This window comes from Corynebacterium sp. P3-F1, from assembly GCF_030503635.1.
GTDB lineage: Bacteria > Actinomycetota > Actinomycetes > Mycobacteriales > Mycobacteriaceae > Corynebacterium.
This window is the reverse complement of sequence record NZ_CP129965.1, coordinates 1,374,808-1,429,646: the sequence shown is the minus strand read 5'-3', so window position 1 is coordinate 1,429,646 and position 54,839 is coordinate 1,374,808. Positions and strand designations below refer to the sequence as shown.

General features: G+C 64.2%; 57 protein-coding genes, 2 tRNA genes and 1 other RNA gene (1 of these 60 running past the window's edge). 27 read left to right on the top strand and 33 right to left on the bottom strand.

Annotated features, from left to right (window positions below; genetic code table 11):
* Window positions 1–510, top strand: partial view of a DEAD/DEAH box helicase gene (locus QYQ98_RS06730; protein ID WP_302006118.1) — the 3' end only. It extends 1,869 nt beyond the left edge of the window; 510 of the gene's 2,379 nt are visible here — the last part of the coding sequence; its start codon lies beyond the left edge, outside the window; it ends in the stop codon at window positions 508–510.
* Between the two features lie 3 nt (window positions 511–513).
* Here the strand turns inward: QYQ98_RS06730 and QYQ98_RS06725 are convergent, their stop codons facing one another.
* The 7 genes from QYQ98_RS06725 to QYQ98_RS06695 all read right to left on the bottom strand — a co-directional run bounded on the left by QYQ98_RS06725 (window position 514) and on the right by QYQ98_RS06695 (window position 5,204).
* The gene (locus QYQ98_RS06725; RefSeq protein WP_302006117.1) at window positions 514–879 is read right to left on the bottom strand and encodes an Rv3654c family TadE-like protein; all 366 of its coding nucleotides are present in this window, start codon (window positions 877–879) and stop codon (window positions 514–516) included.
* The gene (locus QYQ98_RS06720) at window positions 876–1,190 is read right to left on the bottom strand and encodes a hypothetical protein (protein ID WP_302006116.1); all 315 of its coding nucleotides are present in this window, start codon (window positions 1,188–1,190) and stop codon (window positions 876–878) included. Before QYQ98_RS06720 ends, QYQ98_RS06725 begins: the two co-directional genes overlap by 4 nt.
* 10 nt (window positions 1,191–1,200) lie before the next feature.
* Complete coding sequence (locus QYQ98_RS06715; RefSeq protein WP_302007714.1) at window positions 1,201–1,386, bottom strand: DUF4244 domain-containing protein; 186 nt, start codon at window positions 1,384–1,386, stop codon at window positions 1,201–1,203.
* A gap of 189 nt (window positions 1,387–1,575) precedes the next feature.
* Complete coding sequence (locus QYQ98_RS06710) at window positions 1,576–2,172, bottom strand: type II secretion system F family protein (RefSeq protein ID WP_302006115.1); 597 nt, start codon at window positions 2,170–2,172, stop codon at window positions 1,576–1,578.
* Entirely contained in the window at window positions 2,169–2,948 is a 780-nt protein-coding gene (locus QYQ98_RS06705) for a type II secretion system F family protein (RefSeq protein ID WP_302006114.1), read from the bottom strand. Before QYQ98_RS06705 ends, QYQ98_RS06710 begins: the two co-directional genes overlap by 4 nt.
* Window positions 2,945–4,075, bottom strand: a complete 1,131-nt coding sequence (locus tag QYQ98_RS06700) for a TadA family conjugal transfer-associated ATPase (RefSeq protein ID WP_302007713.1) — start codon at window positions 4,073–4,075, stop codon at window positions 2,945–2,947. The genes QYQ98_RS06705 and QYQ98_RS06700 overlap by 4 nt, the downstream gene beginning before the upstream one ends.
* Before the next feature lie 4 nt (window positions 4,076–4,079).
* Window positions 4,080–5,204: a hypothetical protein gene (locus QYQ98_RS06695; protein WP_302006113.1), complete on the bottom strand. Its 1,125-nt coding sequence runs from the start codon at window positions 5,202–5,204 to the stop codon at window positions 4,080–4,082.
* A gap of 460 nt (window positions 5,205–5,664) precedes the next feature.
* Between QYQ98_RS06695 and QYQ98_RS06690 the strand changes: the two genes are divergently transcribed.
* The 3 genes from QYQ98_RS06690 to QYQ98_RS06680 all read left to right on the top strand — a co-directional run bounded on the left by QYQ98_RS06690 (window position 5,665) and on the right by QYQ98_RS06680 (window position 8,126).
* Window positions 5,665–6,486 (top strand): HAD family phosphatase, encoded by an 822-nt coding sequence (locus tag QYQ98_RS06690; RefSeq protein WP_302006112.1) that lies wholly within the window; start codon window positions 5,665–5,667, stop codon window positions 6,484–6,486.
* 79 nt (window positions 6,487–6,565) lie between these two features.
* Window positions 6,566–7,129, top strand: a complete 564-nt coding sequence (locus QYQ98_RS06685) for a phage holin family protein (RefSeq protein WP_302006111.1) — start codon at window positions 6,566–6,568, stop codon at window positions 7,127–7,129.
* Window positions 7,130–7,223: 94 nt separating this feature from the next.
* On the top strand, window positions 7,224–8,126 hold the full coding sequence (locus QYQ98_RS06680) for an alpha/beta fold hydrolase (RefSeq protein ID WP_302006110.1): 903 nt from the start codon (window positions 7,224–7,226) through the stop codon (window positions 8,124–8,126).
* Window positions 8,127–8,205: 79 nt separating this feature from the next.
* Here QYQ98_RS06680 and QYQ98_RS06675 read toward each other — a convergent pair whose 3' ends face one another.
* Genes QYQ98_RS06675 through QYQ98_RS06655 form a run of 5 tightly spaced genes read right to left on the bottom strand, consistent with a single transcriptional unit; the run spans window position 8,206 to window position 11,763 of the window.
* The gene (locus QYQ98_RS06675) at window positions 8,206–9,390 is read right to left on the bottom strand and encodes a MarP family serine protease (protein WP_302006109.1); all 1,185 of its coding nucleotides are present in this window, start codon (window positions 9,388–9,390) and stop codon (window positions 8,206–8,208) included.
* Window positions 9,391–9,417: 27 nt separating this feature from the next.
* On the bottom strand, window positions 9,418–10,104 hold the full coding sequence (locus QYQ98_RS06670) for a CoA pyrophosphatase (protein WP_302006108.1): 687 nt from the start codon (window positions 10,102–10,104) through the stop codon (window positions 9,418–9,420).
* Entirely contained in the window at window positions 10,041–10,733 is a 693-nt protein-coding gene (locus QYQ98_RS06665; RefSeq protein WP_367881621.1) for a TlpA family protein disulfide reductase, read from the bottom strand. The genes QYQ98_RS06670 and QYQ98_RS06665 overlap by 64 nt, the downstream gene beginning before the upstream one ends.
* Window positions 10,733–11,533 carry an endonuclease III gene (gene nth, locus QYQ98_RS06660; protein ID WP_302006107.1) on the bottom strand — a complete coding sequence of 267 codons (801 nt, stop codon included), beginning with the start codon at window positions 11,531–11,533 and terminating at the stop codon, window positions 10,733–10,735. Before nth ends, QYQ98_RS06665 begins: the two co-directional genes overlap by 1 nt.
* Window positions 11,534–11,577: 44 nt before the next feature.
* Complete coding sequence (locus QYQ98_RS06655) at window positions 11,578–11,763, bottom strand: hypothetical protein (protein WP_302006106.1); 186 nt, start codon at window positions 11,761–11,763, stop codon at window positions 11,578–11,580.
* A gap of 61 nt (window positions 11,764–11,824) precedes the next feature.
* Between QYQ98_RS06655 and glxR the strand changes: the two genes are divergently transcribed.
* Window positions 11,825–12,508 carry a CRP-like cAMP-activated global transcriptional regulator GlxR gene (glxR, locus tag QYQ98_RS06650; RefSeq protein WP_302006105.1) on the top strand — a complete coding sequence of 228 codons (684 nt, stop codon included), beginning with the start codon at window positions 11,825–11,827 and terminating at the stop codon, window positions 12,506–12,508.
* Window positions 12,509–12,681: 173 nt separating this feature from the next.
* Window positions 12,682–13,767, top strand: a complete 1,086-nt coding sequence (locus QYQ98_RS06645; RefSeq protein WP_302006104.1) for an HNH endonuclease signature motif containing protein — start codon at window positions 12,682–12,684, stop codon at window positions 13,765–13,767.
* A 184-nt stretch (window positions 13,768–13,951) separates the two neighbouring features.
* Here QYQ98_RS06645 and QYQ98_RS06640 read toward each other — a convergent pair whose 3' ends face one another.
* The 4 genes from QYQ98_RS06640 to QYQ98_RS06625 form a co-directional block, all read right to left on the bottom strand.
* A complete protein-coding gene (locus QYQ98_RS06640; protein ID WP_302006103.1) occupies window positions 13,952–14,764 on the bottom strand; it encodes an MBL fold metallo-hydrolase in 813 nt (270 codons plus the stop codon).
* 58 nt (window positions 14,765–14,822) lie between these two features.
* Complete coding sequence (locus QYQ98_RS06635) at window positions 14,823–15,329, bottom strand: RidA family protein (protein WP_302006102.1); 507 nt, start codon at window positions 15,327–15,329, stop codon at window positions 14,823–14,825.
* Entirely contained in the window at window positions 15,329–15,481 is a 153-nt protein-coding gene (locus QYQ98_RS06630; RefSeq protein ID WP_302006101.1) for a DUF4177 domain-containing protein, read from the bottom strand. Before QYQ98_RS06630 ends, QYQ98_RS06635 begins: the two co-directional genes overlap by 1 nt.
* A 180-nt stretch (window positions 15,482–15,661) precedes the next feature.
* A complete protein-coding gene (locus QYQ98_RS06625) occupies window positions 15,662–15,913 on the bottom strand; it encodes a WhiB family transcriptional regulator (protein ID WP_367881642.1) in 252 nt (83 codons plus the stop codon).
* 303 nt (window positions 15,914–16,216) lie between these two features.
* Here QYQ98_RS06625 and QYQ98_RS06620 point away from each other — a divergent pair, with 303 nt between their 5' ends.
* The gene (locus tag QYQ98_RS06620) at window positions 16,217–18,601 is read left to right on the top strand and encodes a transglycosylase domain-containing protein (protein WP_302006100.1); all 2,385 of its coding nucleotides are present in this window, start codon (window positions 16,217–16,219) and stop codon (window positions 18,599–18,601) included.
* A gap of 93 nt (window positions 18,602–18,694) precedes the next feature.
* On the opposite strand, the gene QYQ98_RS06615 is transcribed toward QYQ98_RS06620, so the two are convergent.
* The gene (locus QYQ98_RS06615) at window positions 18,695–19,147 is read right to left on the bottom strand and encodes a GatB/YqeY domain-containing protein (protein ID WP_302006099.1); all 453 of its coding nucleotides are present in this window, start codon (window positions 19,145–19,147) and stop codon (window positions 18,695–18,697) included.
* 39 nt (window positions 19,148–19,186) lie between these two features.
* Here QYQ98_RS06615 and QYQ98_RS06610 point away from each other — a divergent pair, with 39 nt between their 5' ends.
* Both QYQ98_RS06610 and QYQ98_RS06605 read left to right on the top strand, forming a co-directional pair.
* Window positions 19,187–20,110 carry a metallophosphoesterase gene (locus QYQ98_RS06610; protein WP_302006098.1) on the top strand — a complete coding sequence of 308 codons (924 nt, stop codon included), beginning with the start codon at window positions 19,187–19,189 and terminating at the stop codon, window positions 20,108–20,110.
* Between the two features lie 138 nt (window positions 20,111–20,248).
* Window positions 20,249–20,325, top strand: a tRNA-Pro gene (locus QYQ98_RS06605).
* Between the two features lie 312 nt (window positions 20,326–20,637).
* Here QYQ98_RS06605 and QYQ98_RS06600 read toward each other — a convergent pair.
* Window positions 20,638–22,290 (bottom strand): hypothetical protein, encoded by a 1,653-nt coding sequence (locus tag QYQ98_RS06600; protein WP_302006097.1) that lies wholly within the window; start codon window positions 22,288–22,290, stop codon window positions 20,638–20,640.
* Between the two features lie 119 nt (window positions 22,291–22,409).
* Between QYQ98_RS06600 and QYQ98_RS06595 the strand changes: the two genes are divergently transcribed.
* Genes QYQ98_RS06595 through QYQ98_RS06570 form a run of 6 tightly spaced genes read left to right on the top strand, consistent with a single transcriptional unit; the run spans window position 22,410 to window position 28,467 of the window.
* Window positions 22,410–25,394: a DUF4040 family protein gene (locus tag QYQ98_RS06595; RefSeq protein WP_302006096.1), complete on the top strand. Its 2,985-nt coding sequence runs from the start codon at window positions 22,410–22,412 to the stop codon at window positions 25,392–25,394.
* Window positions 25,391–25,780: a cation:proton antiporter subunit C gene (locus tag QYQ98_RS06590; protein ID WP_302006095.1), complete on the top strand. Its 390-nt coding sequence runs from the start codon at window positions 25,391–25,393 to the stop codon at window positions 25,778–25,780. The genes QYQ98_RS06595 and QYQ98_RS06590 overlap by 4 nt, the downstream gene beginning before the upstream one ends.
* Window positions 25,780–27,309, top strand: coding sequence for a monovalent cation/H+ antiporter subunit D family protein (locus QYQ98_RS06585; RefSeq protein ID WP_302006094.1), 1,530 nt, complete (start codon window positions 25,780–25,782; stop codon window positions 27,307–27,309). The genes QYQ98_RS06590 and QYQ98_RS06585 overlap by 1 nt, the downstream gene beginning before the upstream one ends.
* The gene (locus QYQ98_RS06580) at window positions 27,309–27,815 is read left to right on the top strand and encodes a monovalent cation/H+ antiporter subunit E (RefSeq protein WP_302006093.1); all 507 of its coding nucleotides are present in this window, start codon (window positions 27,309–27,311) and stop codon (window positions 27,813–27,815) included. The genes QYQ98_RS06585 and QYQ98_RS06580 overlap by 1 nt, the downstream gene beginning before the upstream one ends.
* 5 nt (window positions 27,816–27,820) lie before the next feature.
* Window positions 27,821–28,099, top strand: a complete 279-nt coding sequence (locus QYQ98_RS06575) for a cation:proton antiporter (RefSeq protein WP_302006092.1) — start codon at window positions 27,821–27,823, stop codon at window positions 28,097–28,099.
* On the top strand, window positions 28,099–28,467 hold the full coding sequence (locus QYQ98_RS06570) for a Na+/H+ antiporter subunit G (protein ID WP_302006091.1): 369 nt from the start codon (window positions 28,099–28,101) through the stop codon (window positions 28,465–28,467). Before QYQ98_RS06575 ends, QYQ98_RS06570 begins: the two co-directional genes overlap by 1 nt.
* 511 nt (window positions 28,468–28,978) lie before the next feature.
* Here the strand turns inward: QYQ98_RS06570 and QYQ98_RS06565 are convergent.
* A complete protein-coding gene (locus tag QYQ98_RS06565) occupies window positions 28,979–30,574 on the bottom strand; it encodes a catalase (protein ID WP_302006090.1) in 1,596 nt (531 codons plus the stop codon).
* A gap of 206 nt (window positions 30,575–30,780) precedes the next feature.
* Between QYQ98_RS06565 and QYQ98_RS06560 the strand changes: the two genes are divergently transcribed.
* On the top strand, window positions 30,781–31,416 hold the full coding sequence (locus QYQ98_RS06560; protein ID WP_302006089.1) for an RNA polymerase sigma factor: 636 nt from the start codon (window positions 30,781–30,783) through the stop codon (window positions 31,414–31,416).
* Here QYQ98_RS06560 and QYQ98_RS06555 read toward each other — a convergent pair.
* Complete coding sequence (locus tag QYQ98_RS06555; protein WP_302006088.1) at window positions 31,413–32,444, bottom strand: aspartate-semialdehyde dehydrogenase; 1,032 nt, start codon at window positions 32,442–32,444, stop codon at window positions 31,413–31,415. The genes QYQ98_RS06560 and QYQ98_RS06555 overlap by 4 nt on opposite strands.
* Before the next feature lie 49 nt (window positions 32,445–32,493).
* Complete coding sequence (locus QYQ98_RS06550) at window positions 32,494–33,759, bottom strand: aspartate kinase (protein ID WP_302006087.1); 1,266 nt, start codon at window positions 33,757–33,759, stop codon at window positions 32,494–32,496.
* Between the two features lie 114 nt (window positions 33,760–33,873).
* Between QYQ98_RS06550 and QYQ98_RS06545 the strand changes: the two genes are divergently transcribed.
* The 5 genes from QYQ98_RS06545 (at window position 33,874) to QYQ98_RS06525 (ending at window position 40,475) form a co-directional block, all read left to right on the top strand.
* Window positions 33,874–34,794 (top strand): DMT family transporter, encoded by a 921-nt coding sequence (locus QYQ98_RS06545; protein WP_302006086.1) that lies wholly within the window; start codon window positions 33,874–33,876, stop codon window positions 34,792–34,794.
* Window positions 34,795–35,054: 260 nt separating this feature from the next.
* A complete protein-coding gene (gene leuA, locus QYQ98_RS06540) occupies window positions 35,055–36,872 on the top strand; it encodes a 2-isopropylmalate synthase (RefSeq protein WP_302006085.1) in 1,818 nt (605 codons plus the stop codon).
* Between the two features lie 366 nt (window positions 36,873–37,238).
* Window positions 37,239–38,375 (top strand): DNA polymerase III subunit epsilon, encoded by a 1,137-nt coding sequence (locus tag QYQ98_RS06535; protein ID WP_302006084.1) that lies wholly within the window; start codon window positions 37,239–37,241, stop codon window positions 38,373–38,375.
* 47 nt (window positions 38,376–38,422) lie between these two features.
* Complete coding sequence (locus tag QYQ98_RS06530) at window positions 38,423–39,736, top strand: MurT ligase domain-containing protein (protein ID WP_302006083.1); 1,314 nt, start codon at window positions 38,423–38,425, stop codon at window positions 39,734–39,736.
* Complete coding sequence (locus tag QYQ98_RS06525) at window positions 39,729–40,475, top strand: type 1 glutamine amidotransferase (protein WP_302006082.1); 747 nt, start codon at window positions 39,729–39,731, stop codon at window positions 40,473–40,475. Before QYQ98_RS06530 ends, QYQ98_RS06525 begins: the two co-directional genes overlap by 8 nt.
* On the opposite strand, the gene recR is transcribed toward QYQ98_RS06525, so the two are convergent.
* The 3 genes from recR to QYQ98_RS06510 all read right to left on the bottom strand — a co-directional run bounded on the left by recR (window position 40,472) and on the right by QYQ98_RS06510 (window position 44,094).
* Window positions 40,472–41,098 carry a recombination mediator RecR gene (recR, locus tag QYQ98_RS06520; protein WP_302006081.1) on the bottom strand — a complete coding sequence of 209 codons (627 nt, stop codon included), beginning with the start codon at window positions 41,096–41,098 and terminating at the stop codon, window positions 40,472–40,474. The genes QYQ98_RS06525 and recR overlap by 4 nt on opposite strands.
* 9 nt (window positions 41,099–41,107) lie before the next feature.
* Window positions 41,108–41,467 (bottom strand): YbaB/EbfC family nucleoid-associated protein, encoded by a 360-nt coding sequence (locus QYQ98_RS06515; protein WP_302006080.1) that lies wholly within the window; start codon window positions 41,465–41,467, stop codon window positions 41,108–41,110.
* An 89-nt stretch (window positions 41,468–41,556) separates the two neighbouring features.
* Window positions 41,557–44,094, bottom strand: a complete 2,538-nt coding sequence (locus QYQ98_RS06510) for a DNA polymerase III subunit gamma and tau (RefSeq protein ID WP_302006079.1) — start codon at window positions 44,092–44,094, stop codon at window positions 41,557–41,559.
* Window positions 44,095–44,187: 93 nt separating this feature from the next.
* Here QYQ98_RS06510 and QYQ98_RS06505 point away from each other — a divergent pair, with 93 nt between their 5' ends.
* Window positions 44,188–44,439: a CopG family transcriptional regulator gene (locus QYQ98_RS06505; protein ID WP_302006078.1), complete on the top strand. Its 252-nt coding sequence runs from the start codon at window positions 44,188–44,190 to the stop codon at window positions 44,437–44,439.
* Here the strand turns inward: QYQ98_RS06505 and QYQ98_RS06500 are convergent.
* Entirely contained in the window at window positions 44,436–45,830 is a 1,395-nt protein-coding gene (locus tag QYQ98_RS06500) for an FtsX-like permease family protein (protein WP_302006077.1), read from the bottom strand. The two genes, QYQ98_RS06505 and QYQ98_RS06500, sit on opposite strands and share 4 nt — an antisense overlap.
* The gene (locus QYQ98_RS06495; RefSeq protein WP_302006076.1) at window positions 45,827–46,507 is read right to left on the bottom strand and encodes an ABC transporter ATP-binding protein; all 681 of its coding nucleotides are present in this window, start codon (window positions 46,505–46,507) and stop codon (window positions 45,827–45,829) included. Before QYQ98_RS06495 ends, QYQ98_RS06500 begins: the two co-directional genes overlap by 4 nt.
* A gap of 92 nt (window positions 46,508–46,599) precedes the next feature.
* Between QYQ98_RS06495 and QYQ98_RS06490 the strand changes: the two genes are divergently transcribed.
* Window positions 46,600–47,277 (top strand): sensor histidine kinase, encoded by a 678-nt coding sequence (locus QYQ98_RS06490; RefSeq protein WP_302006075.1) that lies wholly within the window; start codon window positions 46,600–46,602, stop codon window positions 47,275–47,277.
* Window positions 47,274–47,918, top strand: a complete 645-nt coding sequence (locus QYQ98_RS06485) for a response regulator transcription factor (protein ID WP_302006074.1) — start codon at window positions 47,274–47,276, stop codon at window positions 47,916–47,918. Before QYQ98_RS06490 ends, QYQ98_RS06485 begins: the two co-directional genes overlap by 4 nt.
* Window positions 47,919–48,040: 122 nt before the next feature.
* On the opposite strand, the gene QYQ98_RS06480 is transcribed toward QYQ98_RS06485, so the two are convergent.
* The 5 genes from QYQ98_RS06480 to ffs all read right to left on the bottom strand — a co-directional run bounded on the left by QYQ98_RS06480 (window position 48,041) and on the right by ffs (window position 50,838).
* Complete coding sequence (locus QYQ98_RS06480) at window positions 48,041–48,196, bottom strand: hypothetical protein (RefSeq protein ID WP_302006073.1); 156 nt, start codon at window positions 48,194–48,196, stop codon at window positions 48,041–48,043.
* Between the two features lie 70 nt (window positions 48,197–48,266).
* Window positions 48,267–48,404, bottom strand: coding sequence for a hypothetical protein (locus tag QYQ98_RS06475; protein WP_302006072.1), 138 nt, complete (start codon window positions 48,402–48,404; stop codon window positions 48,267–48,269).
* 404 nt (window positions 48,405–48,808) lie between these two features.
* Window positions 48,809–49,381 carry a hypothetical protein gene (locus QYQ98_RS06470; protein ID WP_302006071.1) on the bottom strand — a complete coding sequence of 191 codons (573 nt, stop codon included), beginning with the start codon at window positions 49,379–49,381 and terminating at the stop codon, window positions 48,809–48,811.
* Complete coding sequence (locus QYQ98_RS06465) at window positions 49,381–50,652, bottom strand: aminotransferase (protein WP_302006070.1); 1,272 nt, start codon at window positions 50,650–50,652, stop codon at window positions 49,381–49,383. The genes QYQ98_RS06470 and QYQ98_RS06465 overlap by 1 nt, the downstream gene beginning before the upstream one ends.
* Window positions 50,653–50,741: 89 nt before the next feature.
* Window positions 50,742–50,838, bottom strand: an RNA gene (gene ffs / locus QYQ98_RS06460) — signal recognition particle sRNA small type.
* Between the two features lie 156 nt (window positions 50,839–50,994).
* Here ffs and QYQ98_RS06455 point away from each other — a divergent pair.
* Window positions 50,995–51,083, top strand: a tRNA-Ser gene (locus QYQ98_RS06455).
* Between the two features lie 74 nt (window positions 51,084–51,157).
* Here the strand turns inward: QYQ98_RS06455 and QYQ98_RS06450 are convergent.
* Together QYQ98_RS06450 and gluQRS are read right to left on the bottom strand one after the other, a co-directional pair.
* The gene (locus tag QYQ98_RS06450) at window positions 51,158–51,880 is read right to left on the bottom strand and encodes an RraA family protein (protein WP_302006069.1); all 723 of its coding nucleotides are present in this window, start codon (window positions 51,878–51,880) and stop codon (window positions 51,158–51,160) included.
* A gap of 45 nt (window positions 51,881–51,925) precedes the next feature.
* Window positions 51,926–52,858: a tRNA glutamyl-Q(34) synthetase GluQRS gene (gene gluQRS, locus QYQ98_RS06445; RefSeq protein WP_302006068.1), complete on the bottom strand. Its 933-nt coding sequence runs from the start codon at window positions 52,856–52,858 to the stop codon at window positions 51,926–51,928.
* A gap of 19 nt (window positions 52,859–52,877) precedes the next feature.
* Between gluQRS and QYQ98_RS06440 the strand changes: the two genes are divergently transcribed.
* Window positions 52,878–53,552 carry a queuosine precursor transporter gene (locus tag QYQ98_RS06440; protein WP_302006067.1) on the top strand — a complete coding sequence of 225 codons (675 nt, stop codon included), beginning with the start codon at window positions 52,878–52,880 and terminating at the stop codon, window positions 53,550–53,552.
* Window positions 53,553–54,003: 451 nt separating this feature from the next.
* Window positions 54,004–54,702 (top strand): endonuclease domain-containing protein, encoded by a 699-nt coding sequence (locus QYQ98_RS06435; protein WP_302006066.1) that lies wholly within the window; start codon window positions 54,004–54,006, stop codon window positions 54,700–54,702.
* Window positions 54,703–54,839 lie beyond the last annotated feature (137 nt).

Sequence of the window (54,839 nt, the reverse complement as noted above, 5' to 3'; positions counted from 1 at the left end):
GTGGTCACGCTTGCCGACGGCACCACCTCCGAACACATCCCCCTCGACCTCCCCGAGCAGAAACTGTTCACCCGGGCCGTCGCCTATACCATCGACCCTCTCGCGCTGGAGAAAATGGGTATTACGGCTGGTGACATCCCCGGCACCCTGCACGCCTCCGAACACGCCGCGATCGGTCTCCTTCCGCTACTGGCCACCTGCGACCGGTGGGACATCGGCGGCGTGTCCACCGCCCTGCACCCCGACACGATGCAGCCGACCGTCTTCGTGTACGACGGCCACCCCGGCGGGGCCGGCTTCGCCGACGAGGGGTACGCCCGTTTCCACGAGTGGATCTCCGCGACCTACGAGGCCGTAAAGTCCTGCGGGTGCGCTTCCGGCTGCCCATCGTGCGTGCAATCCCCAAAGTGCGGCAACGGCAACCAGCCGCTGGACAAAGCCGGCGCGCTGAAACTGCTCGGAGCTCTGACCGCGATGACTGCGGGCATGTCCGCGGACGTGCCGGAGTGACACTTAAATCGGTCCCGCTTTCGCCACCGCCTCACCTCTGCCGGCTGTCGCTGCGACAACGACATCTGCGCCGGTGATCCGGCAATCGGTGACCGCGGCGCCATTCAGCTCCGCTGTCTCGCCAGCCGCGTCGCAGGCGTCGCCCCCGGTATACAGTGCGGTGGCCCCAGCGACCGCCGCCAAGTCGGCGGCGACCTGGGCACGGTGGGTGTCGGCCACCCGGCTTACCACCGCCGCAACCACCAGCGCCAACGCCACCACAGCAGCGATGACGCCGGCGGACAGGACGGTGGCGTAACCGCGGTCGTCGATAAGCGGGCCGACCCGGGCGGTGCGGGCAGCTCGGGTAGGCCGGGAAGGGGCAGTCACGGTGCCTCCACGGGAAACGCGGCGGAGGCGGTCATCGCCCGGACGGGGGCCGGGACCTGAGCTGTCACTCGAACCACCCCCGCCTGTTCCGTGACGGTCACGGTCACACCGGCGCGGGGCGGCTCGTAGGACACGCCGATCGCGTGGGAGCGCGCAGCCGCTCCGGCGATGTCCACCGCCGCGATGTACGACCCCAAAGTGGCAATCCCCGCCACGATCGCCGCCGCCACCGTGACCAGGACGGACAGGGCGAGGGCGGCTTCGATGGTGACGGAACCGCGGTCGTCGATAAGCGGGATGAACCGCGACATAGCTGACCTGTTAGGACGGGCGGTTGGACAGCGCGTCGGTGATGATGCCCTCGATCGCGTCCACCACACCGTTGCCGTTGATCACCATGTACAGCACCGCGGCAAGCGCTGCCGCCGCGAGGCTACCCATGGCGTATTCGATCGTGCTCATCCCATCGTCCCTGCGCAGCGCCGCCGCTCGCGTGGCCGCCTCGATGTAGAGGCGGGTAAGGAATTCGTTCACGGAGTTGGTGGAGGTATTGGTGGAGGTAGAGGTGCTGGTTGTGGTGATTGCTGCAGTCATGGTTGTTCTCCTTGATGCGTGTTCGTTGATTGAATAAGCGGGTCACTGCGGATAGTGGGATGTGTGCTTAACTCGTTTCTGGTGTGCTTCTGTACTGCCTCCTTACTGCCCGCCGAACATCTGCGACCCCAAACCGATGACCACGGGAGCGAGCCCGAGGACGAAGAAAGCCGGGAGGAAGAAGGCGGCGAGCGGAATACTGATGAGGACCCCTGCGCGTTCGGCTGCGGCAGTCGCATCGTCGGCCGCTTCCTCGCGGAGCTTGGACACGATGCGGTCGCATCCGTCGGCGACAGCTGAACCGGACGCGTGCGACAGGGCGACAAGGGAAGCGAGTTCCTCGCACCCGGGGACGCCATCCATCACGGACCACGCCCGTTCTGGTTCGACCCCGAGCTCGTAGAACGCCACCACCCGCCGCCATTTCAGGGCGAGCGGAGACCACTCCCCGCTTCCAGCGCCCATGCCGTAGCTATCGGCCACAGCCCCCGCCGCAGCGGAGACGGTCAACCCGGCGCGGAAGCACGCGGCGAACAGTTCGATATCGCTGGCGATCCGGTGTCTGTCGGGCGGCCCGTCGCGCGGGGTCTTCGATCTGGCCTCGCGGGTGGAGGGTTCCGGGGTGAGACGGTAGTGCGGCTGGGCACCGGGCAGAGCTAGTGCGGCAGCGAGGAATGCAGCGGCGGGAAGACTGATCATCCGGCGGCCCTCCCGATGATGAATTGGGAAGTGTAGAACCCGGCGCACACCAGCAAGGTCCCGCCAAGCAGCAGAAGGCTGCCGAGCCCGCCGCCGGTGAGCCAGGCCACGGGGCGGGCGCCCATGGCCTGGCCCATGAGGATCCCGGCGAGCGGCAGGACGGAGAGGACGACGGCGGTGGCACGCGGCCCGGCGAGAGCGGCGGTGGTGGCGTGGCGGTGACGCAGGTCGTTGTCAATGCGGGAGCGAGCCCTGTCCAGCAGATCCGCCATGGGAATGCCGAGCTGGGAAGACAGGAGCCAGAGGGAAGCGACGTCGCGGAGCTCGTCGACAGGCGAGTCGGCCAAGATCGCAGCCCCGTTACCACCGCGGCGGGCATGGGCTGCGGCGCGCTCGAGTTCGCGGACGAGGTCGACGGGAGCGTCGTCCGGCAGCTTCTGCACAGCACGCTCGCACGCTTGCGCGACTGTGGACCCGGCACGCAACGCGGCCACGAGGTGGCCGAGGTAGGTGGCCGTCCATTCCAGGCGCGCGGCGGCTGCTTTTGCCCGACGCGAACGCACAACGGTGTGGGCCGCCGTCCCACCGGCAGCACATGCAGCGAGGACGACGAAGAGCCTGCCGGTCGCCAGGATGACCGGCACTGCCGCCGCGGACGCCACGGGCAGCAACGCAGACAGGTTGACAGGGCGGTCTACCACGCCGACGCGCCGCGCCGGCTGCGCTGGCGGAATCGCCAGAGCAGCGGCCGTGAAAATCGGGACGAGGGACATCATGCGACCTCCAGCTCTTCCAGCAGGGCGCCGTAGCCATCGCCCGGCCCGGCATCGGCATCCCACACCACGCGTGGCACGACCGGATTGGATTCGAGCACCCCGATCTGCTGCACGCGTCGAGTGCCGTCGCGCCCGCGGCGCATCACTACGACGACGTCGACAGCAGCTGCGAGCTGCGAATGCAGCGCCTCACGGTTCAAGCCTCCGAGCACGGCGAGCGCCTCCAGGCGCGCGGGCACCTCCCCGATCGAATTTGCATGCACCGTGCCCGCGCCACCGTCGTGCCCGGTGTTGAGTGCGGCAAGCAGATCCACGACTTCCGCACCGCGGATCTCCCCCACCACAATCCGGTCGGGCCGCATGCGCAGTGCCTGCCGCAACAGATCAGCAATGCTGATCTCGCCCGCGCCCTCTGCGTTCGCGCCACGGGACGTCAGGTTCACCACGTGCGGGTGCGCGGGTGTCAGCTCTACGGTGTCCTCGATCGCCACAATCCGCTCGTTCGCTGCGACCTCCGCCAGCATCGCAGCGAGCAGCGTCGTTTTGCCCGTTCCGGTTCCACCGACAACAAGAAAGGCTTTCCGCTTATCGATGATCCCCCGAAGCACCGCCGCCCTTTCCCCGTCCACACCCCCCGAGGCTTGGATCTGGTCCAATGTCGCCGTCTTGCTGCGCAGCACCCGAAAGGACATGCAGGTCCCGCAGTTGGCAGTCGGGGAAAGGACGGCGTGGAAGCGGAGCACGGTGCCGTCGTCACGCGAAAGATGCCCGTCGGCGAAGGGTCGGGCGTCGTCGAGCCGGCACCCGCAACTGCTGGCCAGCCGTGTCGCAAGCCGCCGCACCTCGCTTTCCCCGCTGAGAGTGAACGAGGCGCGCTCGAGACCACGCCCGCGGTCGAAGAAGATGCCGTTCGGCCCGTTAACGCAGATGTCGGTGACGCCGTCAAGCGCGAGGAGCTGCTCCAAAGCACCGATCCCCACCGTTTCATCCCGCAGAGCCCGCATGATGTCCAGCACGTCGAGGTCGCTGATCACCACCGCTTCCTCGCGGATGAGCGCCGCGAGCTCCGCCGGAGTGTTTTGGTTGGGTTCCTCAGCAAGACGCCGCTGTACCTTCGCCATGATCATCGCTTTATCCATTGGCTGCCTCCAGCACTGCCTCGGCTGCCGCCGCGAGTGAACGTGGCAGCCGTATCGGGAGCCCGGCGACCTCCGTCTCACGCACCAACCGCGACAGGTGCTTGACCTCGGCGACCACTTCCGCACCAGCAACCCGCTCGACTTCCGCAGTGCTCATCCCCGACCATCCCCGGCGACGCACAATCAGTGACACCGGAGTGTTGGTCGCACGGCTCTCCGCGCTGATCAACGCCGCAGAAGCAGCTGCCCGCACCTCCGCCGGAACGACGATGAACGCGTGGTCGCATCTGTTCGGCAACGCATCGGGCGGCGCGTCCACCACGGTGAGACCGTCTGCGCCCAACACCGTGGTCACCCGGTCCACATCCGCAGGCAGACCACCCGGTTGCCCCGCCGCCGCGGCTACTGTGGTGCGGGCTCCCGTCAAGACGGCAATTCCGTCTGTCGTCCGCGGCAATGCTTGACGCAGTTGAGCCCTATCCACGCTGCCTTCCCCGATGTCGATGTCACCCCACCGTGCGCCGACCACTTCTTCCACCCCCAGCAGTAGGTCCAAGCCGCCGGAATAGCGGTGGGCATCCACCACCACGGGGTACGCATCAGGCGACGCCACCCGCGCCACGGACGCAGCCAACGTCGATGTCCCCGCGCCACCTGCGGCACCCACGAACGACAGCACCGTACCGACGGACCCGATCGCACTACCGCCGTCGCCCGCCCTGCTCCCGCGCGGTCTGCCTCCCGACTCCGCTGCCTGCGCGCTGGGTGTGTGCCGCTCCCGCGGCCCTGCGAGAGCTAACCGGCCCAAAGCTTTCAACAGCTCGGCGGCCTGTGCGGGAAGAATGAACGCATCCGTGACTCCGTCCACCTCCCCGGGCACCTCGCTGGATTCAGAACACACGAGGAATACTCCGTCACGGCGAGGCAGAGGGTCGAGGTCGGATGCGCGAGCGGTATCGATGAACACCGCAAACGCGCGTGAATAATGGCGCACGAAATCATCCGGCCCCTGTGAATCGATGATCGGCCGGCCCGTTGCCGCGGCGAGATGAGTGGCCTCCGGGTGCAAGAGCGCATCCCCGACGGCGATGAGAATGGGTGCAGTATCGCTGGTCATGGCTTCACCATCGCCGAACACACGGGCCGTACTCAAGGACCGCTCTGCGAACCTGTGGATAACCCCCGTTTTAGCGGACGCGTCACCAACGCGCTGTGGATAACCCCGAGAAAAGAACCGCCTAACCGCAAGAATCCGGCTGCGAAACCAGCGGCTAAGTCACTCACATAGCCACAGCACCCCCTCCGGCCAGGAACCAGAAAGACGATCCTCCAACAGAGAACAAGCCTTTAGCAGAGAAAAAGGGGCGGCCCGCGCTATCGGGGGGTGCGCGGGCCGCCGTAACCCGGCCACAAAGGGGGGGTAGGGCCGGGGCCGGCCGCACTGTATATCGGGGCCGTGCGCGAGTAATTATGGCATAACGCCACAGCAGAACACAATGACACCACGACTAAATCACAATGAATGCCCAATCTCTCACCGAGCTCCCGCCCCGGGCAGCGGGCGTAAGCTATTGCCCATGACAAATTCGGGCTCAAAAAACCGCGTGGCGGCGTTTTTCGACCTGGACAAAACAATCATCGCCACCTCATCGGCTTTTGCCTTCGGCCGCGGTTTCCTCGATAACGGCATGATCAGCCGCAGCGAAGCACTCGAGCTCTTCCTCACTAAAACGTCCTACATGCTCAACGGCCAATCGAGCTCAAAAATGGACGCAACACGCGACCGCCTCGCCGACATGGTGGCGGGATGGCCGGTCAGCGACGTGCGCCGCGTCGTCGCTGACACGATGAACACCGTGGTCACTCCCGCCATTTACCGCGAAGCGCGCGAACTCATCAACTGGCACCGCGAGCAGGGCCACGACATCGTCATTCTCTCCGCATCGGCGTCGCTGCTCGTCGAGCCCATTGCTGACGAACTAGGCATCGACACCATCGTCGCCACCGAAATCGAGATCGTCGACGGCGCACTCACCGGTGCCATCACCCGCTACCTCAAAGGGGATCAGAAGGCGGAGGCGATGCGGGAGCTCGTCGATAAGCGGGGCTACGACCTCGCCGCGAGTTACGCGTACTCAGATTCGCTTACCGACGTCCCCATGCTCGCCCTCGTCGGCCACCCCGTCGCCGTCAACCCTGAACGCGGCCTGAAAAAACACGCGGTTGAGCACGGTTGGGAAACTCGCAGCTTCAAAAACCCCGAGCCCCTGTTCAACCCACCTGGCGCCAAAGAGATCGGCATCGGCGCTGGCGTAGTGGTCACAGTGACCGCCCTGACCGCCTTCGGCATCTGGTTGGCGCAGCGAGGCCGCGGCGGCACCGGCAGAACCACCGCATAGTGTGCTGTGCGTTACTATAAGATCGGTTATAACTGACGACACACCGGCGCAAGCGGTGCGCATCGAGGAAGGTTGAGAAATGAGCGACAAGGGTCTCTACACCAGCGGGTCGACCAGCTACAAGGCGAAGGTCGACTCCATCCCGCTCCGCGACACGGATGTCACGCAGCCGGGCAGCGACTCCCTGGGCACCCTGGTGTCCAACGCGACTGAGCAGGTGTCCAGCCTGGTCCGCAGCGAAATCGAGCTGGCCAAGACCGAGGTTGTCGGCGAAGCTAAGAAGGCAGCCGTCGGCGGCGGCCTCCTCGGTGTCGCAGGTGTCGTGGCAGCGTTCTCCTCGTTCTTCTTTTTCTTCTTCCTGGCCAAACTGATCGCCATCTGGACAAACGACGCCTGGGGCTTCGGCATCGTCTTCCTGCTCATGCTCATCACCGCCGGCATCCTCGCCCTCGTCGGCATCAAGCGCTTCAAGGCCATGGGCAAACCGGAGAAGACCATCGAGTCCGTCAACGAACTGAAGAACCTCGTCCCGGGCCAGGCCCAGAAGAACCTGGAGAAGGACACCTCGGAGCTCTACACCTCCTACGGCACCGGCACCACCGTTCCCGGACGTGCTGCCGGCGGCTCCACAAAGGCCAACTAGGAACTGAGCGCGAAGCCCGCATTCCGCGGGCGCACTCCGCACAATGCGCACACCAAAGCGCCCACGGCACTGCGCCCGGGGCGCTTTTCCAGCTATGAGTACTCACCCCGTCTCCCCGAAAGCTGTCGCGCTTGACGGTCCATTCGAGCACGTCCTGCTGCATACGCGCGGTATCCGCCTCCATTCCGCCGTCGCTGGCGATCCGGGAGACCCGCTGATCCTGCTGGTACACGGCACATTCGGGGCGTGGCTGGATTTCCGGCACGTCATCGCGCCGCTTGCAGCCCACGGCTTCCACGTCGCGGCGGTAGACATGCGCGGTTACGGCATGTCGGACAAACCACCGGCCCGCGCCGGGGATCCCGCCCTCATCGCCGCAGGTGATATCGACGGCATCATCTCCGCGCTCGGCCACAACCGCGCCCACATCGTCGGCCACGACACCGGCGGCGCACTTGCGTGGGTGCACGCGTCCACCTATCCCGGCCGGGCGGCCAGCCTCATCACCGTTTCCGCTGCCCATCCAGCCGACCTTCGCCGACACATGCGCACCCGCCCGTGGGAGTTAATCTTCATGCTTACGCGGGTCACTGTCGGACGGCTGCCGCTCTGGTTCCACCACAGGTGCGCACCGCTCATTCCCCGCGTGTGGCGCCGCGAGCTGGCCCTCAACACCCACCCTGAATTCGCGGACACGCCGGAATTCGAGGAGACATTGCGCCTGCGGGTGCGCGCCGCGCGCATCGACAACGCCCTGCGCGGAATCGTGCGCAACACACGGTTGCTCACCGCGTCACCGCGTACCAGCACCACGCTCGTCGATGCCCCCGCGCTCCTCATCCACCCCTCCCAGACCCTGTGGAGGGACATCGACGCCGCATCCGCCCGGCGCCTGACCCGCGCCCCCGTCATCGCCTCGATCCCCAGCACGAAGAATCTCCCACACATCGAGAACCCAGACGGATTCGTGGATCAACTCGTGTCGTTTCTGCGCTAGAGTTCGCTAAGACGTGCTGGGACACACACTGGGACGTGCTGGGACGCACTGGGACAAACTGGGACCGTGTTGGGACGTGCTAGGACACGCAGCCCTTGGTATCTACCTGCTTCGTCAGCCCGACATAATCCCCAACGACCTCGTCCATTTGCGGAATGGTGAGGGCATACCCCGTGTCGCTCCCATCCACCGCTGTGCCGAAGACGACCCCGAGTACCTCCCCTGCCCCGGAAACCAACGGCCCGCCGGAATTGCCCTGCCGGATCGACCCGCGCAGCGTGAACGCCTCGCGCTCGGTGCGGCCGGTGGCGTAGATGTCCGGCCCCGAAATATTCAGGCGCTCACGCACACGCACCGGCGAGACTGTGAACGGACCGTTGCCGGGAAAGCCCATTACCATGGCACTATCCCCGCTGCGCGCAGCTCCGGCTGCTTTCCGCAGTGGCTCAAGCCCCAGATCGGGCACGTGTAGCACCGCGATATCCACCTCCGGGTCGTACAGCACCACGCTTGCCTGCTTCAACCCCAGCACGGTGTCCAGCTGCACCGTTTCGGTGCCAGCAACGACATGCGCATTCGTCACCACGTAGTCGGGCGCAGAGACGAACCCGGACCCCGACAAACGCCGGCGGCAGCTTTCCGCGTCCCCCAGCACATGCACGACACTGGGGCGCACAGCTTCCACAACCTCCTGGTTGACGATGCCGGGGTCCGGCTCCTCCACCTCAGCGCCGTCTCCTTGGAAAGGGGACACCAATGGGGGCAGGCCGGTGACGTCGATAAGCCGCGCAATGTGCGTAGGCAGCTTGTTACCCCAATCCGGAACCGCACTATCGATCGCGCCGAGCACCCGCGAACTACGGATCGCGCTACCGAATGGGCCACCGACATTGGCGGCGACGGGCACAGCCACGAGCCACATCACAACAACCGCCATCAACAGCTGCAACAGCGAACCCACGAGCGAATCCCACCGCAGCGTCGCCTTCGACCGCAGTCCTTCCCGCAACGCCGAACCGACAGTCGCACCGACGATATTGCCTGCGCCCACAAACAGCACCACCGTCGCGAGAAGCAGGAGCACACGCATATTCGTGCTTTCCGATACCCGCATCAACAGCCCCGCCGCGCCGAGCCCCACCACGAGACCCGCCGTGACCCCCACCGCTGCGAATCCGGCAGAAAACGCTCCTTGACGCCAACCACCCGCCAGCGCCGCCGCGAATAGCACCACAAGCGCAAGGTCGATGATGAGAGCAGTCACGGAAGGTCACCCTACGCGCCGCGGAGTCTAAACCTCATGTCCCTCGCCGTTGCGCGACGCGTGCAGCGCTTTACGCAGATCAATCGGTTCCTTGTGCTCCCACGACTCTTCCCAGCCGGCTTCGCGGATCATCACCGCAAGCAACGACGCGGTGAAACCCCACACGAGGTAACCGTTGACATCGAAAGCCGGGCCCGACCATCCCAACCGCGTGACACGGAAGCGATTAGCTGGATCGATGAGTTGCGCAAGGTCCACGAAGAAGACGTCGTCATTTTCCTCCGGGCTCGCGCACCACACATCACCAGGGTTCTCCGCGTACGCGAGCACAGGATTCACCGGGTAGCCGGACGGCCCCACGCCGATTGGTTCAAGCACAGCCAATGTCTGCACGCGCGCGGGATCCAGACCCGTTTCCTCATTAGCTTCGCGCAGAGCAGCATCGACGGGGCCGCCGTCCTCAGGTTCCAGGCGCCCGCCGGGAAACGCCATTTGACCCGAGTGGTTCCGCAACGTGGGCGCTCGGTGGGTCAGCAGAATCTGCGCATCATCAGGCAGATCCGCCGCGTGCGCGTCACCCGTAAAACACATCAGCACCGCCGACTTGCGAGATTTCCGCGACACCAGCCGCATGTGCCCCTGCATCGTGTTCACCAGCGACGCGTTGCCCGGCGCAGAGAGCACGCCCGCCAGTTCTTCCAGCCACAACGCCATCTACAGCACCCCCTCGACAGCTCGCGCAATCTCGCTTGACGACGAAAAGCCCCTCCCCAAAACCCCCACCTTCTCTTCCCCCGGAAGACCACAGTGACAGGAACGACCCCCGGCAACCCCAGCGTTCCGGCGAAGGCGTTGCTGCTGTCCTGGTAGCTAGGCAGCTCCATTCCGAGATCATTGAGCAATGCCGCTCCGTTCGCCGCGTTCGTGTCGGCATGCACGCCGACCACCGTGTATTCGGGATGCTCACGCGCGAACTCGTCCAGCGCCGGCAATTCCGCCCGGCACGGCTCGCACCACCACGCCCACACGTTGGCGACAGTGATGCGATCAGCGCCGACGCGGTCCGCTCCTTTGTGATCGGCACCGTTATTCTGCGCGCCGCTGTCCCCTCCCCCGAGACACGGCAGCTCCACGCCCCCAACAGTCTGACCCGGGCAATCCGGGCGCCGCTGCACCGCTGCCTCCGTCTGCTCGAAGTCAGCGGAATCCCCCGTATTATTCACGGACTGCTCGGGCTCGGACTGCGTCGACTCTCCGGACCGAAGCATCCACACCGCCGCCGCGACAACCACGACCGTCACCGCAACAAGCACAGCAACGCTCGCCCAAACCTGCTTCCTCACTACGCACCATCTCCAACCATTGCGAGGATATGGTCACGCTCCGGCCCAGTGACCAGTCTCTCCGCGTCCTGCCACTCAATCGGGCCAACTCGGCCAAACGACGGGCAATCGTACGCCAACGGGCACGCACCACACGCCGCCTTCCGCGCATGGCACACCCGGCGGCCACAGAAAATAAGGCGGTGGGAAAACATCGTCCACTCCGACTTCTCGATCAACTCCCCCACCGCTTTCTCGATCGCCACAGGATCCTTCTCATCCGTGAGCCCCAGCCGGTGCACTAAACGCTGAAAATGCGTATCCACCGTCAACCCCGGCAAACCGAAAGCATTCCCCCGCACCACATGGGCAGTCTTCCGCCCGACACCCGGCAACGTCACCAAGTCCTCGACCGCCACCGGAACCTCGCCCCCGAAATCCGCCACCAGCTTCTCGCCGATCCCCTTCAAATGGCCCGCCTTCGCGCGATAAAACCCCACCGGTTTAATAATCTCCTCCAGCTCGGCGGGGTCAGCCGCGGCGTAAGCCGCGGCCGTCGAAAAGCGTGCGAAAAGCGTCGGGGTGACCTGATTGACCCGGACATCTGTCGTCTGGGCACTCAACATGGTGGCCATCAGCAACTCGAGCGGCGTCGTGAAATCCAACAACTCTGCATGCGCGTCCGGAAACGCCACCGCCAACGTCCTATTGATCCGCCTCGCACGACGCGTGAGCCCCAACGCCGTCTCCGTCCCCCTAGCAGCCGGATGCGAACCCGGACGGCGAAACCGCTGAGGCGTCGTCGAACCAGAACCAGACATGCAGTCCACTATAGTGAGCCAGTATGGTGAGCATTCTCCTCGCGCTACTCGCGCCCGTGTTCCTCGCCGTCTTTCTCGTCAGCATGGAACGGCTCGAAACCGCCGTCGTCCATGCCGAGACGCAACAATGAACGACGGCGCACCCAACGGTGATTCATCCCCGGGCAGTCACGCTTCTCATCGACGGCAGCCAGACCGATCCGAGATGATAATGTAGGCAGTTGTGACATGGCCCGCGAGCTGCCACTCCGGTGACCAACTCCACACGGCCTACAACGACAAGGAGCCTCGATGCAAAGCGTGCAGGAAACACTCGCCCGCGCTGGGATCTTCCAAGGTGTTGACCCCGACGCCGTGGTCAACCTGATCTCACAAATGCAGACGGAGTCATTCCCCCGCGGAACCACTATCTTCGACGAAGGCGAACCCGGCGACACCCTCTACATCATCATCGAAGGCAAAGTGAAGCTCGCCCGCCACGCTCCCGACGGCCGCGAAAACCTCCTTTCCGTGATGGGGCCGTCCGACATGTTCGGCGAACTATCTATCTTCGACCCGGGTCCACGCACCTCCTCCGCCGTCTGCGTCACCGAAGTCGAAGCCGCCACCATGGACTCCGAGATGCTCCGCACGTGGATCAACGACCACCCCGAGATCTCCCAGCAGCTCCTCCGCGTCCTCGCACGCCGGCTCCGCCGCACCAATGCATCGCTCGCAGATCTCATCTTCACCGATGTTCCCGGACGCGTTGCCAAGACCCTGCTACAGCTGGCCAACCGCTTCGGCACCCAAGAAGGCTCCGGCCTGCGCGTCAACCACGACCTGACCCAGGAAGAAATCGCCCAGCTTGTCGGCGCCTCCCGCGAGACCGTGAACAAAGCCCTCGCCACTTTCGCCCAGCGCGGTTGGATCCGCCTCGAAGGCAAATCCGTCCTCATCGTCGACACCGAGCACTTGGCGCGCCGCGCCCGCTAAACTCTTCCGGGGTTCATGGAACCGCCCCCCCCCCCCCTTTCGTTTGTCAGCGGGGTGGTTTCGTCACGGTCTGTTCAGCACATTCCACAGAACACTGATGTGTCAACTTAGTCGTCCACAGGTTTCAGGTGGTGTTCTTTCGGGTTTTCAAGGTTGGTTTTAGCGTGTGGGGCGTGAATTCGTTTGACGCTTTTTTGAATTCTCTTGGCAGCCCGTTGGACATCCTGGTTGGTTTCGACCGCCAGGCAGCTCGTGCTGCCGGCGTCAAACCTGCAACCATCAACGACTGGGACACACTCCACCGGGTCTATTTCGGCCCGACCCGGTTCACCCGGAAGCAAGCCCAGGCGGTGCGTGTTGCCCGTGAGACGGACAAGTCGTTGGATCAGTTGGTACTGATCGAAAACCAACTCAAAGCTGTGTCAAACCCGTCCGAGAAGTGGCGGCTACGCCGTGCGCTGTTGTCGGTGCGGGGGAATTACGAGACACTCAAGCGCCGTGCGAGGGACATCATTCCCGATCCCGATCTGGACAAGCCAGCACCGGAGTCCACGGTCCGGTTCAGCAAAACAAGAAAAGGCACACGGTCTTTTACCGCCACCGGTCACGAGCGCGATATCGCCGCTTTGGAATACGCCCTGCGCCAGGGTCTTGATCCGCGGCGTCCTGCAGGCCCGCAAATGTATGAAGCACTCACCGGCATCCTGAAAGGCGACGGTGGTGTCGCCGATGCTGTTCCCCGCCCGTTAGTAATCGTCCCACTAGAGGAACACACGACAATCCTGCGCGGGGACGGCGACGACACCGTCCTGGGGTTATCAGACGGGACCACGATCACCGGTGCGGAATATTTGGCCCGGTTCTGCGGGGAGGATCTTGAGGTGGCGTTGTTCCACCCGCAGGCAGGACCGGTGAACTTGTACACCGGTCACAGGTTCGCGAACCAGAAGCAGCGGGATTTAGCCCGGGCGACGTTGACGACCTGCCCGGTGCCGGAGTGCCGGCACGCGGCGGATAACTGCGAGGTCCACCACGTCACACCGTGGGCACGGGGCGGACCGACGAACATGGACAACCTGTCCATCTTGTGCAGGTATCACAACCGCACCAACGACGACGACCCCGCACATCAACACCGGGGCAGGATACAGATCCGGGGCGGCACACCCGTATGGGTCTCACCGAGGGGGACACCGGTGGCGAACACCACCCACCAGTACGGAGCAATGCACCTGCTATTCGGAAAACAACAGGAATAACCAGCGGAAGGCAGCACTGACACGCTGACAGGGGAAAGACTCAGCGGGAGGCAGACACCGACACCAACGACCCCATCCCCAAACACAACAAACGGAGACGGGGCCAAAAACCACGCCCAAAACCGGTCGATGCGTCCGGTCAGTGAGACGGGTGCCTAGGCGGGGACGTCGATAAGCGAAAAGCTTAATTCTTGCTGTCGAGATACCTCAGCGCGACGCGGGTGGACTGCTCGGCGGCACCGCGAAGAACGGGGTCGACGTCATCGTACATGGCGTCAACAAGTTCATTGATGCTCAGATCCGTGCCGTGCTCTTCGCGGACCTTGCGGATCTGGTCGAGGCGGTAGTTGCGGCGGTCGATGTACTTGCGGGCGAATTCCGCGAGGTTGTCCCCCTCCGGGCCGTGTCCGGGCAGCAACGTCATGCCTGCACCGTCATCCTCGAGCTTGGCGAGCGACTCCAAGTACGCACCTAGGTCACCGTCGGTCTCGGAGATCATTGTGGTGTGACGGCCGGCAATCGTGTCGCCGGTGACAATGCCTTCCAGCTTCGTCGACTCCGGATCACCCGAGTAGATGTAGAAGCAAACTGAGTCCTGGGTGTGGCCAGGAGTGTGAACGACTTTGATGCGCGGAGTAACGCCGTCGATGCTGATGATCTCGCCGTCCTCGAGCGGCTCGCCGCCGATGCAGTAACGCTCGTCGAACGCGCGCACCGACGCTCCCGTGAGCTGGCGGAAACGCTGTGCCCCGTCAGCGTGGTCGTGGTGACGGTGCGTCAACAGCACCAGCGCGACCTTGTCCGCGGCAGATTGCAGAACGTTCAGGTGTCCCTCATCCTCCGGGCCCGGGTCGATGACGATACTGAACTCATCTTCCGGGTCGCGGATCACCCAAGAGTTCGTGCCCTCCAGCGCGGCATAGCTGGGGTTCGGTGCCAGCACGACAGCGGCGGACGGGGTTACAGGACGCAGTTGACTGTAGGCAGGATGCTGCATAACCCCAACTCTACCGTCAGTGACTGGAGTACAGCCATTTCTCGCTGGGGGATGTGGGCTAGCTCGCGTCGGAAACCTCGACCACGAGCTCTACCTCCACCGGGGCGTCGAGCGGCAAAACCGCGACACCGACAGCGCTACGGACATGGGCACCAGCCTCACCGAAGATTTCACCGACGACATCCGACGCGCCATTAACGACGCCCGGCTGACCAGTGAATTCCGGCGCCGATGCAACATAGCCAACGACCTTGACCACACGGGTCACGTTGTCCAAGCCACCTACTGAGTCCACGGCAGCCAGTGCATTCAGCACAGCGGTGCGCGCGTAGCCGTACGCGTCGTCTGCGGATACTTCTGCGCCGACCTTGCCAGTTGCTGGAAGGGCTCCGTCGACGAACGGGAGCTGGCCAGACGTCCACACCTGGTTGCCCACCCGGGCAGCGGGAACATATGCGGCAACGGGTGCCGCGACCTGCGGGAGATCGATTCCCAACTCCGCGAGGCGAGCCTTGATGCCTGCCGACGGGGCGTCCTTCAAACCGCCATTCGATTCGCCCGCCATTAGAGCTCCCGCTTCATGTAGGCGACGACATTCTCCGGGTTCGGCCCCGGGGTCACGGTGACGAGCTCCCAGCCGTCCTCGCCCCAGGTGTCCAGGATTTGCTTCGTAGCGTGCGTGAGCAGCGGAACGGTTGCGTATTCCCATTTCTTCATGGGCACCACACTACAGGTCGAGCGGGGTGCAAAGGTCTGGAACAGCGCGGAACCCAATGCGGGTCAGTGTGGCGCAGCTCGGGTCAGCGCGGTGCGGTGCGAGTCAGCTCACGTGAACACGGCGAAACTCCGCGCGAGTCAGCGTGAGCCAGCTCGGGCCCGCCTGACGCCGCTAGCGCGTTAGAGGCCGATGATCTCTTTACCCGCTGCCAGGTGGGCTGCCCAGTCGGTCACATTGGGGTTCTTGCGCAGGACTGCGCGGCGCTGGCGCTCGGTCAGCCCACCCCAGACCCCGAATTCAACCTTATTGTCCAGGGCATCAGCGCGGCATTCCATTTGGACGGGGCAGCTGCGGCAGATGGCGGCTGCTTTGCGCTGCTCAGCACCCCGGACGAACAGGGCATCCGGGTCGCCGGAGCGACAAACGGCCATGGTGACCCATTCGCCCCGCTCGAAGGAGCGTGTGGAATCCGCGGAGTCTGTGGTGATGCGCTGAGGTACCGGTCGCCCCGTCCGTAGGGCTTGGTTGACGTTTTCCAGTGCGCGGTTGTTGATCGTAGCGGTCACCACAGTCTCCTTCCGGGGCCATTTCACTCAGGTAGTGAGGCTAGGTCTTTTTCACCATGCCGTCGCTATGTAAGTGTATTCACGCACAAGGTTTATTGTCGAATAGATCACACACGCGGGGGTAGGTGCCAATTCCGCTGACGGATGTAAGGCCGTAGTGTAAGAGAGGTGTCTGCGCTAAGTTCCCTGGGAAAACTGCTCACCGGCCTTGTGGCGGCGGGCTTTGGCATGGCGGTGTGCCTCGCGCCTGCTGCGGGTATCGGAGGGGCTGCTGTGACGCGCGTCGATAACACGATGCAGTCCAATCTCGCCGACTTGACTGACGGAGCTGTTCCCGGCGTCACGACGATCACGGACACCAACGGCGATCCGATGGCATGGATCTACGCGCAGCGTCGCTACGAGGTGGAGCCGGACGAAATCGCCCAGTCCGCCAAAGACGCCTTGGTGGCTATCGAGGACAGGAGGTTCTACGAGCACGAGGGCGTCGATATGCAAGGCTTCGCCCGCGCATTGGTGACGAATATCCTGGCCGGAGGTGTCGAGGAGGGTGCGTCGACGATCGACCAGCAGTACGTGAAGAACTACCTTCTCCTCGTGAACGCCGATACGACGGAAGAGCAGTCCGCTGCCGTCGAGCAGTCGATTCCGCGCAAATTGCGGGAGATGCGCATGGCGTCGGACTTGGACAAGCGGTTGTCCAAGGAGGAAATCCTCGCCCGCTACCTGAATCTTGTGTCTTTCGGCAATCATGCTTACGGCATCGAGGCTGCCGCGCGCACGTACTTCGACACATCGGCGTCCCAATTGACAGTTCCGCAATCGGCGTTGCTGGTCGGCATGCTGCAATCCTCGGAGTTCCTAAACCCGTACACGAACCCGGAGGGAGCTAAGGAGCGCCGCAATATGGTGCTCCAGGCAATGGTCGGCTCGGGGTACTTGAGCCAGGCCGACGCCGACAAGTACGCGAGCCAGCCACTCGGGGTGCTCAACGAACCGTCGCTTCTCCCCCGGGGGTGCATCACGGCAGGCAACTCAGGATTCTTGTGTGATTACGCGCTGAAATACCTCGCCGATAAGGGCTTGAGCACGGAGGAGGTTGAGCGTGGTGCTTACACAATCACGACGACGCTGGACCCCCAAGTGCAAGACATCACCCATGAAGCGGCAACGAGCGCTGTTCGGAAGGGGCAGCCCGGGGTCGCTGAGGTCATCAACGTCATCGAGCCAGGGCAGGACAGCCACGATATTTTGGCGATGACATCCTCGCGCGACTACGGCCTGGACCAAGACGAGAGTCAGACAGTGCTGCCGCAAACATCGTCGATGGTGGGCAACGGTGCGGGTTCTGTGTTCAAGATCTTCACCGCCGCGGCGGCCCTCGAGAACGGCTACAACTTGGAGTCGACGTTGGAGGTGCCGAACCGCGCCGTGGTCTACGGAATGGGCGAAGGCGGAGCAAAGGGCTGCCCTGCTGGTGCGTACTGCGTGGAGAATGCGGGCAGGTTCCCCAGCGAAATGACTCTGCGGGAGGCGTTGGCCAAGTCGCCGAACACACCGTTTGTGAAGCTCATTGAGAATGTGGGCGTGGAACCGACCGTCGATATGGCTGTGCGGCTCGGGCTGCGCTCGTACGAGGATCAGGGCACCTTCGACGAGGATAATTCGGTCGCCGACTACTTCCGCCAGCACAACTTGGGCTCGTTCACGCTGGGCCCGACGGCAGTGAACCCGTTGGAGCTGTCCAATGTCGCAGCGACGCTCGCTTCCGACGGCACGTGGTGCGAACCAAACCCGATCAAGAGCATCGTGGACCGCTACGGCGACGAGGTGGCTATCGACCGCCCGGATTGCGAGCAGGCCGTCGAACCTGAGCTCGCGGCAGGCCTCGCAGGGGGCATGGCGGAGGATGCCGTATCAGGTACGGCAAAGAAAGCAGCTGACTCCGCCGGCTGGCGGGGAGCGGTCGCCGCAAAAACCGGTACGACTGAATCGCATCAGTCGTCGGCGTTCCTGGGTTTCAATAGGAAGTTCGCGGCAGCTACGTACATTTACAACGACGGTACGCAGACTGCACCGCTGTGCACGGGTCCGGTGCGGCAGTGCGCAGAGGGGTCACTGTTCGGAGGCCAGGAGGCGGCGGAGTCGTGGTTCCGCATGGCCTCACGCATGCCGGGCGCCACGGATGCGGGGCTTCCCACGCCGAGCGCGTTGTTCGATCCGAAGGCGCGCGATGAACTGCTGAAGCGGGCGGTCGGCATGAAGAAAGACGAGGCACGCGCAATGCTCGAGGAAGCGGGTTTGCGGGTCCGCGAGACATTGAGTTCCGGCAAGGGTGCACCGAAAGATGAAGTCGTGGACACCCGCGCAAGCAAGAATGCCGGGCCAGATTCGACCATTACGCTCGTCGTTTCCGACGGTTCAGACGCACGCTTATCGACGCGTCCCAGCGCCCCCTCCCCCTCCCGCGAGATGAGCGCACCAGTGGAACCATCTCCCGCTGAGCGCGACGTAGGGCAGCTTGCAGACGAACTGGCCGACCTCTTCCGCTAGCTAAATCCCCGCAGCCGGGTTCCGCCCCGGTGAGATTCTGCCGGTGGGGTTCCGCTCGGTGAGGTGCCGCGCAGTTGAGTAGCGAGCTCTCTGCTACTGGCCGAGGCGCTCTTTGACCGCGGCGGACAACCGTTTGCCGTCGGCACGTCCGGCAGCCTTCTCAGTGGCGGCCTTCATCACCTGGCCCATGTCCTTCATGGAGGTGGCGCCGGTGTGGGAAATGGCGGCGTCGATAAGCTCGGCAAGTTCTGCGTCGTCAAGCTGCTTCGGCTGGTACGTCTCGAGGACTGCGACCTCGCCGAGCTCCGCGTCCGCGAGCTCCTGACGGCCGTTTTCTGCGTAGACCTCCGCCGACTCGCGGCGCTTCTTGATCTCGCGAGCGACGACCTTCAGTACCTCCTCGTCCGTCAGCTCATGCTTCGTGCCTTCGGTCTCCTCCGTCTGGATCGCGGCGAGCAGCATGCGGATTGTGCCCGTGCGCTCTTTCTCCTTCGCCTTCATCGCTTCTTTGAGGTCGGCGCGGATCTGATTCTTCAAGTCACTCATGGCAACGAGCGTAGCGCGCCTAGCGGTACCCTCGGAGAAATGACGACAAAACAGGACAGGTCCCGCGGCTCACGCATCTTGCGGCGTACCGGCGTTGTGGTGGCGGCTGGTGCCGCGCTCGGCGCCGGGGCATTCGCCTACGGCGTCAGCGAGCTGAACAAGTTCCGCCTTAAGCGCTACGAGCTACCGATTCTCCCCGGAGGGTCGGACCCGTTCACCATCCTGCACGTCTCGGACCTGCACATGATTCCCGGGCAGAAAACCAAGATCGCCTGGGTCTCCGCACTCGACGCTTTGAATCCCGACCTAGTGGTCAACACCGGCGACAACCTGTCCGACAAGCGGGCAGTCCCCGACGTGCTCGCTGCATTGGGACCGCTGCTCGACCGCCCGGGCGTGTTCGTGTTCGGTACTAACGACTACTGGGCGCCACGCATGGTCAACCCGGTGAAATACCTGCTGGACCAGAAACGCGAACCCAGCTACGTCGACTTGCCGTGGAAAGGCATGCGGGCCGCCTTCATCGAGCACGGCTGGCGCGATGCCACCCACCAACGCCTCGAGTTCAAAGCCGGTGGCCTGAAACTCGCCGTCACCGGCACCGACGACCCCCACCACGACCTCGATGACTACGACTCCGTCGCCGGCGCCCCCAACCCGGATGCCGACCTGGCCCTCGGCGTCACCCACGCCCCCTACCGTCGAGTCCTCGACCGATTCACCTCCGACGGGTACGCTCTCACCCTGGCCGGCCACACGCACGGCGGACAGATTTGCCTGCCGGGCGAACGCGCCATCGTGACCAACGCCGACATCGACCGCGAACGGGCATCCGGCCTGCACCGCTACGGCGACATGTGGCTAGAAGTGTCCAACGGCTTGGGCACCTCGAAATTCGCTCCCGTGCGAATCTTCTGCCGCCCTTCTGCCGCGCTGCTCACCCTCACCGCGTCCGGAGAATGATCGTTGCCAGGCATTCCAATGAGCGCGGCCGCAACTGTGGCGAACTGGCGTTTTGGCGCTAAACGGGCCATCGACTAAAGTAGCCCGGGTACTAATCAAGTGCGGTTCACACAGTGAGCACGAGCAGATTCAGTGCACCGGGATATGGCGCAGCTTGGTAGCGCGCTTCGTTCGGGACGAAGAGGTCGCAGGTTCAAATCCTGTTATCCCGACCATGTAACCGGGCTCTCCGCTGTGAGGTGCCCGGTTTTTTTCATGCGCGAACGACGCGTCGAGCGAGGTGGAACTCTGGGTTCGGCGAAGTGGAGGGTCCAGCGCTGTAACGGGTCCAGCGGAGTGAGGCGTTCAGCAGGTTGAGGGGATCACTGGCTGAAAAATGGAGAGGCGAAGCGGCAGCGCGCTGTGCCTATCGGGCGCAGGTGGCCACGTTCTCCGCGTCCAAGCAATCGCGTTCCAAGGATTCGCAGTGCAACCATCCGAGCCTGCCGTGAAGGATGATCTGGCGGATGCCGGAGAATGCGAGCTTTTTAGCGCACGTGTTCGATTCCGGGGTCGGCCTCTGAGTCGCTGGTGATCTCCGAGACGGTTCCCGTGTCGGTTTCGAGGAGGGCGGTATCGGTCGTGCTTGCGGATTCAGGTGTGCGGCTCGCCCGCATCGCAGGAGACGCGGCTTGGTGCCGGGTGGCACGGACGCGCGGGGCGCCTGAGACAGTGGAGGTGGCGGGCCGGTTGCGTAATGCTGCTACCAGGCCGATAAGGGCGAGCAGCGCGGACAGACCGATACCGGTCCACAGGGCGGTTAGGGAGCCGTTGTTGCCGGCAGCGGAGACAGCGGAAGTGCTCCAGTGCATGGGCATGGCCGAGGAGACAGCGCGCGCAACTGCGTCGACGTCGCCGGTGGCGGCGCGGGACCACACCCAGCCGACAACACCGGTTTGTAGGAGGGCGAAGATCCCGGCGGTGGCGGTACCGCCGAGCTCGCCGAAGGCGTCGCGGAGAACCCAGGTGATTCCGGCCGAAGCGAGGGTGCCTAGCACGAGGGCGAGGCCGGTGATACCGATTGCGGCGGGGGTGAGACCCGTGCCCAGAATGGTCACCAGAATGGTTCCGGCACCGGCGGCCAGCAGCGTTCCTAGACCAGTAATGCTCCAGCGGGAGCGCGTCGCACCGTAGGCGGCGAGGGCCGCGGCGACACCGCCGAGCGCGGCCAGGGCGCTCACCAACATCGCGGCCAGGGGCGGGAGGGAGGACATGGGGGCTTTGCTTTGCGAGGCCCCGCCACCCGCATCGCCGCCAGATGCATCACCGCTAGCAGCGTCGCCGGCGCCCGCCGATGCCGCTGCCCCCGTAGTTCCCGCGACCGGCGCAGCGGCAGGAAGGGCGCGCTGGACGCCGTTGATGCGTTCCTTGGTGGTGGTGGACATTTCGTCGACTTTGGCGGCGCCGTCGACAAGCTGATTGATGCCGTCTTGCGCTTCGCCGACGCGGCTGTTCATTTCGCCGAGTCCTCTCGCCAGTTCGGTGGCGCCATTCGTCGCGGAGTAGACGCCGTCGTGGTAGGCGTAGCCGGGTGTGGACAGCTGGTTGGCGAGCTCCCGCGAGCCGTCTTTGAGCTCGTTGAGCTGAGCCTCCCAGTCGGCGGGTAGTTCTGCGGTGTCGACTTGGCGCCGCAGGCCTTCGAGCTGGCCATGCAGCTCTTTGACCTGGGGGTCATTGTTGCCGCGGGTGGTGTTCAGGGTGTCGTCGATGGCGGCGAGGACTTGGCCGCGCACGACATCGAAGCCGATGACTTGGTCGACGGCGCCGCCGACGTTGTCTGCGAGGCGGGTGGCGCCGTCGGCAAGCTGGCCGGTGCCGGCTTGGAGCTCGACCATGCCCTGGGAGAGCTGGTCTGCCCCGGCTTTGGCAGAGGTGATGCCGTCGGCGAGTTCGCCGGAGCCGTCGCGAAGCTGCTCCGTGCCCTCTTTGAGCTTGGCGGTGCCCTGTGTGAGGAAGCCGGCTTGCGCGCTGGCGTCGGCGGCGGCGCGGCGGGCATCGCCGAGGTTGTCGGCGCCGGAATAGACGGCGGGAGCTCCGGACGTGTTCTCCGCGCCTCGCGGCACCCACGTGGCAGCGGGGTCCATGGGCGCGAATGCGGCGACGACGAGGACGGCCAGGGCGATCAGGGCGTTCCACTTCATACCGTGCAATGTAATGAGTGTGGCGGATGTTGTGCATGTGACACACCGCAGGTCAGACACAATGCGTTTTCCTGTTACCCTTAACGTGTTTGCCAACCACTACACAGGCTGGAGCACATATGGCTCTTCTCTTGGTCTTCGGGCTAGTCGCTGCGACTGTGGTGCTATCCCCCGTGTTGGTGCGCGCAATCGACCGTCGGGCGGGGTGGGTGACCGGCCCAGTGTACTTCGTCGCGGCGGGCATCCTCGCCAACGCGGCGCGGGGCGGTGCGGTGCCGACCTTCTCAATCACGTGGGCGAACGACTTGCTAGGCCCAGGCAGCGTCGTGGAGCTCGGAATGCGCGCGGACGGGCTGAGCTTATTCTTCGCATTGCTCGCGCTCGGCATTGGCGGCGTGGTGATGCTGTATTCCGCGGCGTACCTACCGGCACGCGACGGAAACACCAGCTTCTACACCATCATGACGGCGTTCTCGCTGTCGGTGCTGCTGCTGGTCACGGCCAGCGATGTCGTGGTGCTCTTCATCGGCTGGGAGCTGGTGTCCATCGCGTCGTTCCTGCTCATCGCGCGTTCGGGATCGTCGGGCGAGGCGGGATCGTTCCGTACGCTCGCGCTGACGTTCTTCGGCGGCCTGACGCTGCTGGCCGCACTGGCGATCGCGGCGGTGAACACGGGTACGACGCAGCTCGACGGCATCCTCTCCTCCGATGTGTGGGCTGCTAACCCGCAGTTGACCACCACCGTGGCTGTCCTGCTGGCGTTCTCGGGCTTCACCAAGGCCGCGCAATTCCCGTTCCACTTCTGGCTGCCGGAAGCGATGGCCGCCGCGACGCCGGTGTCCGCGTTCCTGCACGCCGCCGCGGTGGTCAAGGCCGGTGTCTACCTGCTTCTGCGCTTCTCCACCATTTTCGGCTCGAACCCCACCTGGAACCTGATCCTGGTCACCTTCGGCTTGGGTACGGCACTGATGTCGGCGTTGTTCGCGATCACTAAGACCGATCTGAAGCACCTCACCGCTTACTCGACGGTCTCCCACTTAGGCTGGATCGTCGCGGCCATCGGCGTGGGCACCCCCGCCGCTTACGCCGCGGCTCTCGTACACACGCTCGCGCACGCGCTGTTCAAGTCCTCGCTGTTCATGCTCATCGGTGTGATCGACCACGAGACCGGCACCCGCGACATCCGCCGCCTCGGCCGAATCTACGACAAGATGCCGTTCACGTTCGCGTCTGTCGTCGTTGCGGCGGCCTCGATGGCTGCGGTTCCGCCGCTGTTCGGCTTCGTGTCCAAGGAGTCAATCCTGGAGGCGTTCCACTCCACCCAGTACGGCGCGTTCCTCCTGGTTCTCGCCGGCATCGCGGCCTTCCTCACATTCGTCTACTCCGCAAAGATCGTGTTCGGCGCGTTCCTCGACGGCGAACGCGACATGAGCGACGTCCACGAAGCACCCGTGTCGCTCTGGCTGCCGGCGGCGCTCCCCGGCCTCATGTCCGTCCCGGTCGTCTTCGGGTTCCCGCTTATCGACGCGCCCGTCACCCGCGCCGTCCACTCCATCACCGGGGACGACTCCTTCGAGTCCCACCTGGCTCTCTGGCACGGCGTGACGTGGCCGTTCATCGTCTCCGCGCTGGTCTTGGTGGCGGGCATCGCATTCATCTTCGTGCGCAAGCCGGTGTACGAGGCACTGGAAAACAAGATGCTGCTGCCGTACACCGGCAACGAGATTTTGCGCATGATCGTCGACGGCTCCACCCGCTTCGGACGCGGTGCAGGCGCCATGGCGAACACGTACAACCCGTCCCGCCACCTCAAGTGGTTGGTCGGTGTGCTGGTTCTGCTCGGTCTGTCGACCATCCTGTTCACCAGCGGTGTCGACGGAGTGGTCCCCGCCACGCGAACCGACGGCTTGACAAACTACTGGGACCTGATCCCGCTGGCAATCATCGCGGTGTCCGTGATCGGAATGGTTGTGACCCCGAAGCGCATGACCGCGGCGATCTTGCTCGGCACCGTGGGTGTCGGAGTGAGCCTGCAGATGCTGCTGCTCGGCGCGCCGGACGTGGCGCTGACCCAGTTCACCGTGGAGGCGCTCACCGTCGTGGTGATCATGATGGTGCTGCGCTACCAACCGAGTCTTTTCCCGGATGTGTCCTCGAAGCGCAAGGCGCTCTCCGCGGTTTTCGCGGTCATCTCCGGCTTGGTGGCTTTCGCCGGCGTCTACGCTCTGACGGGCCGCCGCGAGCGCTCCGACCTGGCCATGTGGTACCTCGAGGAAGGCGGTCTGGCCACCGGTGCCGACAATATCGTGGCAGTGATCATCGTCGAGTTCCGTGGCTTTGATACCCTCGGCGAGCTCTCCGTTCTGGGCATGGCCGCTGTGGTCATTGCAGCCGTGACCTCGTCGGTGCCGCGCCACGACTTCCAGGAGGGCACCCGCCCGGCACCGTTCGGCCAATCGCGACTGAACACCCTACCGCTGCGCAAGGTGACCAAGCTGATCATCCCGGTGCTGATTGTCCTGTCCGTGCTTATCTTCTTCCGCGGCCACACCGCGCCGGGCGGCGGCTTCATCGCCGCGCTGGTGCTGGCAACAGCGTTCGTCCTGAGCTACCTCTCGCAAGGCTCCGACGCCAACGCGGTCGGCGAGAAGACCCCGATCTACCTGGCCGGCATCGGCATCATCGTGGCTATCTCCTCTGGCTTCCTCGGCCTTGTCGAGGGCGGTTTCCTCTACGCCATCCACGGCGAGATCGCCGGGGAGCACCTCACCACCTCGCTCATCTTTGACGGCGGCATCTACCTCGCCGTTCTGGGCATGCTCACCATGGCCATCAACGGTATGGGCGGCTACCTCCGCCCCGGCGCGGACCGCGAACAACTGGATTACCTCCGCGAGAGCGAGAACCCTCTGCCGGAGATCCCCGTGGGACCCACCGGCGAGTACGGAGTCGACCCACGCCCGCAACCGATCAACCCCGCATCCGAGCCGGTGGATCTGGCGCGTGCAGTCATCTCCGGTGCGCGCGGAAATCCTTCGCGCGGGAGCTCACCCACCAACCACACTTCGGCTAACACCTCGGTGAAGAACGGAGGCGCACAATGATCTACGCAGCCACTATCGGCATCCTCATCGCTGGGGCGGTGTACCTGATCATGCAGCGCGGCATGGTGCGCATCGTCCTCGGTATGTCGCTGCTCGGCCACGCCAGCAACCTCACGCTGCTCGCTGCAGGTAACGGCGCGTGGCGCGGGGAGGCGTTTCCCTCGCAAACACCCGTCAGTGACATGGCTGATCCGCTGCCGCAGGCATTTGTGCTGACTGCCATCGTGATCGCCATGGCCACCACGACCATCTTGCTCCTGCTCGCCGCGCTCGGCCGCGACGACGACACCATCGACAACATTCTCGACGCGGAACAAGCCGCCAAGATCGGCCCGCACGCCCTCACCACAGCCGGCCGCAAGGCCCGCAGGGGGGTGCGCGGCTAATGGCTCCCGACGCTATCCTCCCCGTTTTCGTCGCTCTGCCGCTCATCGTCGCGGCGGTGACAGCGCTGTCTCCCTCCCGCGCGCTCAACAGCGCTCTGGGCCTGATCATCCCGGCGATCAACCTTGCCGGCGGCATCTGGCTCTACGCCTACACCGCCGAGCACGGCACGATCGGCCACGTGATCGGCCTCTACCAGGGCGGAGCGGGTATCTCGTTTGCCGGCGACCAGTTCTCGGCGATCATGCTGATCACCACGATGCTGGTCGCACTGGTGTCCAACTGGTTCGCCATCATCTCGGGTGAAACACAAGCGCGGTACTACACCCCGCTCACCCTGGTGCTGCTCACCGGTGTCTCCGGTGCCCTGCTCACGGCAGATCTGTTCAACTTCTTCGTCATGATCGAGGTCATGCTCCTGCCGTCCTACGGCCTGATCGCCATGACTGGCACGCGGCACCGCCTCCAGTCGGCACGCCTATTCGTTCTGGTCAACCTCGCCGCATCGACCTTCCTGGTCATGGGTGTCGGCTACGTCTACGCCGTCACCGGCGCAGTCAACATCGGCGCGCTGCAGGGTGCTGCAGCCGGCAACGGTCCAGTCACAGTCGCCATGGCGATCGTGGTGGCCGCCATTTGCGCCAAAGCCGCTGTGTTCCCGCTGCACACATGGCTGCCGCGCACGTATACGTCGACAAGCGCCGCAGTGATGGGCCTGTTCTCCGGCCTGCACACGAAGGTCGCGGTGTACATGCTGTTCCGCATCTGGGTCGTCATCTTCGACATGGATGCGCGCTGGAACTGGCTGATCATCGCCGTGATGGTCGTGTCCATGCTGGTGGGCGCCTTCGCGGGCCTCGCGGAGTCGTCTATCCGCCAGGTGCTGGGCTACCAGATGGTCAACGGCATGCCGTTCATCCTGGTCATGCTCGCATTCACCCAGGATGATCCGCGTTACGCGCTCGCCGCCGGCCTCATGTACACACTGCACCACATGATCACCATCGCCGCGCTCACGCTCAACGCCGGTGCGATCGAGGAAACGTACGGCACCGGCACATTGAGCAAGCTCTCCGGTCTGATGAGCCGCGACAAGTGGACAGCTGCCATCTTCGCCGCCGGTGCCTTCTCCGTGATCGGCTTCCCGCCGTTTTCCGGTCTCTGGGGCAAGCTCACCATCGTGTTCGCAGCCGCCCGCGGCGGCGATGCCCGCTCGTGGGTGGTCATCGCGGCGATCATCATCGCCTCCTTCGGCGCCATGCTGGCCATGTTCCGCGTGTGGCAGGAAGTGTTCTGGGGCCGCCCGATGCAACGTTTCCCGGAGAACCTGAGGGTGCGTGGGGCGTTGCTGGCGCCGTCGGCAAGCCTGATGCTCATCTCCTTGGGCATGTTCGTCGCCGCCGGACCACTGTGGGGCGCCGCGACGGATTCCGTCGACGCGCTTCTCGACGTCCCCTCCTACACCTCCGCCGTCCTCGGCCCCGACCCGATCGGCGTGCCGGACACCGCTAGCCTGCAAGGGGGCCAGTAATGAAGACAATCCTGCATGCCATCGGCTACTTCTTCTGGATCGTCAAAGAGATCATCGTCGCCGGCTTCTCCACCGCCTTCGCCGCGTTTCGGCCGAACACTGGGATTGAGCCGATCGTCATCTACTACCCGCTGCGTATCGACGGCGACTGGGAACTGTTCTGGTTCTCCACCTCCGTCACCGCCACCCCGTCGACCTTGGCAATGGGCTTCCGCGACAATATCCCCGGCAAGCCGCGCGTCATGCTCGTCCAGTCCGCTTTCGGCTCCAACCCCGAGGACATCGTCGCGGGCCTAGCCGACATGGAAGAGCACGTCGCCCCGCGCGTCAAAAAGACTCCCCTCGACCCGTCGCTGGTCCTGTGGGAGCCCTACGAGGACCTGCGCGACCGTGTCGATCCGGATGCCGTCGACCCCGTCGACGCCGCCGACCGTGCCCGACGTGAACGCCTGGCCCGCAAGCGCCGCGAACGCCGCGCCGCACGTGCCGCGAAAGAGAGGAACTAAGCGCCATGTTTGATTCGACGTTCACCACCATCCTCACCGTTTGCATCGGCATCATGGCCATATGCCTGGTCATTGGACTTCTCGCCATCCTGCGCTCCAAAGACGAACTAACCCGAGCCGTGCTGGCAGACTTCATTTTCTACTCGATGGTGTGTCTCTACTTCATGTGGACACTGTTCAACAACACGTTCATCGGGTACGAGATCGCCATCCTCGCCGCGCTCGTGTGCGGCGTGATCCCGACCCTGTCCATGTCCCGCATCATTTCCAGGGGGCGCCGCTAATGGCCATCTGGCAGATCATCGTTCTCATCTTTGTGTTCCTCGCCGTCTTCATGACGGTCGCGACCCTCATCCTCCAGCTCCGTGCCCCCGACGCACTCACCCGAGTCAACCTCATAGGGCCGCTGGTGTGCATTGCTTTCCCTGCACTGATCCTGGCCAAGCTCACCGCCGACTGGGCTACGGTAGGCTTCAACGCCGGCGACTTTATCCGCGCCGTCATCGCCATTCTGGGTGTGTGGATTGTCGGCTCCGTCGGCTCGTTCATCATGGGCCGCTCAATTCACGGCGTGACGGTCGTCGATACACGTTCAGCAGTGATTCGTCAGCAGTCCGCTGAAGATCAGGCAGAAGGTCAGGCAGCGAACTGATCTAGCGAGCCCCAGTTAGCCGCCAGAGCTCGAGCTCGGAAGTGGCCGCGTTCGTCTCTTCCCCCAAATCCAGCTACTTGGATTTGGCTTTGCGGAACGGACCAAGCCAAGGCAGAGCTGGAAGCAATCTCCTAAATGCAGCTACCAAGTTGCAGCTAAAGGCTTCAAAAGGCCGTTTAGCTGCGAGTTGGTAGCTGCATTTGTGTTGGCATCAAACGCCACCACAGGCGAAGGCCAGACGGGCGGTGCGGAGCGGAGCGGTCATCTGGGAGCGGCACCGCGGCGTGGGCGGACCGGCGGACCGGCCGAGGCTCGGTTATCGGAGAGTAGGCGGGAGCGCGCATGACAAACCCCGCCGGCGTTCTCTGGGTGAGACTCGTCGGCGGGGTTCGCCGTGTAGCTGATCGAAGCTCAGCCGGGCTCAGGCTTCAGGCTCTGGCCTACGGGGGAACTGTGGTGTGCCCCGCAGGCCGATAAGCATCGACAAACGTCGATAAGCCTCTAGCCGTGATTAGCCGTTGAAGGAGACCTCTTCTTCGGAGTCCTTAGCGGCATCCTCGCGCTTCTTGGCCAGGACCTCGCGGAGCTTCGGCTCGAGGTCAGCGTCGACCTTGCCCCAGTAGGCGAAGGTGCGCTCCTCGACATCCTTGTCCTGGATCGGCAGCATCTTGTTGGTGACGTTGTTGATGAAGCGCTCACGGGCGGCATCATCGAAGACCTCACGGTACAGGGTGCCTGCCTGGCCGAAGTCGTCGTCCTCAGCGTGCTTGACGTAAGCGGCGCGGACGAGGTCGGTGCCGTGCGGGTCCGGGTTCACGTAGAGGTCGTGAGCCTGGCCGTAGGTGGTGTGGTTGGAGGAGGAGTCCTCGCCGTTATCCAGGTAACCGGCACCCTTCTCAGTGTTGTTCGGGCTGTAGTTCGGCTCACCCTCGTTGTTGAAGAAGTACGCCATCGGGCCACGCTCTGCGTAGGTGTTCACCGGCGTGATCGGCTGGTTGACCGGAAGGTCCTTGTAGTTCGGTCCGATGCGGTAGCGGTGCTGGTCGGCGTATGCGAACACACGGCCCTGCAGCATGCGGTCCGGAGACAGGCCGACACCCGGGACGATGTTGGCTGGGTCCAGAGCCAGCTGCTCGATCTGAGCGTGGTAGTTCTTCGGGTTGCGGTTCAGCACGAAGTAGCCGACGTCGACCAGCGGGTAGTCCTTCTGGGACCAGGTCTTGGTCAGGTCGAACGGGTTGAAGCGGTAGTTCTCGGCATCCTCGAACGGCATGATCTGGACCTTGACGTCCCAGATCGGGTAGTCGCCGCGCTCGATTGCCTCGAACAGGTCCTGGCGGTGGTAGTCAGCGTTCTCGCCGGCCATCTTGCCTGCCTCTTCGTCGGTGAAGCACTCCCAACCCTGACGGGTCTTGAAGTGGTACTTGATCCAGACGGCGTCGCCCTCTTCGTTGACCCACTGGAAGGTGTGGGAGCCGAAGCCGTCCTGGTGGCGGGAGGTCTTCGGGGTGCCGCGGTCACCGAGGAGGTAGGTCACCTGGTGAGCGGACTCCGGGGTGCGGGTCCAGAAGTCCCACTGCATTTCGTCGGAGCGCAGACCGGTGCGCGGGTCACGCTTCTGGGAGTGGATAAAGTCCGGGAACTTAACGGCATCGCGGAGGAAGAACGTCGGGGTGTTGTTACCGACGATGTCGTAGTTGCCGTCCTCGGTCCAGAAACGCAGCGCGAAACCGTGGACGTCGCGCCAGGTGTCCGGGGAGCCAGCCTCACCAGCAACGGTGGAGAAGCGGGCAGCCATCGGGGTCACGGTGCCCTTCTGGAACAGCTTCGCCTTGGTGTACTTGGACACGTCCTCGGTGATGTGCAGCTCACCGAAAGCACCGTGGCCCTTGGCGTGCGGGATGCGCTCCGGAACGTTCTCGCGGTTGAAGTGAGCCAGCTTTTCGACGAGGTGAATGTCGTCGAGCACGTTCGGACCCTGCGGGCCGGCGGTGACGGAGATATTCTCCGAAGCAACCGGCTGGCCGCCCAGGCGAGTGGTCTTGCCGTTACCGGCAGCGCGCTCGCCTTTCTTCACAATTTCTTCTGCGGGATTGTTGTCAGCCATTCGATGGCCCTCCTCGATAAATCAGGTTATTTCGCTGATGCTCCCGACACTACGCACACCCCACATGGGCTTCAAGCAAGTACGCCCTAACTCATTCCTTAGTTTGACCTGCGTTCCAGCGCCTGGGCAGCGCGTTGTCAGGTCGACTGTTTCAGCCGGCGCTCATTCGCAGGTGGAGGGTCTTCCTGCTGGTAACCTCTGCACTCGTGAATAAAAGGGACGATGCTTATGTCACGGACTTGGCGCTGCGCGCCGGCCGCGGTGACAAGGAAGCGTTGTCCGAGTTCATCCGTGTCACCCACGACGACGTGTGGCGTTTGCTCGCTCACTTGGCGGGACGGGAGCAGGCGGATGATCTGACGCAAGAAACGTATCTGCGGGTGCTCGGGGCGCTCCCCCGCTTCGCGGCACGCTCGAGCGCGCGGACGTGGTTGCTGTCGTTGGCGCGCCGCGCGTGGGTGGATTCAGTGCGCCACGATATGGCGCGGCCTCGCAAGGCGGCTGCGGAGTACGACGATGTGGCGGCGCAGCAGCCGAGCCGCGACAACCCGAACACTTGGTCGGAGGTAATGGATGCACGCGAGCTTCTCGACGCCCTCGCGCCCGAGCGCCGCGAAGCCCTCATCCTCACCCAAGTGTTGGGGTACACCTACGAGGAGGCGGCGAAGATCGCCAATGTTCGTGTGGGCACGATCAGATCGCGGGTCGCGCGCGCTCGCCGCGACCTCGTCGCGGGGGCGGAGGCGACAGAGGAAACCGGGCGCGGTGCGTGGTCCGGACCGAGCTCAGGCACAGGTGAAACCGGGACTAGGCGCAACGGCACGCCCAAGAGTGAAGGCTAGACCAGCAGCTCCGCGATCTGGATAGTGTTCAGCGCGGCGCCCTTGCGGAGGTTGTCGCCGGAGACGACGAAGATGAGGCCGCGGTCGCCGTCGACGGTCTGGTCCTGGCGGATGCGGCCGACGTAGGAGTCGTCCTTGCCGGCGGCCATGAGCGGTGTGGGGACGTCGACGACGGAAACGCCGGGGGCGCTACGGAGCACCTCCGCAGCCTCGTCGGGTGTGATGGGTCGCTCGAACTCGGCGTGGACCACCATCGTGTGGCCGGTGAACACAGGGACACGGACGCAGGTGCCGGAGACCTTGAGGTCGGGCAGGCCGAGGATCTTGCGGGATTCGTTGCGAAGTTTCTGCTCTTCATCGGTCTCATTGGTGCCGTCATCGACGAAGTTTCCAGCCATCGGCAGGGCGTTGAACGCGATGGGGCTGACGTAGGGGCCGAGGTCGGCAGGGGCGAGAACGGAGCCGTCGTGGGTGAGTTCCACATTTCGATCGCCGATTTCGACGACCTGCTTGGCCAGCGTTTCCACGCCGGCCAGCCCAGAACCGGACACCGCCTGGTAGGAGGCAACGCGGAGGGTGGTGAGCGAGGCTGCGTCGTTAAGCGCTGAGGCTACGGGCATGATCGCCATCGTCGTGCAGTTCGGATTCGCGATGATGCCCTTCTTCAAAGCGCGGGCGGCATCCGGATTGACCTCGGAGACGATGAGCGGCACGTTCGGGTCCTTGCGCCACGCAGAGGAGTTGTCCACGACCGTGGCACCGGCTTCCGCGAAGACCGGGGCCCATTCCTTCGAGGTGGAGCCGCCGGCGGAGAACAGCGCGATGTCGACGTCGCCCACCGAATCGACCGTGACCTGGGTGAGATCCTCGACGACGATCGTCTCGCCGCGGAATTCTAGCTCTTTGCCCGCCGAGCGCGGCGACGCGAAGAAACGCACGTTATCCGCGGGGAATTCGCGCTCCTGAAGGATCTCGCGCATTACGCGCCCGACCTGGCCAGTGGCTCCGACAATTGCGACGGTGGTCATGAAACTCGCTCCAATCTAGTTTTCGCGTCTGTGCGCCGCGTGTGGCGCCCTAGCGTCCGGTACCCGCATACACGACGGCGGGCTCGCCGCCTCCGAGATCGAATTTCTCGTGGATGACGCGGGCGGCTTCAGCCATGTCGGCACGGCGGACAACGGCGGTAATTCGGATCTCCGAGGTGTTCATCATGCCGATGTTGACATCCTTGTCGCGCAGCGCCTCCGTGAAGTCGGCGGTGACGCCCGGGTGAGACTTCATACCAGCACCGACGAGCGAGACCTTGGCGATCTCGTCGTTGTAGGTGACGTCCTGCCAGCCTTCGCTGTTGACCAGGTTGGTGAGCAGCTCCATACCGCGCGGACCGTCGGCGATCGGGAGCGTGAAGGTGATGTCGGTGGTGTTGTCGTCCTGCGTAGAGGTGTTTTGCAGGACCATGTCGATGTTGATCTCGGCGTCCGCCAGCGCGCGGAAGACCTTGGCGGCTTCACCTGGCACGTCCGGGATGCCGAACACGGTGATCTTTGCTTCGGAATCGTCGGTGGCGACACCGACCAGGACTGCTTCTTCCATGGGGATATCCTCCATCGCTCCGGACACGAGAGTGCCGGGATCGTTGCTGTAAGACGAGCGTACTCGCATGGGAACGTTGAATGCGCGGGCGTACTCGACGCTGCGCAGCACCAGAATCTTCGACCCAGACGCCGCGAGCTCGAGCATCTCCTCGAAGCAGAGATGGTCGAGCTTCTTCGCGTCGGAGACGATGCGGGGGTCGGCGCTGTACACGCCATCCACATCGGAGTAGATCTCGCACTCGTCCGCCCCCAGCGCCGCGGCGAGCGCCACAGCGGTGGTGTCGGATCCGCCGCGCCCCAGGGTGGTCACGTCACGCGTGTCCCGGTTAACGCCTTGGAAGCCAGCGACAATGGCGATCTTTCCGGCGTCAATGGCTTCCTGCACGCGGCCCGGGGTGACCTCGAGGATGCGGGCGTTGCCGTGGCGCTCAGTAGTGATCACACCGGCCTGGGAGCCGGTGAAGGACTGCACCGGCGCGCCCAGACCCGCAATGGCCATGGCCACCAGCGAGTTAGAGATGCGCTCACCGGCTGTGAGCAGCATGTCCATCTCCCGCGGCGGCGGAGTCGGGTTGACCTGGGCGGCGAGGTCCAGCAGCTCGTCTGTAGTGTCGCCCATCGCGGAGCAGACAACCACGACATCGTTGCCGGCCTTGTGGGTGGCCACGACACGTTCCGCGACGGCACGAATTCGTTCCGCGCTCTCAAGCGAGGATCCGCCGTATTTCTGGACGATCAGTGCCACCCTGGTCCGCCTTTCGGTGTCTGACGATTGTCACGCGGTCATGCTGTGTGAAACAGGATACCCGTAGGAAAGGGGAAATCCCGCCATTAAATTGCACTCCTTGGGCCCACTACTATGAGCCGGGTGCACAACAATGCCCTCGCCGTCCTTTTCGCGTTCGCTTCAGCGCTGACGATCGCGATCGGCACAGTCTGGCGCCACCAGATCGTGCTGCGCTACAACGATGAGCAGCGGCGACGACAGGCAGAGTGGCGGGAAGAGCTGCCGGATGATCCGGCGGATCAGCCTGTGCGACAGAGTTCAGCGGGGGCAATCGGCGCGATCAAGCGTCCGACGTGGTGGTTGTCGTTGTCACTCGCGTGGGTGGCGTACGGCTTTCAGGCGGTGGCCCTGGCATTTGGCACCCTGCTGGTCGTGCAACCGGTTCTGGTTCTGTCGCTTCTGCTCACACTGCTTCTGTCGGCGCGGGTGGAGCAGCAGCGCATGGAACTGGATGAGACATTCTGGGCCACAGTGCTCACTGTGGCGGTCGGCGTGCTCGTGGTGCTGGGTAAGCCGGAGCCGGGGGCACGGGAGGCGTCGTTAAGCGAATGGCTTATTGCGCTGGGCGCGGGAGTGGTCGTGATGGTCGTGACAGCCTTCGCGGCGAAACGGCAGGGGTCTGTCATGCGCGCGTTTCTGCTGGGTGCGATCTGCGGCGCGATCTTCGGCTATCTGGCGGTGTTCTCCAAGACGGCGGTGGATGCCTTCGTACGCGGCGGCATCGTGGAACTGGTGACCACGTGGCCGCTGTACGCCTTGCTCGCCGCTGCTGTGGTGGGCACGATCGTGCAGCAATATGCGTTCAGTGCCGGCAATTTGTCCCGGTCGCTGCCGGCGATGAAGATTTTCGAGCCGCTGCTCGCATATTCGCTGGGCATGACTCTGCTGGGTGAGACGTTCACGGTGACCACGGTGTGGGGATGGGCTTTGATGGCGCTGGCTGTGGTGGCCATGTTCGTGGCTACCTTCTTCCTGTCGCGCAAATCCGTATAGCTGCAGCTGACACCGCCTCTCTACGCGCAACGAAGCGCGTGACCGCCCCCGAGGTTGCACCGTGACACACCGCGGTTAGGATGTGAGGCATGTCATTGGCAACCACGGCGAAGTGCACCCTTCCAGGAGCTGCCCTACTTCTGCGCCGCGGCGGGTTCTAGGCCACACATTCACGGCCGGCGCCCCGTCGCGGAGTCAGGCATGCCGGCCGTGCGATTCCCATTTTCTGCACCCGAACCCGTGAAAAGGACTTCAAAGCCATGACTCCGTCAGACGCCCACATTGCAGCCCCCGCTGAAACCCGTAAGCCGAACGGCCCCCGCAACGAGGGCCAGCCGGCGTGGAACACGCAGCGGGGCTCCCAAATGCCTTTCGACCGCTACCTGCCGTTCGCGAAAGAGGTAGAAGACATCACCCTGCCGGACCGCACTTGGCCGAACAAGAAGATCACTGTCGCCCCGCAGTGGTGCGCAGTGGACCTGCGCGACGGCAACCAAGCCTTGATCGACCCAATGAGCCCGGAGCGCAAGCGACGCATGTTCAACCTGCTCGTTGAGATGGGCTACAAGGAGATCGAGGTCGGCTTCCCGTCCGCCTCCCAAACCGATTTCGACTTTGTGCGCGAGATCATCGAAGAGGACATGATCCCCGAGGATGTGACCATCCAGGTGCTGGTGCAGGCGCGCGAACACCTGATCCGCCGCACCTTCGAGGCGTGCGCCGGGGCGCCGCGTGTGATCGTGCACTTCTACAACTCCACCTCGAAGCTGCAGCGCGAGGTAGTGTTCCGCAAGGACCGCGACGCTATTAAGAAGCTGGCCACCGACGCTGCTGAGCTGATCAAGACGGTGGCGAAGGACTACCCGGACACCCACTGGCGCTGGGAATACTCGCCGGAGTCCTTCACCGGCACGGAACTGGACTTCGCGATCGACGTGTGCGACGCGGTGGTGGACATCATGGAAGCCACGCCGGATAACCCGATGATCATCAACCTGCCGGCGACGGTGGAGATGATCACCCCGAACGTCTACGCGGACTCGATTGAGTGGATGCACCGGAACTTCGCCAAGCGCGATTCCATCATCATGTCGCTGCACCCGCACAACGACCGCGGCGAGGGAATCGCGGCAGCCGAGCTGGGCTACCTGGCCGGCGCGGACCGCATCGAGGGCTGCCTGTTCGGCAACGGCGAGCGCACCGGCAACGTCGACCTGGTCACGCTCGGCCTGAACATGCTCACCCAGGGCGTGGACCCCCAGATCGACTTCTCCGACATCGCCGGCATCCGCGAGACGGTGGAGTACTGCAACCAGCTGCGCGTTCCGGAGCGCCACCCGTACGCCGGCGAGCTGGTGTTCACGGCGTTCTCTGGTTCACATCAGGACGCCATCAACAAGGGCCTCGACGCGCTGGCACAGAAGGTGCGCCCCGACGCGAACTCCACCGATGTCGCATGGGAGGAGCTGCGCGAGACCGTCTGGGAGGTCCCCTACCTGCCCATCGACCCGAAGGACGTGGGACGCGATTACGAGGCTGTCATCCGCGTCAACTCCCAGTCCGGTAAGGGCGGCGTCGCCTACATCATGAAGACGGACCACGGTATCAACCTGCCCAAGGAGATGCAGGCGGAGTTCTCCTCGACCGTGCAGGCGATCACGGACTCCGAGGGCGGCGAGGTCAACTCTAAGAACATGTGGGATATCTTCGCCGGCGAGTACCTCGATCTGGACAGCCACCTGGAGCTGACGAACCTGCACGTCGACGCCGCGGAGACAGACGACGACGAGGCGCAGGTCGCGGCGACGGTCGTCTTCGAGGGCACCGAGCGCGAGATCACGGGCGCGGGCAACGGCCCGATCGCGGCTTTCGCGGACGCTCTGCGTTCGCTGGGCTTGGACTACGAGGTCAAGGACTACCGCCAGCAGGCCCGCACGTCGGGCCGCGACGCGGACGCGGCCTGCTTCATTTACAGCGAGGTCAACGGCACTACCGCGTGGGGCGTGGGCGTCGCGAGCTCGACGACGCGCGCCTCCATCAAGGCAATGGTGTCCGCGGTCAACCGTGCACTGGATTAATTTCGCCGGTCAGTACTACTCTTCTCAAGAAATGTAATGAGTTGAACCTGAGGAGATCAGCATGACCAAGCACGACGCTGACAGCGGTCGCGCTGATCTTTCGCCGTGCAACACACCGGCGGTGGTGATTGGGCCCCTTCAACCCCACAGCCCCCCTTCGGCTCACGTCCCTGCCCCGAACCAGGCACCGGCACCAGCCCCGCCAGCTCCTGCAGCCCCGGATCCCGGCCCGCATCAGGCGCCGGTACCAGGACCCGCGCCTTCTCACCCGGAGCGCGGCACAGACACAGGTGTGGACAACGGCGGTGGCCATGCCGGCGGCGCTAGCGACGATCTGCCTCCACCTCAACCGATTTTTGAACTCCAATGGTAAAAAACGACACCCCCACTCCCCGAGACTCCGGACCTGTTTCCGGGCCTACTTCCCAGCCAGGGCGGCCTGAAGGATCGGAGACGAAGCACGAACCTGGCCCTGCGCAGTCAACTCCGCAGGAACCGAGCCTGACGCAGCAGTTCCCGTTTGCCGCGTTCACAGCGCAGACCACGAATATCCACCCGAGCAGCGGCCGCCTAATCACGTTGGACGGCGTCGCGTTCGACGATTCCGGTGTGGTCGGGGAAGAATTTCACGCTGTTTTCAACGTCGGCGGAGATCCCGGCCCGATGCACACCCATGGTGTGCGGCGCAACGATTTCGAGCGCGCCGCGAAATTTTCCCGTCACCTGAAAAAGCTAGACCGATTCATCGACGGCCGCACCCTCGTTGTCCACGACGCACCGCTCGTGTGGGGCTTCATTGTGTCGGAGGCGCGGCGCGCAATGAATGCCGCGGCGCGGGCGAATCGGTCGCGGAACCGTCGTCAAGGCCGCCGCAGGCAGCGGGTGGGGCATGTGCCGCGTCCGGAGGCGATCGTGGATACGCTGGCGTCCGCACGCAAGCAGGGTGCAGTGCTTATCGACGAACGCCTCGAAGCCGTCGCCTCCCTCTCCGGCGTGTCTGTGCCGCCTGCCGAAGCCTCCGCCCAACGCGCGGCGCAGCCAGAGGAAGAAACGTCGCGCGAGCGCACCCTCGCTTTGGTGGGGTTGTTCCTGGCGCTTTCTGAAGCGGGGCCGCTGGACACCCGCACCACCGACTCCCTTGCTCCCGACCGTTTTAGCCTGCAGCGTTCGCAACTGCGCGTGGACGCGGAGAAAGCGCCTGCGCAGCATGGCAATCCCGGCCAGTTCACCGATAAATCCGGACTGCGGCCGGGCATGGAAGTCGTTGTCTCCGATGACATCCGCACCGACCACGACGAACTGATTCAGGCTATCCTCGATTTGGAAATGAACTACGCGGAGAAGCTCACCCGTGAAACATCGCTCGTTGTCACCAACGCGACCGGCGACCCGGCCGACCTGCGCGGAAAGGCGATGCACGCACAACGTAAAGGCATACCGCTGCTCACTGACGAGCAGTTTCTCGACGCTGCGGACGCGGCGCGCGACGCACGCGGCCGCTGACGCGCTCCTGAACCATCGTGACGGCCTGATGGTCTAGGGTTTAGCCCATGAATTCGAGCACAACCGGTTCCGGTTCGCAGAACCGGGCGGGCCAGGCAGGCGTGTTCAAGCGCCTGCGCAGTACCGCGGCGGTGACCGCAGCGAAGCTGGCCACAAAGGCTTCGCGGGCTTCAGGCCGCGGCGCCGGCGGAATGATCGGCGGCTTAGTGGCCGGCGCGATCGACCCCGGGATCTTGGAACAGCTCGGCGGCGGCCGCCCGTCTGTGCTGGTCACCGGCACCAATGGCAAATCGACCACGACGCGCATGCTTGCTGGGGCGATCGGGTCGCAGCACACTGTGGCCACCAACGAAGGCGGCGACAACATGGACGCCGGGATCATCTCCGCACTCCTCGCCGGGGAGAAAGCGTCGCATGTAGTGCTCGAGGTCGATGAACTGCATGTGCCCGCAGTGGCGGACAAGCTGAACCCGACGGCTCTCGTGCTGCTGAACCTCACACGCGACCAGCTCGACCGCGTCGGCGAGATCAACTCCATCGAACGCGCCCTCCGCGGTGCGGTGGAAGCGCACCCGGACATGACCGTTATCGCGAACTGCGACGACGTGCTGGTCACCTCGGTCGCCTTCGACGCGCCGAATGTGGTGTGGGTCTCCGCCGGGCCGGGCTGGGTGGGCGATTCCGTGTCCAACCCGCGCGGCGCCGGCCACATCGTCCGCACCGACGACGACTGGTACGCCACGAAACCGCTAGACGACGGCCGCGAATTCCGCCGCCCCACACCCGACTGGACTATCACCGACGAGGGCCTGACTGCCCCCGACGGAACGACGTTCCCGCTGAACCTCGCGCTGCCGGGACGAGCCAACCGGGGCAATGCCGCCCAGGCGATCGCGGCGGCGGTGGAGGCATTTGGCGTCGATAAGCAGGACGCGATAGGCGCGGCCGAGCGTGTCGACGATGTTGCGGGCCGCTACACCACCATCCCCTGGAACGGCCGCGACGTGCACTTACTCTTGGCGAAGAACCCCGCCGGCTGGCAGGAAGCCCTGTCCATGGTCGACCGCGACGCCGACGGCCTCGTCATCGCCGTCAACGGACACGAAGGGGACGGTGCCGACCTGTCCTGGCTGTGGGATGTCCGTTTCGAAGACTTCGAGGGCATCGCCGTCAAAGCCTCCGGCGAACGCGGCACCGATCTCGCTGTCCGGTTGCTATACGCCGGTGTCGAGCACGAGCTCATCCACGACCCGCTCAAGGCCATCGCCGACTGCCCGCCCGGGCGCGTCGAGGTGCTGGCGAACTACACCGCGCTGCTGAATCTGAAGAAAGCGCTCGAGAAAGAGGTCTCCCATGGCTGACACGCTCACAATCGGCCTTGTTCTCCCCGACGTGCTGGGCACGTACGGCGACGACGGCAACGCTCTCGTTCTCCGCGGCCGCGCCCGTATGCGCGGCATCAACGCAGAGATCCTGCCCATCAAGCTCGGGGAAGCAGTGCCGGAGGACCTCGCGGCGTACACACTCGGCGGCGGCGAAGACAGCGCACAGGTGCTCGCCGCTGAACACCTGTGCGCCGACAAGGGCCTGATCCGCGCCGCAGCGAACGGCCGCCCGATCTTCGCGGTGTGCGCCGGGCTCCAAGTCCTCGGCGAAAGCTTCCACGCCCAGGGCAAACAGGTCCAAGGCCTCTCGCTTATCGACGCCACAACTACCCCCCTGCCCTCCCGCGCCATCGGTGAAGTCGCCTCCACCCCTGTCAAAGCCGGAGTGGCGAAGCACCTGACTCAGCCGCTCAGCGGGTTCGAGAATCACCTGGGTGGCACCGTCCTCGGCACCGACGCCTCCCCGCTGGGCACCGTGACAGCCGGGCAAGGCAACGGCGGCAACGCGGATTTCGGCGCCGCGAACGGGCAGAGCCACGAAGGGGCCGTGCAGGGCAGCGTCATTGCCACCTACATGCACGGGCCAGCGCTCGCCCGCAACCCTGAGTTGGCCGACCTGATTCTCGCCCAGGCCATGGGCGTTGCTCTGTCCGACCTCGAGCCGTTGGAGCTGCCGGTGGTCGACCGCCTGCGCCTCGAGCGCATGGGCCGCTAGAGCTGCAGGCGTCCCGTCAACGCACGGGAGAGCGTGAGTTCGTCGACGAACTCCAAGTCGCCTCCGAGGGGCATTCCCGATGCCAAGCGCGAGATGGTCAAATCCGGGAAATCCTTGAGCAAACGTGCCAGGTAAGACGCTGTCGCCTCCCCCTCGGTGTCGGGGTCCGTGGCCAGAATAACCTCGTGGATGTCCGGCGCATCGTCACCGTCCCGGTCAGGCAGAACGCCGCCGATTCGTTGCAGTAGGGAGGAAATAGCCAAGTCTTTCGGTCCCACATTCGCCAGCGGATCGAGCGCTCCGCCGAGCACATGGTACCGCCCTGAATATTCCCCGGTGCGCTCAATGACCTGGATATCCTTCGCGTCCTCAACGACGCAGATGAGGCCCGCATCACGTCCGCTGTCTGCGCAGACGCGACATACCTCCTCACGCGACACGTTGTTGCAAATCCGGCAGAACGTGACACCGTCACGCACCGCGCCGAGCGCGCTGCGCAGACGGTCGATATCGTCCGGGTCCGTCTTCAGCAGGTGGAACGCAATGCGCTGAGCGCTTTTCGGTCCCACTCCGGGGAGGCGGGAGAACTCGTCGATGAGGTCCTGGAGAGGGCCTTCAAACATAGGGCGGGACTAGTTTCCGCCGAACATCTGGGTGAAGTCGTTGCCCTCACCCGGAGCCTGCTGGGTCAGCGGGCCGATCTTCTCCTGTGCGAGCTGGCCGGCCTTCGTGTGGGCATCACGGTAGGCGGCAAGAATGAGGTCCTGGAGCGTTTCCACGTCCTCCGGGTCAACTGCCTCCGGGCTAATGGAGAGGTCGGTGATCTCCGCTCCACCGGTCATGGTGATGTTCACCAGACCGCCGCCAGCGGTGCCCTGCACGGATGCGGCGAGGATCTCCTCCTGCGCGCGCTGGATCTGAGCCTGAACCTCAGCCGCCTGGCGGATGAGTTCCTGCATGTCGGGCATACCGTTCTGATCGGGCTGAGTCATTGGTCGTTGACCTTTCTTGAACGCTTGAATAATGATTTTTCACGCGACTGTCAATATCGGCCGCGTCCGCCGACTAGTGTACCGAGCGCTTACAATGGCCGTGCGCCCAACTCTTCCGCCAGCAGATCCATTGCCACCTCAGTTGGGTTACGGCGGTCGAAAGTGCCTTCCTCCTGGGACTGGTCAACCATGTCCCGCTCTTCATCCTCGCGCGAGTACGGCGCCGTTTCCTCTTCCGCCGGCGGTTCATCTTCCGGTTCCGGCGGCAGCGGTACCCCGCTGCTGAAGCTCGTTCCCCCGCCGAATCCGGTGTTCGGCCCGACCCCGGGCTGGCGTTTCTCGGCCACTGCCGCCGCAGTATCGGCCCCGCGGACGGAGGCATCGTTTCGGGACTCCGGCCTGGACTGGGAATCACCTGGTTCCCCGGCGCTCCGGGCCACCCCAGCATCCGGGTCACCATCATCTGTGGCCGCCGTCGCGGGCGTTGTCCCCCACGGGTCGTACTGCACCGGGGCCGGAGCCGGTTCAGGTGTCACGGGTTCGGTCTCGGCCGATACCGAACCGTCACTCGTCGGGGTCGGTTCGCCCGGTTCAGCGCCGTCGGCAGCGTACGGCTCGTCACCAGTGTCTTCGCTGGGTGTAGGGGCATCTCCCGGGGAATCCGAACTGCCTACGGCAGCGTTTGCCTCCTCCCGCGGCGTTTCCGTCCCCGAGGGGGCGGCTGATACTCCAGGATCCGGCTCAGGATGAGTCCGAGGCGGGCTCCACACGCGCGGCTCACGCGTGGGGGCCTCAAAGCCCGCGGCTTTTGGGTCAGTACCCACCACACAGCGCACCGCGATCTCGGTGCCGAGCTTCTCGGTCAGGACCGCGGCAATATCGTCGTTGTTGTGCTGTGAGTTGATGCTGTTCGCGAGTGCACCAGTGTTATGGCCGACGACGAGAGTCGTTCCCTCCATTCCCAGCGGCTGGGCCTCGGTCAACATGATTTCCGCGACCTTGTTGCGCTCACCGACTGACTGCCGCAGAGTGATCCATTCCTTCCGGATGCGTTCCATGAGCGCCGTGGGATCGACATCGGCACCGGATTCGCCCTCTGCACCAGAGGCGGAATGTGCGTCCTCGGCTGTCTCTACTGCGGCAACCGGCTCGGAGGCCTTCTGCTGTGGTTTCTCCTGCTGCTCTGACTGCTGGAACCGCCCAGGCTGCTGCCGTTCCGCTGGCACCTGTTCCTTCGCCGGTGATGATGGCTCAGGTCGGGAAGTCTCCTCCGGAGCCTCGGGTTGGCGTCTCGGCTGGGGGGCAGGCTCCTGCTGGAGCTGCGGCTGCGGGTGCGGCCGCTCTGGCTTCTTTTTCGGTGCCTCGCGCGGAGCGGGTGTCGACTGGGAGGTCACATTAGCGGTGGCCTGAACGGCGGCAGCTGCCGCGAGCGCCGCTGCCGCTCCACGGGGCTGATCGCCCATTCCAGTTGCTTCTGCTGCTGCGTCTTGGATCTCGGTGAGGCCGGCAACGGCGGCTGGTGCCTGCGTACCGGTGGCCACGCCGAGAAGATGGGCCATCATGATCTCCAGGAGCAAGCGCGGAGATGTCGCGCCACGCAGGGAGGTGATGCGCTCGTTGACCTCGGTGGCTAGGGCGGCGAGCTGGTTGCCCGGGAATTTGTCGGCCTCAGCCGCGAGGATCTCAGCTCGGTCCGTGGGGGCATCGACGAGCCCTTGGCCGAAAGCATCCGGCACCGCGTGAATGATCATCAGGTCGCGCAGACGGTCGAGCAGGTCAACGGCGAAGCGGCGGGGCTCGTGGCCCGCCTCAATGACATCGTCGACAGCCTGGAACAGCGCGGCAGCATCGCGGGCAGCGAGGGCATCCACCGTTGCGTCGATAAGCGAAAGATCGGTGACCCCGAGAAGCGGCAACGCGAGCTCATACGTCAATCCGTCGGGGCCGGCTCCTGCGAGCAGCTGATCCAAAATCGACAGTGTGTCACGCGGCGATCCTCCGCCCGCGCGGATGACCAATGGGTAGACGTCCTCGTCGACCGTGACGCCTTCCGCCGCAACCGTGCGCTCGACGAGCTGGCGCATCGCCTGAGGCGTGAGCAGGCGGAACGGGTAGTGGTGCGTGCGCGAGCGGATCGTGCCGATGATCTTCTCCGGCTCCGTCGTCGCGAAAATGAACACGAGGTGCTCCGGCGGCTCCTCCACGATCTTCAACAGGGCGTTCGCGCCCGCGCCTGTGATCATGTGGGCCTCGTCGATAATGAACACGCGGTACCGTGATTCCGCCGGCGCGAAATACGCACGTTCGCGCAGCTCACGCATCTCGTCGACACCGCCGTTCGACGCGGCGTCCATCTCCGTGACGTCCAGGTTGCCCGGCCCGCCCGGCGCGAGCGCGACGCACGACGGGCACACCCCGCACGGCGTCGACGTCGGTCCTTCGACACAGTTCAGCGAACGCGCCAAGATTCGTGCCGACGACGTCTTGCCCGTCCCCCTCGGCCCCGAGAACAAATAAGCGTGGTTGACCCGCCCGTTGTCCAGCGCCGTGGACAACGGGCGCGTCACCTGCTCCTGCCCAATCATCTCGGCGAACGAGGCTGGGCGATACTTCCGGTACAAAGCCACGGTTTCACCCTACTAGGCGCCCGCGACACCCACCGTGGGTCAGACCGCGATCGGGCATTGCCAGCGCAGATATTTTCGTTATACAGTATTGTCATGCCTGTGAACGCCAGCCAAGAGCAGATCGACGCTTGGGTCGCCGAAGCCGAGATCGGCTACGACCCAGAGCTCCTGAAGAAGCGTGGCCGCGGGCGCCCGGGGCGCGGATCGACTCCAGCACAGGTCGTCGCTGTCCGCCTCACCGACGACGAACTGAAAGCACTCGACGATCTCGCCACTGAGAAGAACGTGACCCGGTCCGAACTCATCCGCCAAGCGATCAACACCTTCACTGGCAAGCTCCGCTAGTCGTTCAGCCGGCCGGTCTCGGAAAGCACCCGCTCGCGGAGCTTGCCGGTGGCGGCGACAGCGGCGACGCAGCCGGCGAGCGCCAGCACAATCAGCGCGGCGAAGAGGGCGTGCTGCAGCAGGAGTGCGTCGACAGATGCGATGACCATCGCTAGTCCCATCATGCTGCCCATGCCGAAGCCCATGAGGGTCACCAGAGCCATCGGGATTCCCACCTCGCGGATCGCCACGGAGGTGTGGAACTTCGCGGGCGCGCCGATGAAGTAGAGGGACTTGGTCAGCTGCTTTTGCTCCACCACAGCCAACGCCTGGGTAAGCAGCGTGGATGCGATAAGCAGAACGGCACCGAAGACAGCGGTGATAGCCACGCCGGAGGGAATGTCGGAGGTGACCATCTTCAGGGCGGGGTCATCCTCGATCTGCGGGACGGCGGAGAACCCGCTGCCAGCACCCGCGATGAACGCGACGAAGTATAGCGCGGCGACGCGCTTCCAGGTCGTCCTCACCCCGCGGCCGACGCGGCGGGTGGCCACGTAGGTGGCGGAGCCGGGCAGTAGGTAGCTGATTCGGGCGATCAGCTGAATCACTCCGACAGCGACGAGCGCATTGACCATCAGCACACCGGCGACGACAACGAGCATCACGAAGAACTCGGTGGCATCGGCCTCCGGCGCGATGGACAACGTGTTCAGGTAGCGGTACAGGGCAATAGCCGCCGCCAATGAGATGACCAGAGTGACCACGCTTTGTCCCTTCGGCGGAATCTTCTTAGTCACGCCCAAGGGGGTAACAGCCACACGGCGCAACGCGATCCAGACGGACGCAGCGGCGAGGGCGAGCACCACCACCCAGGCGACGGGCACGACCCACCAGGTGAACATCTCCCAGGTGCCGATGCGTTTTTCCTGGAAGGTCAGCAGCGACCACGCGGGCACGCTGACCAGGTACAGCACGGTGCCGATGCCGAGGCCGACGAGCGCCTGGCGCAGGGCGTCGAGAATCATCATGCCGCGCACCTGACCGGAGGTAGCGCCGATCAAGCGCAGGATGGCCAGCTGCTCTTCGCGGCCCCCGAGATTCGCGCGCGCAGCCTGCGTGAGCAGGCCGAGCAGGGTGGGCACCACCAGCAACGACGCGAAGAGGGCGAGGAAGATATAGGGCATGGACAGTGGTCCGCCCGCGCTCTCCTGCACCTCAACGAGGCGCTCGTGCGGGTGCCAGTGGCGCTGCGCGAACATCCACGTGCCGGCGGCCAGCGTGCACAGAATCCATGTGGACACGGCGAAGGCCACGAGCGACAAGGCGCGGACCCAGCGTTCGCCGGTCTGGCGCTGCGCACGACCTTCGCTCGAGGAGGACTGCGCGGCAGTCATCAACGTCATCGCGCTCATGCCGGAACCCCCTTCGAAGCGCCCTCGGAGTGGATCAGGCCGTCACGGATCTCGATCCGGCGGTCGCACCACCGCGCGATCTTCGGGTCGTGGGTGACCAGTACGAGTGTGACCCCAAATTTTTTGGTCACGGCGGTGATCTGCTGCATCACCTCGTGCCCGGTGGCCTGGTCGAGCGCGGCGGTGGGCTCGTCGGCGAAGACCACCGCCGGAGGACCGGCCAAAGCGCGTGCGATGGCGACGCGCTGACCCTGCCCGCCGGATAGCTGGCCCGGGAAACGGTCCCCAAAGTTCCCAAGACCAAGACGCGTGAGCATATCCGTCGCCTCCGCGTGGGCTTTCGCGCGGGATTCACCGCGCATGATCTGCGGCAGCGCCACATTCTCCTTCGCGGTCAGCTCGGGCATGAGCTGGCCGTCCTGGAAGATGAAGCCGAAGTGGTCGAGCCGGAGTTGGGAGCGGGAGGCGTCGTTAAGCGATGCGATGTCGCGCCCGTTGAAGCGGACCTCGCCGTGGTCGGGGACGAGCACGCCTGACATGCAGTGGAGCAGCGTCGATTTGCCGGAGCCCGACGGGCCCATGATCGCGACGGACTCGCCGGGGCCGATATTCAGGCTGATTCCTTCGAGGACCCGTTGCTGGGTGAATGATTTGGTGATGTCGTTGAGTTCAAGCATGGTTCCTATTTCACCGCGTGCCGCGCGCGGCCACCATCGTGCAGGCTCCCAAATACGGGTAGTGCCAGCACTACCCCGCTACCCTCGCAATCATGTGGCGGAAGAAGAACCACGAAGCCGAGGCCGCGCGGGCGATCCACGAGCTGACGGCCTCGCGGCGCAAGATCGCGGAAGCGTACGAGGTCGAACGCCTGCGCATCGAGCGCGACCTCCACGACGGCGCGCAGCAATATTTCGTGGCGGCCGCGATGAAGCTCGGCGAAGCGCAGCTCGACACCGATTCGCCACTTCTCGACGCCGCCGCCCGCGACCTCAAGAACGGCCTCGACGCCCTGCGCCGCACCGTGCGCGGCATTCACCCACGCGAGCTGACCGACCGCGGGCTCGTCGAGGCAGTCGAAACAGCAGCCGCGCAGTACGGCCCGCACGTCACGGTCCGCGCGCCGCACCCACTTCCGCTTATCGACGACTCCGTCCTCGCCGCCGCCTATTTCTTCACCTCCGAAGCCCTGACCAATGCCGCGAAGCACGCGCCGGGCGCACCTGTCAGCGTGCTGATCACCAGCGACCACACGCTGAATGTCGCAGTGACCGACTCCGGTGACGGCGGCGCGCGCTTCATGCCCGGTGGCGGCCTGGACGGCATGCGCGAGCGGATCGCCGCTTTCGGGGGCGGAATCGAAGTGAATTCACCCAACGGCGGCCCCACGACCATCGCCGCGCGGATACCGTTGCTGCTGTACCGAGGAGAAAGCGGGTTAGCTCAATGAAGATCGTGATCGCCGACGACTCCGCACTGCTGCGCGAGGGTGTCGCTGGTCTGCTCACCCGGCGCGGCCACGAGGTGGTCGGGCAGGTGGGGGATGCGGAGGCGCTGCCGGGAGCCGTCGATAAGCATGCTCCCGACCTCGTGATCACTGATGTGCGCATGCCGCCCACAATGCGCGACGACGGCTTGCAGGCCGCTCTGAAGTTGCGCGAATGCGGCCCAGTTAATGTGCTTGTGTTGTCGCAGTACGTCGCGCCCGCATACGCCCGCGAGCTGTTCTCCGAAGGCGACGGCGGCACCGGCTACCTGCTCAAAGACCGCGTTGCGGAGGTGAAAGACTTCGTCCATGCGTGCGAGACCGTGGCCAGCGGCGGCGTGGTCATCGACCCGGATGTGGCCAGCGAGCTCATGGCCGCCAGCTCGCAGTGGCTGACCACGCTCACCCCACGCGAACGTGAGGTCCTCGAGCTCATGGCAGACGGCCTTTCCAATGCCGAAATCGCCGAGAAGCTCTACTTCTCCGGTGCCGCGGTGGCCAAACACGTCTCCAGCATCTTCTCCAAGCTGGGGCTCACACCCGACGAAGAGAACCGCCGCGTCCGCGCGATCTTGATGTACCTGTCCGAGCGCGGCATCAGCTAGATCCAGCCTCCACTCCACAGGCCAGCCCTGAGCGCCGCAGGGCCCGCAACTGCCGAGGACGACGGACTAAAAAACGAAAAGGCCCCACCATACGGTGGGGCCTACGCGTGAAACGCGCCACCTTAGGCGATCAGGCCCAGGAGCTGGGAAGCGCCGTCAGCGATGCTGACCCACGGGCCAACGAAGACGTATGCGAGGTCGTAGGCGGACGAGCCGGTCTCGCCCTCAGCCTTGGCAATCTCGATTGCAAACTTGCCGATCTTGGCGATGATTTCCATTATGACTCCTTAAAAGCGTTGTGTGGTCCTGAAAGAGGATGGTTGGGTGGCTGCGGCGAACCGCAAGTTGTTAGGCTACGGTTTTGATGATCTTGGCGATTTTGCCGGTGATGTCGAAGAGGTCAGCAACGCCCTCGGCGACCTTGCCCCAGCCTTCCCAGGTGGTGACGAAGTTGTCCAGGTGGAAGATGATGGTGTCCAGATCCATGAGAAACCCTTACGATATCGGATTCGGTTCTGCGCGTTACTGCGCAGAAATCTTGAATGATGACTGCCTGATCCTCGAGGCGCTTTAACGGTACCTCGAGAGTTCGTACAGTCAACTGTTATTCTTCACACTTTTCCTGTTGTTAACCTTGCCATTGGAGCCTGCCGCCTTCTAGAGGAGAGAGCCCCTACACCGGATCAGTAACCCATTACTCAAGATTCATACGCTTTACTTTTACTAACGCTAGGCTAATTTCAGCCGACGCTTTCCGGCGCCACCGAGCTATACTCCAAGCCCTTAGCGAGCCAAGGAACTAATCTCACGTTAAATAACAATTAACCTGGAATTCGGTTTATGGCTCCTCGAAACTGCACTCTTCGCCACTTCGGAACGGCGTTTGCCCGCTATCCTCGGGCCCAGTCCCCGATGTTCGTCTGCCGGCGATGCAGTCGGCGCTCGAGCACCTCGAGGCCCTGCTCGGAGGCGATCTCGTATTCGTCGTCGGTGAGCAGCACCAGCTCCAGCAGCAGCGTCATGCGTGCCGGGGCACCGTCGTCGGTGGCGGGCTCGTTGACCAGCGGCGTGCCGCGGTCGAAGATCTGCGGTTCGCGCAGCAGGCCGTGGTTGACGGTCAGCGCCGGATCGTTCACCAGCCCCGGAAGCGCCGTTCCCGGCTGCCCCGGAATGCCTGCGGTGACCAGCGTGTTCCACGCACCCGCGACCGCCATGACGCGCTGTTGCGGGGTTGCGCCGTCGGCGGCGCAGATGATCTCGCAGCGCACCTCGGTTGCGGGACTAGCACCGGGCGCTTCCGCCGCCGGGTCGTCGACAACGAGACCGCTATCGATCTCACTGAACCCGACACTGACAGCCGCAGGGAGCACCGGCGCGACACCGATGGTCATGCCGTTGACGTTCAGCAGCTCCATCGGACCGAGAACGTCGGTGAGCCAGGCGTGTGTTTCGGCGGGAGTCACTAGCCTTCGAGCTTCTCCAGTGCTGCGAGAAGCACGCAGGTGGCCACGCCGTCCATGGCGGTGCGGACTTCGTCGATAGGCGGAAGTGATGGCGCAAGACGGATATTGCGGTCGTTCGGGTCCTCGCCCTTCGGGAATGCGGAACCAGCCTTGGTCAGCGTGATGCCGGCCTCGCGGGCGAGCTCCCACACGCGGTGGGCAGTGCCGTCGACGACGTCCAGGGAGATGAAGTAGCCGCCGGCCGGAGTGGTCCAACGCGCGACCTCGTACTCGCCGAGGCGGCCCTCGAGGATTTCCAGCACCGCGTCGAATTTCGGTTTGAGGATCTGCGCGTGTTTCTGCATCAGGGCACGCACGCCGTCGGCGTCGCCGAAGAATTTCGCGTGCGCCAGCTGGTTGATCTTGTTCGGGCCGATGCCGCGGATCCCAGCGATGGAGGCGTACCAGTCCAGGTTCTCCGTCGACGACGCGAAGAAGGCCACGCCGGCACCTGCGTGCGTGATCTTGGAGGTGGAGCTCATCACCCAGAAGCGGTTCGGGTTGCCCGCTTCCTCCGCGATGCCGAGCACGTCGATGATCTGGGGGAAGTCCTCAGTGAAGATGTGCACGGCATAGGCGTTGTCCCACACGATGCGGAAATCCGGTGCCGCCGTCTCCATCGATGCGAGTGCTCGCACGACCTCGTCGGACACAGTCGCGCCCGTCGGGTTGGCGAACATGGGCACCACCCACATGCCCTTAACTGCCGGGTCCTTGGCCAGCTCGGCGACGGCATCGACGTCAGGGCCGTCCTCAAGCATGGGCACGGTGACCATCTCGAAACCGAACTTCTCCGCAATGGCGAAATGGCGGTCATAGCCCGGGACCGGGCAGATCCACTTCACGGTCTCCTCTTCGCGCCACGGACGCTCCGAGTCGTTGTTGCCGAAGATGAACGACCAGCTGACCAGGTCGAACATGATATTCAGCGACGAGGAATCCTCCGCGTACAGGTTGTCCACCGACACTCCGATGAGCTCGCCCCAAATCTCCCGGATGTCCTTGATGCCCTTGAGGTTGCCGTAGTTGCGCACATCCGCGCCGGCGGCGTCCACGTAATTGCCCTTACCCGGCAACTCCAACAGGTCATTGCTGAGGTCCAGCTGCTCCGACGACGGCTTGCCGCGCGTCAGGTCCAAGTCCAGGTTGCGGGTCTTGAGCGTTTCGTATTCCTCGCGCACCTTCGCCGCGAGTTCCTCACGGGCAGCGGCGTCCAGATCGAGCAGGGACATCGTGGGATCACTTCCTTCAAAGGAGTGGACTTTTTACGACGCCCAGATTACATGCGCCCAGCGCCCCTAGCCCCACCGGATCCGGGCAAAATAAAGGGACCCCACGCACCTGCCAGAGCTCGCTGACCCTTGCTGCGTTCCCGCCCTGGGGGAGTTCACAAGATATGCACCGCGTGAGATCCTGCGGGCAAGTCTAGTAGCTCGCGGCAACCAGTTCAAAAAGCACGCATTCCGCCTATCGACGCCCCACCCCACCACCAATTTTGTCCCCACCCCGGTATCCGCTAAAGTGGTGGCTCGACGCGCTGCGCAGGCCATGCTTGCACGGCGAGGAACGTCGCTGGAGGATTCGACTAGCGGCCTATGTCACACGCCTGGAACGCGTGCGGGTTTCACGACCCTCGTGGGTTCAAATCCCACATCCTCCGCCAAAATCTGTGCCCCGCTCCCAGCCTGGGATGCGGGGCACAGCTATTTCAGCACCTGTTTCGGCGCAGCGGAGGTTCTAGCGCTCCTCCGCCACCTCACCCTCGGTTTCAGGCGTGACGGTGCCGGCGACGAACTGACCGACCTCGCCGCGCTTCTTCGCGGGTGCCCACTCCTCCTCGATCTTGCGGAAAAGCTCCTTTTCATCCTTCTGCTTGTCGGCGATATTGTCCAGCACTTCTTGGATGCGCCCGGCAGGAATGACGGTGACACCGTCGTTGTCGGCAATGATCAGGTCGCCGCCTTTCACGACTGTTCCCGCGCACGCCACCGGGTAACCCACCTCCGAGGGACCGAAGCGCGTCGGGCCCATCGGCGTCGTGCCGGTGGCGAAAACCTGCAGTCCGTATTCGTTGAGGTCGTCGACATCGCGGACAGGACCGTCGACGACGCAGCCGAGCACACCAGCCTCGGCCATCATCTTGCCGATCTGGCCACCAATGATCGCGGAGCCGTCTGCGCCGCGGGCATTGACGACGAAGATGTCGCCCTCCTGAGCGTCGTCAAGCGCGCGCCACACACCCAAATTGTCTCCAGGAGTGCAGTTGATGGGAAAGGCGTTGCCGATGGCGCTGCCGGTGCCGATAATGCGGCGGATGCGCCCCGCCATGGTGGTCAGGTGGCCGAGGGTGTCGCCGACAACGGCGGCCTCAGCATCGCGCAGCTTCTCTAGCGTGGACAGGTCGTAGCGTTTCCAAGGGTCGTTAACACGGACGTTGGACAGATCTGCATCGAAGAGCATGCCTCCGACACTATTGCGCCAAAAACGTTAGCGCAGCGCATACGCTCAATTTCCGCTCTTGTCCTCCCACACCCAGGGATCCCGGGACAGCGTCGACGGATCAAAACAGTCGAGCAGTTCCTCCAGCGACGCCGCCTCCAGGTATCCCAGCGATGCCGCGAGCTGGCGGACGACACCCTCAACACCACTGCGTTCCGCCATTTCCCGCAGGGTCACGGCACCGTCGCGTTTGGCCAGCCTGCGCCCATCCGGTGCGACCACGAGCGGCACGTGCACGTACTCGGGTTCCGGGTATCCCAGTTCATGAGCCAGGTAAGCCTGCGCAGGCGCAGAACCGAGCAGGTCGTCGCCGCGAACGATCTGGTCGACTTTCTGGAAACCGTCGTCAACCACCACCGCGAGGTTGTACGCCCAGTCCCCGGTCTGCACCTGGTTCACATTGCCGCCCCGTTTCAGAATCACATCATCGACGGGCCCAGTGAACTCACCCGCGTAAAAGTCCTGCACAGTCCACTTATCCACGCGCGCACGGAGACGGACCGCGGGGAGGCGGCCGGATTCGGCTAGCTGGGAACGTCGATAAGCGCGCTGCTCTTCCGTGAGGTCGCGGCACGTGCCCGGGTACATTCCCGGCTGGGCGTGGGGCGCGGACGCGGCCTCGCGGATGTCGCGGCGAGAGCAATAACATTCATACGTGTCCAACTTGGCGAGCGCCTCCGCATACGCCTCCCCGCGATCATGCTGGTACACGACCGGCTCATCCCACTCAATGCCGAGCGCCGCGAGATCCTCGAGCTGGCGCTGCGCGGACTCCATGCTCGAACGCTCCGAGTCGATGTCCTCCACCCGCATGTAGAACTTGCGGCCCGACTGGCGCGCGAAAAGCCACGCCAAAACCGCCGTGCGCAGGTTGCCGAAGTGGAGGTCCCCGCTCGGACTCGGGGCATAGCGACCAGCTACGGCTTGCTCACTCTCCATATGTGTAATGATATTGCGCATGTCACAACCACTTTCCCACCCCCACCCCGTCTCCCGCTCGCCCTACCCCTACCTGCTCGCGGTATTCTGCGCCGTCTTCCTGATCTCCAACATCACTGCCCAGAAAGGCGTCCAGCTCGGACCGCTCATCACCGACGGTGCATTCTTCCTCTTCCCCGTCTCCTACGTGATCGGCGACGTCATCGCTGAGGTCTACGGCTTCAAAGCCGCACGACGCGCCGTGTTCACCGGCTTCGGTGTCGCCGTGATCGCCGTCCTGTCCTTCTACATCGCTATCTGGCTACCGGCCGCGAGCTTCTACGACATGCAGGACACCTTCTCCGCAGTTCTGGGCCTGCTACCGCGCATCATCCTGGCATCTCTGACCGGTTACGTCGTCGGTCAGCTGCTCAACGCATGGGTACTGCAGAAAATGAAGGACCGCTTCGGCACCGACCGTCTCTGGGCGCGCCTGATCGGCTCCACCATCGTCGGCGAATTCGCCGACACCCTGCTGTTCTGCTCCATCGCAGCCGGCGTCATCGGCATCGACTCCGCCGGGGCGTTCATCAACTACGTCGCCGTCGGATTCCTCTGGAAGACCATCATGGAGGTCGTGCTGCTCCCCGTCACCTACCCAACCATCGCCGCCGTGCGCCGGGCTGAGGAGCGCACTAGCTCGGTTACCGCGTAAGGGTTCACGGGAGAGGCGCGTTCCCCCTGACGTCTTGTCACAGATCCAGCTACTTGGAACCAGCTAACCGTCCATTTTGGAGCGAGTAGCTGGATCCATGTAGCTGGATTCTTCATTTCCAGCTTCACACTCGTAGTGCACCCTCGGCTCATGCTTGCTACTGTCCGAGGCAAGACGCGCGCTTGGGGGAGCGCGCCAGGAGGGGGGAACGATGAACTATGCCCATCTTCGGGCCTTGCTAGTGCCGCGGGGCCGCGTACACGAGCAAACGTGCGTGAGGCTGTCTGCGACGAAATTTATCCGGTCCACTGACTGGGCCACATTGAAGAACTTTGAGCAGGAGTATCTCCGGTGCTATGCGGCCGCGACGACTGCGCACAAAGCCGTCCTCGTAGGCCGCTCCGCTGCCCGAGTAGCAGGCCTCTGGGTAGTGCCGGCACATTCCGAGGTCGTGGAGCTAGCCCAGCTGTCGGGTCGACCGCCATCAACAAAGCAATGGCCACGTGGCGTGCGCTACCACCACATGCCAGTGGACAACAGCGACTACCGAGAACTGTCAGTCGAGGACGGGACTGGGGCCAGCACACTGCGCATCACCCGGGCGCAGCGCACAATCGTCGATGTCGCACGACTTCACGGCCTACGCCATGGTGTTATCGCCCTTGACAGTTGGATGAGCGGTGAAACTCGCGCCAATACTCAGATCCAGAAGGAACTCATCGCCTCGGCCATCAGTCGCCTGGCGGGCAAAAAGGGTATTTTCGTGGCTCGCCAAGCGCTCGCGCTGAGTTCAAAACTTTCTGAATCGCCATACGAGTCACTTTTCCGAGTCATCCTTGCAGAACACGGAATCACTGCCCAGCCTCAGATGTGGATCGGCCGCCGCAACCGGGTTGACCTGCTCTGGGGGCAGCTCGTCATCGAAATCGACGGAGAGTCGAAGTACGAAGACGTTCCACACGAAACTGTGCTTAAACAGCTCAAACGGGAGAACTGGATCAAAGAACAAGGATACGAAGTGCTTCGTCTCTTTCCCGCCGACATTCTCCGAGACGAAGAAGGGTGTGTTAGGCGCGTCATCGAGGCAAAAGCTCGAGCCGACCGCAGAGGCCCGGTTCTCGTGGCTGCCAGTCAAAAAAGGCCGTTTTAGGCCACTGCGTCAGCCCGCCGGCCGAGTGCGTTTACAAAACCAGCTACTTAGATCCAGCTAGTCGGGGTGAAAACGGCGAATAGCTGGATCCAAGTAGCTGGATTCGCGCTTGAAACCGCAGCCGAGGGGCTGGGGGG

What these genes read in the sequence shown, in the direction of transcription:
- QYQ98_RS06580 (WP_302006093.1), top strand. Translation starts at nt 27,309, where the DNA reads ATGAAGACAATCCTGCATGCCATCGGCTACTTCTTCTGGATCGTCAAA.
- QYQ98_RS06555 (WP_302006088.1), bottom strand. Translation starts at nt 32,444, where the DNA reads ATGACCACCGTCGCAATTGTCGGAGCCACTGGCCAGGTCGGGCGCGTA.
- QYQ98_RS06565 (WP_302006090.1), bottom strand. Translation starts at nt 30,574, where the DNA reads ATGGCTGACAACAATCCCGCAGAAGAAATTGTGAAGAAAGGCGAGCGC.
- QYQ98_RS06450 (WP_302006069.1), bottom strand. Translation starts at nt 51,880, where the DNA reads ATGCTCTTCGATGCAGATCTGTCCAACGTCCGTGTTAACGACCCTTGG.
- QYQ98_RS06655 (WP_302006106.1), bottom strand. Translation starts at nt 11,763, where the DNA reads ATGTCACAACTGCCTACATTATCATCTCGGATCGGTCTGGCTGCCGTC.
- QYQ98_RS06700 (WP_302007713.1), bottom strand. Translation starts at nt 4,075, where the DNA reads ATGATCATGGCGAAGGTACAGCGGCGTCTTGCTGAGGAACCCAACCAA.
- QYQ98_RS06595 (WP_302006096.1), top strand. Translation starts at nt 22,410, where the DNA reads ATGGCTCTTCTCTTGGTCTTCGGGCTAGTCGCTGCGACTGTGGTGCTA.
- QYQ98_RS06590 (WP_302006095.1), top strand. Translation starts at nt 25,391, where the DNA reads ATGATCTACGCAGCCACTATCGGCATCCTCATCGCTGGGGCGGTGTAC.
- QYQ98_RS06690 (WP_302006112.1), top strand. Translation starts at nt 5,665, where the DNA reads ATGACAAATTCGGGCTCAAAAAACCGCGTGGCGGCGTTTTTCGACCTG.
- leuA (WP_302006085.1), top strand. Translation starts at nt 35,055, where the DNA reads ATGACTCCGTCAGACGCCCACATTGCAGCCCCCGCTGAAACCCGTAAG.
- QYQ98_RS06515 (WP_302006080.1), bottom strand. Translation starts at nt 41,467, where the DNA reads ATGACTCAGCCCGATCAGAACGGTATGCCCGACATGCAGGAACTCATC.
- QYQ98_RS06465 (WP_302006070.1), bottom strand. Translation starts at nt 50,652, where the DNA reads ATGTCCCTGCTCGATCTGGACGCCGCTGCCCGTGAGGAACTCGCGGCG.
- QYQ98_RS06500 (WP_302006077.1), bottom strand. Translation starts at nt 45,830, where the DNA reads ATGAGCGCGATGACGTTGATGACTGCCGCGCAGTCCTCCTCGAGCGAA.
- glxR (WP_302006105.1), top strand. Translation starts at nt 11,825, where the DNA reads ATGCAAAGCGTGCAGGAAACACTCGCCCGCGCTGGGATCTTCCAAGGT.
- QYQ98_RS06600 (WP_302006097.1), bottom strand. Translation starts at nt 22,290, where the DNA reads ATGAAGTGGAACGCCCTGATCGCCCTGGCCGTCCTCGTCGTCGCCGCA.
- QYQ98_RS06685 (WP_302006111.1), top strand. Translation starts at nt 6,566, where the DNA reads ATGAGCGACAAGGGTCTCTACACCAGCGGGTCGACCAGCTACAAGGCG.
- QYQ98_RS06570 (WP_302006091.1), top strand. Translation starts at nt 28,099, where the DNA reads ATGGCCATCTGGCAGATCATCGTTCTCATCTTTGTGTTCCTCGCCGTC.
- QYQ98_RS06440 (WP_302006067.1), top strand. Translation starts at nt 52,878, where the DNA reads ATGTCACAACCACTTTCCCACCCCCACCCCGTCTCCCGCTCGCCCTAC.
- QYQ98_RS06530 (WP_302006083.1), top strand. Translation starts at nt 38,423, where the DNA reads ATGAATTCGAGCACAACCGGTTCCGGTTCGCAGAACCGGGCGGGCCAG.
- QYQ98_RS06545 (WP_302006086.1), top strand. Translation starts at nt 33,874, where the DNA reads ATGAGCCGGGTGCACAACAATGCCCTCGCCGTCCTTTTCGCGTTCGCT.
- QYQ98_RS06490 (WP_302006075.1), top strand. Translation starts at nt 46,600, where the DNA reads ATGTGGCGGAAGAAGAACCACGAAGCCGAGGCCGCGCGGGCGATCCAC.
- QYQ98_RS06695 (WP_302006113.1), bottom strand. Translation starts at nt 5,204, where the DNA reads ATGACCAGCGATACTGCACCCATTCTCATCGCCGTCGGGGATGCGCTC.
- QYQ98_RS06575 (WP_302006092.1), top strand. Translation starts at nt 27,821, where the DNA reads ATGTTTGATTCGACGTTCACCACCATCCTCACCGTTTGCATCGGCATC.
- QYQ98_RS06640 (WP_302006103.1), bottom strand. Translation starts at nt 14,764, where the DNA reads ATGCAGCATCCTGCCTACAGTCAACTGCGTCCTGTAACCCCGTCCGCC.
- QYQ98_RS06680 (WP_302006110.1), top strand. Translation starts at nt 7,224, where the DNA reads ATGAGTACTCACCCCGTCTCCCCGAAAGCTGTCGCGCTTGACGGTCCA.
- QYQ98_RS06720 (WP_302006116.1), bottom strand. Translation starts at nt 1,190, where the DNA reads ATGTCGCGGTTCATCCCGCTTATCGACGACCGCGGTTCCGTCACCATC.
- QYQ98_RS06635 (WP_302006102.1), bottom strand. Translation starts at nt 15,329, where the DNA reads ATGGCGGGCGAATCGAATGGCGGTTTGAAGGACGCCCCGTCGGCAGGC.
- QYQ98_RS06485 (WP_302006074.1), top strand. Translation starts at nt 47,274, where the DNA reads ATGAAGATCGTGATCGCCGACGACTCCGCACTGCTGCGCGAGGGTGTC.
- QYQ98_RS06535 (WP_302006084.1), top strand. Translation starts at nt 37,239, where the DNA reads ATGGTAAAAAACGACACCCCCACTCCCCGAGACTCCGGACCTGTTTCC.
- QYQ98_RS06630 (WP_302006101.1), bottom strand. Translation starts at nt 15,481, where the DNA reads ATGAAGAAATGGGAATACGCAACCGTTCCGCTGCTCACGCACGCTACG.
- QYQ98_RS06710 (WP_302006115.1), bottom strand. Translation starts at nt 2,172, where the DNA reads ATGATCAGTCTTCCCGCCGCTGCATTCCTCGCTGCCGCACTAGCTCTG.
- gluQRS (WP_302006068.1), bottom strand. Translation starts at nt 52,858, where the DNA reads ATGGAGAGTGAGCAAGCCGTAGCTGGTCGCTATGCCCCGAGTCCGAGC.
- QYQ98_RS06610 (WP_302006098.1), top strand. Translation starts at nt 19,187, where the DNA reads ATGACGACAAAACAGGACAGGTCCCGCGGCTCACGCATCTTGCGGCGT.
- QYQ98_RS06505 (WP_302006078.1), top strand. Translation starts at nt 44,188, where the DNA reads ATGCCTGTGAACGCCAGCCAAGAGCAGATCGACGCTTGGGTCGCCGAA.
- QYQ98_RS06705 (WP_302006114.1), bottom strand. Translation starts at nt 2,948, where the DNA reads ATGATGTCCCTCGTCCCGATTTTCACGGCCGCTGCTCTGGCGATTCCG.
- QYQ98_RS06480 (WP_302006073.1), bottom strand. Translation starts at nt 48,196, where the DNA reads ATGGAAATCATCGCCAAGATCGGCAAGTTTGCAATCGAGATTGCCAAG.
- QYQ98_RS06615 (WP_302006099.1), bottom strand. Translation starts at nt 19,147, where the DNA reads ATGAGTGACTTGAAGAATCAGATCCGCGCCGACCTCAAAGAAGCGATG.
- QYQ98_RS06495 (WP_302006076.1), bottom strand. Translation starts at nt 46,507, where the DNA reads ATGCTTGAACTCAACGACATCACCAAATCATTCACCCAGCAACGGGTC.
- QYQ98_RS06670 (WP_302006108.1), bottom strand. Translation starts at nt 10,104, where the DNA reads ATGGCGTTGTGGCTGGAAGAACTGGCGGGCGTGCTCTCTGCGCCGGGC.
- nth (WP_302006107.1), bottom strand. Translation starts at nt 11,533, where the DNA reads ATGTCTGGTTCTGGTTCGACGACGCCTCAGCGGTTTCGCCGTCCGGGT.
- QYQ98_RS06585 (WP_302006094.1), top strand. Translation starts at nt 25,780, where the DNA reads ATGGCTCCCGACGCTATCCTCCCCGTTTTCGTCGCTCTGCCGCTCATC.
- QYQ98_RS06625 (WP_367881642.1), bottom strand. Translation starts at nt 15,913, where the DNA reads ATGGCCGTTTGTCGCTCCGGCGACCCGGATGCCCTGTTCGTCCGGGGT.
- recR (WP_302006081.1), bottom strand. Translation starts at nt 41,098, where the DNA reads ATGTTTGAAGGCCCTCTCCAGGACCTCATCGACGAGTTCTCCCGCCTC.
- QYQ98_RS06475 (WP_302006072.1), bottom strand. Translation starts at nt 48,404, where the DNA reads ATGGATCTGGACACCATCATCTTCCACCTGGACAACTTCGTCACCACC.
- QYQ98_RS06525 (WP_302006082.1), top strand. Translation starts at nt 39,729, where the DNA reads ATGGCTGACACGCTCACAATCGGCCTTGTTCTCCCCGACGTGCTGGGC.